General features: G+C 71.5%; 55 protein-coding genes, 1 tRNA gene and 2 pseudogenes (1 of these 58 cut by a window edge). 24 read left to right on the forward strand and 34 right to left on the reverse strand.

The window, feature by feature from the left end:
- Positions 1-96: 96 nt before the first annotated feature.
- On the reverse strand, positions 97-351 hold the full coding sequence (locus L2C96_RS31495; protein WP_237338848.1) for a helix-turn-helix domain-containing protein: 255 nt from the start codon (positions 349-351) through the stop codon (positions 97-99).
- Positions 352-423: 72 nt separating this feature from the next.
- Between L2C96_RS31495 and L2C96_RS31500 the strand changes: the two genes are divergently transcribed.
- Complete coding sequence (locus tag L2C96_RS31500) at positions 424-708, forward strand: winged helix-turn-helix domain-containing protein (RefSeq protein WP_237338795.1); 285 nt, start codon at positions 424-426, stop codon at positions 706-708.
- Here L2C96_RS31500 and L2C96_RS31505 read toward each other — a convergent pair.
- Positions 705-1,760, reverse strand: coding sequence for a J domain-containing protein (locus L2C96_RS31505; protein WP_237338796.1), 1,056 nt, complete (start codon positions 1,758-1,760; stop codon positions 705-707). The genes L2C96_RS31500 and L2C96_RS31505 overlap by 4 nt on opposite strands.
- A gap of 54 nt (positions 1,761-1,814) precedes the next feature.
- Here L2C96_RS31505 and L2C96_RS31510 point away from each other — a divergent pair, with 54 nt between their 5' ends.
- On the forward strand, positions 1,815-2,387 hold the full coding sequence (locus L2C96_RS31510; RefSeq protein ID WP_237338797.1) for a hypothetical protein: 573 nt from the start codon (positions 1,815-1,817) through the stop codon (positions 2,385-2,387).
- On the opposite strand, the gene L2C96_RS31515 is transcribed toward L2C96_RS31510, so the two are convergent.
- From L2C96_RS31515 to L2C96_RS31525, 3 genes are read right to left on the reverse strand one after another with little or no spacing between them, the layout of a single operon-like run.
- A complete protein-coding gene (locus tag L2C96_RS31515; RefSeq protein ID WP_020421547.1) occupies positions 2,371-2,763 on the reverse strand; it encodes a DUF2237 family protein in 393 nt (130 codons plus the stop codon). The genes L2C96_RS31510 and L2C96_RS31515 overlap by 17 nt on opposite strands.
- Positions 2,760-3,263 carry a GNAT family N-acetyltransferase gene (locus L2C96_RS31520; RefSeq protein ID WP_237338798.1) on the reverse strand — a complete coding sequence of 168 codons (504 nt, stop codon included), beginning with the start codon at positions 3,261-3,263 and terminating at the stop codon, positions 2,760-2,762. The genes L2C96_RS31515 and L2C96_RS31520 overlap by 4 nt, the downstream gene beginning before the upstream one ends.
- A gap of 7 nt (positions 3,264-3,270) precedes the next feature.
- Positions 3,271-4,659 (reverse strand): MFS transporter, encoded by a 1,389-nt coding sequence (locus tag L2C96_RS31525; protein WP_039791861.1) that lies wholly within the window; start codon positions 4,657-4,659, stop codon positions 3,271-3,273.
- A gap of 103 nt (positions 4,660-4,762) precedes the next feature.
- On the opposite strand from L2C96_RS31525, the gene L2C96_RS31530 reads away from it, so the two are divergent.
- The 4 genes from L2C96_RS31530 to L2C96_RS31545 are packed head-to-tail and all read left to right on the forward strand — an operon-like array spanning position 4,763 to position 7,392.
- Entirely contained in the window at positions 4,763-5,305 is a 543-nt protein-coding gene (locus L2C96_RS31530; RefSeq protein ID WP_020421544.1) for a UGSC family (seleno)protein, read from the forward strand.
- Complete coding sequence (locus L2C96_RS31535; protein ID WP_237338799.1) at positions 5,302-6,342, forward strand: hypothetical protein; 1,041 nt, start codon at positions 5,302-5,304, stop codon at positions 6,340-6,342. The genes L2C96_RS31530 and L2C96_RS31535 overlap by 4 nt, the downstream gene beginning before the upstream one ends.
- Positions 6,339-6,575: an ADP-ribosylation factor GTPase-activating family protein gene (locus L2C96_RS31540; RefSeq protein ID WP_020421542.1), complete on the forward strand. Its 237-nt coding sequence runs from the start codon at positions 6,339-6,341 to the stop codon at positions 6,573-6,575. The genes L2C96_RS31535 and L2C96_RS31540 overlap by 4 nt, the downstream gene beginning before the upstream one ends.
- Positions 6,565-7,392 carry an SDR family NAD(P)-dependent oxidoreductase gene (locus tag L2C96_RS31545; RefSeq protein ID WP_237338800.1) on the forward strand — a complete coding sequence of 276 codons (828 nt, stop codon included), beginning with the start codon at positions 6,565-6,567 and terminating at the stop codon, positions 7,390-7,392. The genes L2C96_RS31540 and L2C96_RS31545 overlap by 11 nt, the downstream gene beginning before the upstream one ends.
- Positions 7,393-7,754: 362 nt before the next feature.
- On the opposite strand, the gene L2C96_RS31550 is transcribed toward L2C96_RS31545, so the two are convergent.
- Together L2C96_RS31550 and L2C96_RS31555 are read right to left on the reverse strand one after the other, a co-directional pair.
- Positions 7,755-9,092, reverse strand: a complete 1,338-nt coding sequence (locus tag L2C96_RS31550) for an MFS transporter (protein WP_237338801.1) — start codon at positions 9,090-9,092, stop codon at positions 7,755-7,757.
- Positions 9,093-9,204: 112 nt separating this feature from the next.
- Positions 9,205-9,843, reverse strand: coding sequence for a TetR/AcrR family transcriptional regulator (locus L2C96_RS31555; protein ID WP_020421539.1), 639 nt, complete (start codon positions 9,841-9,843; stop codon positions 9,205-9,207).
- 65 nt (positions 9,844-9,908) lie between these two features.
- Here L2C96_RS31555 and L2C96_RS31560 point away from each other — a divergent pair, with 65 nt between their 5' ends.
- Positions 9,909-11,696: a bifunctional sugar phosphate isomerase/epimerase/4-hydroxyphenylpyruvate dioxygenase family protein gene (locus tag L2C96_RS31560; RefSeq protein WP_237338802.1), complete on the forward strand. Its 1,788-nt coding sequence runs from the start codon at positions 9,909-9,911 to the stop codon at positions 11,694-11,696.
- Here L2C96_RS31560 and L2C96_RS31565 read toward each other — a convergent pair.
- Positions 11,684-12,025 carry a putative quinol monooxygenase gene (locus tag L2C96_RS31565; RefSeq protein ID WP_237338803.1) on the reverse strand — a complete coding sequence of 114 codons (342 nt, stop codon included), beginning with the start codon at positions 12,023-12,025 and terminating at the stop codon, positions 11,684-11,686. The genes L2C96_RS31560 and L2C96_RS31565 overlap by 13 nt on opposite strands.
- A gap of 83 nt (positions 12,026-12,108) precedes the next feature.
- Between L2C96_RS31565 and sigK the strand changes: the two genes are divergently transcribed.
- Entirely contained in the window at positions 12,109-12,702 is a 594-nt protein-coding gene (gene sigK / locus L2C96_RS31570) for an ECF RNA polymerase sigma factor SigK (protein WP_020421536.1), read from the forward strand.
- Positions 12,699-13,424, forward strand: a complete 726-nt coding sequence (locus tag L2C96_RS31575; protein ID WP_237338804.1) for an anti-sigma factor — start codon at positions 12,699-12,701, stop codon at positions 13,422-13,424. Before sigK ends, L2C96_RS31575 begins: the two co-directional genes overlap by 4 nt.
- Positions 13,425-13,504: 80 nt before the next feature.
- On the opposite strand, the gene L2C96_RS31580 is transcribed toward L2C96_RS31575, so the two are convergent.
- Positions 13,505-13,963: a nuclear transport factor 2 family protein gene (locus L2C96_RS31580; RefSeq protein ID WP_237338805.1), complete on the reverse strand. Its 459-nt coding sequence runs from the start codon at positions 13,961-13,963 to the stop codon at positions 13,505-13,507.
- A 76-nt stretch (positions 13,964-14,039) separates the two neighbouring features.
- Here L2C96_RS31580 and L2C96_RS31585 point away from each other — a divergent pair, with 76 nt between their 5' ends.
- From L2C96_RS31585 to L2C96_RS31600, 4 genes are all read left to right on the forward strand, one after another.
- The gene (locus tag L2C96_RS31585) at positions 14,040-14,486 is read left to right on the forward strand and encodes an SRPBCC family protein (protein WP_237338806.1); all 447 of its coding nucleotides are present in this window, start codon (positions 14,040-14,042) and stop codon (positions 14,484-14,486) included.
- Positions 14,486-14,698: a KTSC domain-containing protein gene (locus L2C96_RS31590; protein WP_020421532.1), complete on the forward strand. Its 213-nt coding sequence runs from the start codon at positions 14,486-14,488 to the stop codon at positions 14,696-14,698. The genes L2C96_RS31585 and L2C96_RS31590 overlap by 1 nt, the downstream gene beginning before the upstream one ends.
- A 102-nt stretch (positions 14,699-14,800) precedes the next feature.
- Positions 14,801-16,186 carry an alkaline phosphatase PhoX gene (locus L2C96_RS31595; RefSeq protein ID WP_237338808.1) on the forward strand — a complete coding sequence of 462 codons (1,386 nt, stop codon included), beginning with the start codon at positions 14,801-14,803 and terminating at the stop codon, positions 16,184-16,186.
- A gap of 63 nt (positions 16,187-16,249) precedes the next feature.
- Positions 16,250-17,041: an aminotransferase class IV family protein gene (locus L2C96_RS31600; protein WP_237338809.1), complete on the forward strand. Its 792-nt coding sequence runs from the start codon at positions 16,250-16,252 to the stop codon at positions 17,039-17,041.
- Between the two features lie 6 nt (positions 17,042-17,047).
- On the opposite strand, the gene L2C96_RS31605 is transcribed toward L2C96_RS31600, so the two are convergent.
- Positions 17,048-17,938: an NmrA family NAD(P)-binding protein gene (locus L2C96_RS31605; RefSeq protein WP_237338810.1), complete on the reverse strand. Its 891-nt coding sequence runs from the start codon at positions 17,936-17,938 to the stop codon at positions 17,048-17,050.
- 86 nt (positions 17,939-18,024) lie between these two features.
- Between L2C96_RS31605 and L2C96_RS31610 the strand changes: the two genes are divergently transcribed.
- Positions 18,025-18,375: a MerR family transcriptional regulator gene (locus L2C96_RS31610; protein WP_020421528.1), complete on the forward strand. Its 351-nt coding sequence runs from the start codon at positions 18,025-18,027 to the stop codon at positions 18,373-18,375.
- A gap of 32 nt (positions 18,376-18,407) precedes the next feature.
- Here L2C96_RS31610 and L2C96_RS31615 read toward each other — a convergent pair.
- Positions 18,408-18,481: transfer RNA gene (locus tag L2C96_RS31615), tRNA-Leu, on the reverse strand.
- Positions 18,482-18,582: 101 nt separating this feature from the next.
- On the opposite strand from L2C96_RS31615, the gene L2C96_RS31620 reads away from it, so the two are divergent.
- A complete protein-coding gene (locus tag L2C96_RS31620; protein WP_017984592.1) occupies positions 18,583-18,804 on the forward strand; it encodes a DUF3618 domain-containing protein in 222 nt (73 codons plus the stop codon).
- A gap of 4 nt (positions 18,805-18,808) precedes the next feature.
- On the opposite strand, the gene L2C96_RS31625 is transcribed toward L2C96_RS31620, so the two are convergent.
- Both L2C96_RS31625 and L2C96_RS31630 read right to left on the reverse strand, forming a co-directional pair.
- Positions 18,809-19,288, reverse strand: coding sequence for a hypothetical protein (locus tag L2C96_RS31625; protein WP_237338811.1), 480 nt, complete (start codon positions 19,286-19,288; stop codon positions 18,809-18,811).
- 230 nt (positions 19,289-19,518) lie between these two features.
- Positions 19,519-20,073, reverse strand: a complete 555-nt coding sequence (locus L2C96_RS31630; protein ID WP_237338849.1) for a TetR/AcrR family transcriptional regulator — start codon at positions 20,071-20,073, stop codon at positions 19,519-19,521.
- A gap of 136 nt (positions 20,074-20,209) precedes the next feature.
- Here L2C96_RS31630 and L2C96_RS31635 point away from each other — a divergent pair, with 136 nt between their 5' ends.
- A complete protein-coding gene (locus L2C96_RS31635; RefSeq protein WP_237338812.1) occupies positions 20,210-21,685 on the forward strand; it encodes a flavin-containing monooxygenase in 1,476 nt (491 codons plus the stop codon).
- Positions 21,686-21,909: 224 nt separating this feature from the next.
- Here L2C96_RS31635 and L2C96_RS31640 read toward each other — a convergent pair whose 3' ends face one another.
- The 5 genes from L2C96_RS31640 to L2C96_RS31660 form a co-directional block, all read right to left on the reverse strand.
- Positions 21,910-22,383, reverse strand: coding sequence for a helix-turn-helix domain-containing protein (locus L2C96_RS31640; RefSeq protein WP_237338813.1), 474 nt, complete (start codon positions 22,381-22,383; stop codon positions 21,910-21,912).
- A gap of 190 nt (positions 22,384-22,573) precedes the next feature.
- A complete protein-coding gene (locus tag L2C96_RS31645; protein WP_237338814.1) occupies positions 22,574-24,358 on the reverse strand; it encodes an LCP family protein in 1,785 nt (594 codons plus the stop codon).
- A gap of 88 nt (positions 24,359-24,446) precedes the next feature.
- Entirely contained in the window at positions 24,447-26,609 is a 2,163-nt protein-coding gene (locus L2C96_RS31650; RefSeq protein WP_237338815.1) for a phospholipase A2, read from the reverse strand.
- 798 nt (positions 26,610-27,407) lie between these two features.
- Positions 27,408-28,691, reverse strand: a complete 1,284-nt coding sequence (locus L2C96_RS31655; protein ID WP_372491286.1) for a GGDEF domain-containing protein — start codon at positions 28,689-28,691, stop codon at positions 27,408-27,410.
- Between the two features lie 563 nt (positions 28,692-29,254).
- Entirely contained in the window at positions 29,255-30,448 is a 1,194-nt protein-coding gene (locus tag L2C96_RS31660) for an MFS transporter (protein WP_020421520.1), read from the reverse strand.
- Between the two features lie 437 nt (positions 30,449-30,885).
- Here L2C96_RS31660 and L2C96_RS31665 point away from each other — a divergent pair, with 437 nt between their 5' ends.
- Positions 30,886-31,779 carry an SDR family NAD(P)-dependent oxidoreductase gene (locus tag L2C96_RS31665; protein WP_020421519.1) on the forward strand — a complete coding sequence of 298 codons (894 nt, stop codon included), beginning with the start codon at positions 30,886-30,888 and terminating at the stop codon, positions 31,777-31,779.
- Between the two features lie 3 nt (positions 31,780-31,782).
- Here L2C96_RS31665 and L2C96_RS31670 read toward each other — a convergent pair whose 3' ends face one another.
- Complete coding sequence (locus tag L2C96_RS31670) at positions 31,783-33,570, reverse strand: AMP-dependent synthetase/ligase (protein WP_237338851.1); 1,788 nt, start codon at positions 33,568-33,570, stop codon at positions 31,783-31,785.
- A gap of 132 nt (positions 33,571-33,702) precedes the next feature.
- Between L2C96_RS31670 and kynU the strand changes: the two genes are divergently transcribed.
- Positions 33,703-34,869, forward strand: coding sequence for a kynureninase (gene kynU / locus L2C96_RS31675; RefSeq protein ID WP_237338816.1), 1,167 nt, complete (start codon positions 33,703-33,705; stop codon positions 34,867-34,869).
- Between the two features lie 372 nt (positions 34,870-35,241).
- Here the strand turns inward: kynU and L2C96_RS31680 are convergent, their stop codons facing one another.
- From L2C96_RS31680 to L2C96_RS31700, 5 genes are all read right to left on the reverse strand, one after another.
- A complete protein-coding gene (locus tag L2C96_RS31680; RefSeq protein WP_237338817.1) occupies positions 35,242-35,862 on the reverse strand; it encodes a 4a-hydroxytetrahydrobiopterin dehydratase family protein in 621 nt (206 codons plus the stop codon).
- 137 nt (positions 35,863-35,999) lie between these two features.
- A complete protein-coding gene (locus L2C96_RS31685; RefSeq protein ID WP_237338818.1) occupies positions 36,000-36,695 on the reverse strand; it encodes a response regulator in 696 nt (231 codons plus the stop codon).
- Entirely contained in the window at positions 36,692-38,200 is a 1,509-nt protein-coding gene (locus tag L2C96_RS31690) for a sensor histidine kinase (RefSeq protein WP_237338852.1), read from the reverse strand. Before L2C96_RS31690 ends, L2C96_RS31685 begins: the two co-directional genes overlap by 4 nt.
- A gap of 19 nt (positions 38,201-38,219) precedes the next feature.
- A complete protein-coding gene (locus L2C96_RS31695; RefSeq protein WP_235716254.1) occupies positions 38,220-38,633 on the reverse strand; it encodes a pyridoxamine 5'-phosphate oxidase family protein in 414 nt (137 codons plus the stop codon).
- A 475-nt stretch (positions 38,634-39,108) separates the two neighbouring features.
- A complete protein-coding gene (locus L2C96_RS31700) occupies positions 39,109-39,927 on the reverse strand; it encodes an inositol monophosphatase family protein (RefSeq protein ID WP_237338819.1) in 819 nt (272 codons plus the stop codon).
- 57 nt (positions 39,928-39,984) lie between these two features.
- Here L2C96_RS31700 and L2C96_RS31705 point away from each other — a divergent pair, with 57 nt between their 5' ends.
- Positions 39,985-40,488, forward strand: coding sequence for an FBP domain-containing protein (locus tag L2C96_RS31705; protein ID WP_372491285.1), 504 nt, complete (start codon positions 39,985-39,987; stop codon positions 40,486-40,488).
- A gap of 389 nt (positions 40,489-40,877) precedes the next feature.
- Here L2C96_RS31705 and L2C96_RS31710 read toward each other — a convergent pair whose 3' ends face one another.
- Entirely contained in the window at positions 40,878-43,469 is a 2,592-nt protein-coding gene (locus tag L2C96_RS31710; protein ID WP_272883528.1) for a bifunctional FO biosynthesis protein CofGH, read from the reverse strand.
- A 147-nt stretch (positions 43,470-43,616) separates the two neighbouring features.
- Here L2C96_RS31710 and L2C96_RS31715 point away from each other — a divergent pair, with 147 nt between their 5' ends.
- Positions 43,617-45,203: an IS1634 family transposase gene (locus L2C96_RS31715; RefSeq protein WP_237338821.1), complete on the forward strand. Its 1,587-nt coding sequence runs from the start codon at positions 43,617-43,619 to the stop codon at positions 45,201-45,203.
- Positions 45,204-45,212: 9 nt separating this feature from the next.
- Here L2C96_RS31715 and L2C96_RS31720 read toward each other — a convergent pair whose 3' ends face one another.
- Positions 45,213-46,814 carry a RecQ family ATP-dependent DNA helicase gene (locus L2C96_RS31720; RefSeq protein WP_237338822.1) on the reverse strand — a complete coding sequence of 534 codons (1,602 nt, stop codon included), beginning with the start codon at positions 46,812-46,814 and terminating at the stop codon, positions 45,213-45,215.
- 50 nt (positions 46,815-46,864) lie between these two features.
- Here L2C96_RS31720 and L2C96_RS31725 point away from each other — a divergent pair, with 50 nt between their 5' ends.
- Positions 46,865-47,386 (forward strand): NUDIX hydrolase, encoded by a 522-nt coding sequence (locus tag L2C96_RS31725; RefSeq protein ID WP_237338823.1) that lies wholly within the window; start codon positions 46,865-46,867, stop codon positions 47,384-47,386.
- A gap of 77 nt (positions 47,387-47,463) precedes the next feature.
- Here L2C96_RS31725 and L2C96_RS45385 read toward each other — a convergent pair.
- From L2C96_RS45385 to L2C96_RS31735, 3 genes and pseudogenes are all read right to left on the reverse strand, one after another.
- Positions 47,464-47,652 (reverse strand): annotated as a pseudogene (locus tag L2C96_RS45385) (IS481 family transposase); the annotation flags it as partial.
- Positions 47,642-47,740, reverse strand: a pseudogene (locus tag L2C96_RS45390) (IS481 family transposase); the annotation flags it as partial. The pseudogenes L2C96_RS45385 and L2C96_RS45390, both read right to left, overlap by 11 nt.
- Before the next feature lie 118 nt (positions 47,741-47,858).
- Positions 47,859-48,185: a DUF8129 domain-containing protein gene (locus L2C96_RS31735; RefSeq protein ID WP_020423074.1), complete on the reverse strand. Its 327-nt coding sequence runs from the start codon at positions 48,183-48,185 to the stop codon at positions 47,859-47,861.
- An 83-nt stretch (positions 48,186-48,268) separates the two neighbouring features.
- On the opposite strand from L2C96_RS31735, the gene L2C96_RS31740 reads away from it, so the two are divergent.
- Positions 48,269-48,673 carry a four-helix bundle copper-binding protein gene (locus L2C96_RS31740; RefSeq protein ID WP_237338824.1) on the forward strand — a complete coding sequence of 135 codons (405 nt, stop codon included), beginning with the start codon at positions 48,269-48,271 and terminating at the stop codon, positions 48,671-48,673.
- Here the strand turns inward: L2C96_RS31740 and L2C96_RS31745 are convergent.
- Genes L2C96_RS31745 through L2C96_RS31755 form a run of 3 tightly spaced genes read right to left on the reverse strand, consistent with a single transcriptional unit; the run spans position 48,665 to position 51,871 of the window.
- Positions 48,665-50,191, reverse strand: a complete 1,527-nt coding sequence (locus L2C96_RS31745) for a glycoside hydrolase family 13 protein (protein ID WP_237338825.1) — start codon at positions 50,189-50,191, stop codon at positions 48,665-48,667. The genes L2C96_RS31740 and L2C96_RS31745 overlap by 9 nt on opposite strands.
- Positions 50,188-50,628, reverse strand: a complete 441-nt coding sequence (locus L2C96_RS31750) for a hypothetical protein (RefSeq protein WP_020423071.1) — start codon at positions 50,626-50,628, stop codon at positions 50,188-50,190. Before L2C96_RS31750 ends, L2C96_RS31745 begins: the two co-directional genes overlap by 4 nt.
- Before the next feature lie 37 nt (positions 50,629-50,665).
- Positions 50,666-51,871, reverse strand: coding sequence for a site-2 protease family protein (locus L2C96_RS31755; protein ID WP_237338826.1), 1,206 nt, complete (start codon positions 51,869-51,871; stop codon positions 50,666-50,668).
- Between the two features lie 148 nt (positions 51,872-52,019).
- Between L2C96_RS31755 and L2C96_RS31760 the strand changes: the two genes are divergently transcribed.
- On the forward strand, positions 52,020-52,409 hold the full coding sequence (locus L2C96_RS31760) for a hypothetical protein (RefSeq protein WP_020423069.1): 390 nt from the start codon (positions 52,020-52,022) through the stop codon (positions 52,407-52,409).
- Positions 52,406-53,635: an erythromycin esterase family protein gene (locus tag L2C96_RS31765; RefSeq protein ID WP_237338827.1), complete on the forward strand. Its 1,230-nt coding sequence runs from the start codon at positions 52,406-52,408 to the stop codon at positions 53,633-53,635. Before L2C96_RS31760 ends, L2C96_RS31765 begins: the two co-directional genes overlap by 4 nt.
- Before the next feature lie 441 nt (positions 53,636-54,076).
- Here L2C96_RS31765 and L2C96_RS31770 read toward each other — a convergent pair whose 3' ends face one another.
- Positions 54,077-54,982 (reverse strand): PfkB family carbohydrate kinase, encoded by a 906-nt coding sequence (locus tag L2C96_RS31770; protein ID WP_237338828.1) that lies wholly within the window; start codon positions 54,980-54,982, stop codon positions 54,077-54,079.
- A gap of 90 nt (positions 54,983-55,072) precedes the next feature.
- Positions 55,073-55,078, reverse strand: the end of a protein-coding gene (locus L2C96_RS31775; protein WP_020423065.1) for a hypothetical protein. 165 nt of this gene lie beyond the right edge of the window; only the last 6 of its 171 coding nucleotides appear in the window; the start codon falls outside the window, past its right edge; it ends in the stop codon at positions 55,073-55,075.

Raw genomic sequence — 55,078 nt, forward strand, 5'->3', positions numbered from 1 at the left:
GGTCGGCGACTAAAGATCGGCTGTGGATCGGGGGCGGGGGAGGTCTGGTTGGGGTGGTCGGTGCTGTTTCGCTGCCGGGCGGCGGTTTGTGAGTCGCTAGTCCCGGTCGTCCAGCAGTTCCGCTGGGTGCACTCCCATTGCCTCGGCCAGGCGGAAGAGCGTGTCGAGCGTGATGTTGCGCGTTGGGCGCGGGGAGCCTTGCGCGAGTCTCGAACGTTCCAGTTCGGCGATCACCGAGCGGGACACCCCCGCCCGGTCGGCGAGGTCGGCCTGGCTCAGGTCCCGGTCCCGCCGCAGCTTCCGCACGCGCGTGGCCAGGGCGCGTAGCCGGGCGTCCAGCGCCTCCTCCATCGTCACAGCGTCGCAGCCTACCAACGGTCCCGCTGAGCCGACTTTTTGTCTTTTCTATGCTACCGTGGAGGGGTGAACAGAGAACTCCCCGCCACCGGCCCCGCCTACCTCTACGACCTCGTGGCCGACGACCTGGCCCGTCGCATCGAGACGGGTGAGCTCGCGGTCAACACGCCGCTTCCGGCCGAACAGACGCTCGCCCGGCAGTACGGTGTCTCGCTCGGCACGTGCCGCCACGCGACGAAAGTCCTGCGGGATCGTGGGCTCGTGCGGACGATCCCGTCCAAGGGCACGTTCGTCGCGGAGCGGCTCAACCGCGCGGCTGTCTACTGCTTCGAGCCGTACCTCGTGGCCTAGACGACCTGCGCGCGCACCTTCCGCAGCAGCCGCACGTCCACACGCGCCGGCTCGGCGGCCAGCCAGTCGCCGATCACCTGCACGAACTGGTCCGGCGTCATCGGCGGCGCGGGCACGTCGAAGTCCTCGTCGGTGGTGATCTCGCCCGTCCGGCTCGGGTACACGATCAACGCGCCCCGGATCTCCGCGCCCGGCAACAACGCGCGGAAGGCGTCGAGAGCCTCCGGCAGCTGCGTCGCCCCGCCGCGGAAACGACGGTTGTCCCGCCACAGCTCGCCGTACTCGTCAGCCGCGTAATGACCGGGCAACCACGTCTTCGACTCGATCAACACCAGCCGCCGACCCGCCAGCACAGCGTGATCGATGTCGGCGAACACCGAACCCGGCCAGGCCAGTCCGTGGAAGATCCGCGCCCCCGGCAACCGCGTCAGGTACCGCTCCAGCAACTCCGCCGTCAGCCGCTCGCCCCACTGGTCCGGCTCCGCACCGGGCGCCCCGAACACGACCGTGCCACCGAACTCGTCATCCACCGCGCGCTCGGCCCGTGCCATCTCCCGGTGCTGCCGCACCAGCCAGATCGCCACCGCCGACGCCAGCACCAGCCACACCGCGACAGCCAGCGCGCCCGCCATGATCGGCAGCACCACCAGCAGCAACCACGCCAGCAACAAAGCCGCCGGAGCGTGCCCCGGCGCCGCCCGGTCCCCGGTCCGCGCCTTCTCCCTGGCCGCGTCCCACCACTCCAGCGCATCCGGGTCCAACACCGGCAACTCGGCCGTGAAACTCGGGTCCTCACCCAGCTTCCGCCCCGGCCGCCGCGCCCGCACCGGCGACGAGGTCGCGGCCGCGCGGTCCAGCGCCCGGTCGTACGCCGCGCGCTGCAACGGGTCCACCAGCACCTCGTAGGCCTGCCGCAACGCCTGGAACTCGTCGGGCGAACCACCGGCGTCCGGGTGCGCGGTGCGCGCCCGCTGGCGGTACGCGGACTTGATCTCCGACGTCGAGGCACGCCGGTCCACCCCGAGCAGGTCGTAGTAGCCCTCGCCACGCACGCGGTCACTTTATGTGGTCTCCGATTTCGCGCCACATGTGGCTAGAGTCAGCCGATGGTCCTCGACATCACGGACAGGCTGGGCATCCGCACCGGCCGCCACGTCGCGCCCGCCGGGCTCGCCGCGATCGTCCTCGGGGCCGCCCTCTTCGTCCTCCCACCCCACAGCACCCTCGCCGCGATCGCGCTCGCACTGGTCGGCGGCGCGGCCTTCGCGCTCGGCACCGCCCGCCGCGCGAACGGCCGGTGGTGGGCCCTCGTCGCCGGCCTGATCAGCGCGGCACTCCTCTTCGCCGCGCTGACCGTAGCCGGTCGCGGGCTCGCGCTCCGCGCCTTCGGCCAGGCCGAGACGTGCACGGTCACCGACCGCGTCATGATCGAGACCGGCGCCCGCTACCACCACTACGGCTTCGTGCACACCCTCGCCTGCGGCAGCGGCACCCTGATCATCCGCACCGACCCCGGCGACCGCGTGCCCGTCGGGACCGCGGTGCCGATCCTGACCAGCGACCTCATCGAACCGGACTTCGCCGACCGCCACCCCCTCCTGCTCGAGGTGCCCGCCGTGCTCGGGTCGATCGCGCTGACCGCCGTGCTGGTGCGGCGCTCCGTCAGGTCAGCGAACTAGGGTCCGCAGGCACGTCCACCGCGTGCCGCTGCAGCGCCTCCAACGGCACGACGTCCAGCGCCCGCTCGTGCGTCGACGCCAGCACCACCGGCGCGGCCACCCCCGCCTCGTACGCCTGCAGCCACCGCGCGGCCACCACGCACCAGCGGTCACCGGGCTGCAACCCGGGGAAGCCGTACTCGGGGCGCGGCGTGGACAGGTCGTTGCCGACCCCGCGCTGGTACTCCAGGAACTCCTTGGTCACCACGGTGCACACCGTGTGGCTGCCGAGGTCGTCGTCACCGGTGGTGCAGCACCCGTCCCGGTAGAAACCCGTCATCGGATCGGTGCCGCAGGGCTCGAGTTCGCCGCCCAGAACATTGCGATCGGTCGTCATGGCAGTCCGTGCTGTCGTATCCAATCGTCCTTGGTCAGAGCGTACTCGACGTCACCGTGTTCGGCCCCCGGAAGCGGATCCGGCCAGTCTTCGTGGAACGTGCGCACGTACCGCAAACCAGACTTCTCCATCACCCGCCGCGACCCGGTGTTCACGGCCATGGTGAACGCCACGACCCGCTCCACGTCGCCCTCGGCGAACCCGTGCGCGATCAACGCCCGCGCACCCTCGGTCGCGTACCCGCGGCCCCAGAACCGCCGCCGCAACCGGTAGCCGAGTTCCACCTCGCCGCCGCCGAGCGGGCGGAACTCGAACCAGCCGGTGAACTCGCCGCCCGCCTTCTCGACCGCGGCGAAGTACCCCTCCCGCCCGGCCACGTCGCCGGCGGCGGCGTCGCCCAGGTAACGCATGACCTCGGGGTCGCTGTCCAGGTCGGCCACGAGGTCCGCGTCGGCAGGGGTGAGGGGCCGCAGGATCAGCCGCTCGGTCTCCAGTCGCACGCCCCGATCATGCCCGGACCCGCTCCGCCGAGTCCCGCCCGGCGCTGATCGCCGTCAGGGACCGTCCCGTCGTCGGGATGGCCAGGTAGAAGATGATCAACGCGGCGAACACGTACCCGGCGGCGAGCACCAGCATCGACACGTGCGGTCCCGCCGCCGCGACCGCGACCAGCACCACCGACTGCAGCACCCCGCCGGTCTGACCGAGCCCGCCGGCCAGCGAACCACCGCTCGCGCGGGCGTGCGTCGGGAACACCTCCGCCGCGTAGGAGAAGCCGGGCACGAACAGGATCGGCCCCGCCACCTGCGTCAGCACCGACCCGAGCACCACCGCCGCCGGGTGGCCGGAGGTGACCGTGACCAGCAGCGGGCTCAGCGTCGCCAGCGCCAGGCCCAGCACGATCAGCTTCTTGCGCTCCACCCGGTCGATCACGAACGGCATGACGCAGTAGGTCGCGACCCCGGCCAGCGTCCCGATCGCCAGCAGCATCGTCCCGCTGGACAGGGACAGCCCGAACTCGGTGAGGATCGTCGGCTGGAACGTGATCGTCGCCCGCACCGACCACTGCACCCCGAACCAGAACCCGATCACCACCAGCAGCCGCTGCAGGTACGGCGGGCGGAACAGCATGCGCAGCGGGAACTTCTCGCCCGCGGTGTCCGGCGGCACGTCCGGGACCGCGGGCAGCGCGTGCCCGGCGGCCGCCACCCGGCGCTCCAGCGCGGTCGTGATGCGGTCGGCCTCGTCCAGCCGCCCGCGGGTGGCCAGCCAGCGCGGCGACTCCGGGATGATCGGCTCCCGCGTGAAGAACATCAGCACCAGCGCGACCGCCCCGATGCCGAACAGGATCCGCCACCCGACGTTTTCCATGGGCACCAGCGCGGTCGACAGGAACGCGGCGGCCACCGCGGCGACCCCGGACCAGAACACGTTGTAGGCGAGGTACTTCCCGCGCCGTGCGGCCGGGGAGAACTCCTGCACCAGCGCGGTCACCACGGCGATCCCGCCGCCGGTGGCGAACCCGGACAGCACGCGGAACACCAGCAGCGACGGCGTGTCCCAGGCGATCGCGGTCAGCAGCGCGGTCACCGTCAACGCGCCGAGGCCGAGGAAGAACGACCGCTGCCTGCCCAGGATGTCGCCCAGGAACCCGAACAGGATCGCGCCGAGCGCGGTCGCCACGAGATTGCCGGTCAGCATGACCGTCACCTGGGTTGCCGTCAGGTGGAAGTGCTCTTTCAGCACGGGCAGGGAGTAGCCGACGATCGACACGTCATAGATGTCGACGAAGTACGCGATGCCGAGGATCGCGAACGCGGCCTTCGGCAGTCCCCAGCCGGGGAGGCGGTCGATGCGGGCGTTGATCACGGCGCTGCCGCGGAGATCGGCTGGCAAGGCGGAGGTCCCTTCTTCCGGTGACGCGTCAGGCCATTACCGATCACGGCCGCGGAACCGGCAAGCGGGGTCACCGCCCCACGGAAGACAAGGAGTCGCACCGATGGTTGAGGCCATACTCGATCCGACGGGCGGGCGGCGCGCCGTCGCGCAGGGCGCCGCGGTGCTCACGCCGAACCGGCTCAAGCTGGCCGGCGCGACGATCGGGCTGCTGGAGAACACCAAGAAGAACGCGGCGCCGTTCCTCGCCGAACTGGGCAGGCTGCTCGTCGAACGGCACGGCGCGGCCGGGGTGGTCGCCCGCACCAAGACGGCGTTCGCCATGCCGATCCCCGAGGAGCAGCTGGCGGAGCTGGCGCGGACCTGCGACGCGGTGATCACCGGCGTCGGCGACTGCGGCTCGTGCAGCGCATCGGCGGTCGCGGACGGGATCGCGTTCGAGCGCCACGGCATTCCGGCGGCAGTCATTTGCAGTGACGCGTTCATCGTGACGGCGGACGCGATGGCCGGGATGCGTGACGCGACCGGCTACCGCTACGTCGTCACGCCGCACCCGGTGGCGGTGCTCGGGCCGGACGAGGTCCGCAAGCGCGCCGAGGAGGCGCTCGACGACGTCGTCGCGATTCTGACCTCGGTGGCGTCGTGACCGCGCCCGATCCCGTCGTCGCGCAGGAGGCGATCGAGTACTGCTACGAGCAGGGCTGGACCGACGGGCTGCCGGTGGTGCCCGCGTCCCGGTCGCTGGTCGATGAGTTCCTTGCACGGACCGCGCGCGCTCCGGAGGAGGTGATCGGCCGGGTCGAGCAGCTGGACCGCGAGTGCACCGTCGAGCAGGCCGCGATCAGCGCGGCGATGGCCGGGTGCCGTCCCGAGTACTTCCCGGTCGTACTGGCCGCCTGGGACGCGCTGATGCTGGACCGCGCGGCCCGCGGCGGCGGCTGGCAGAGCACGAGTGGGCCGTCGCCGATGCTCGTCGTCAACGGGCCGGTGCGCCAGGAGCTCGGGTTCAACAGCACCGGCGGCGTGTTCGGGCCCGGCTTCCGTCCGAACGCGACAGTGCCGCGCGCGATCGGCCTGATGGTGCGCAACGCGTTCGGCATCCACCCGCACGTCCTCGAACAGGCGACCCAGGGGCTGCCCGGCCGGTGGCAGATCTGCTTCGGCGAGAACGAAGAGGAAAGCCCGTGGGAGCCGCTGTCGGTGTCCGCCGGGCTCGGCGACAGGGTCAGCGCGGTCACGGCGATGCTGCTGCGCACCGTCGAGTACGTCGACAACCGGCACACCCAGGACCACGAGCAGGTGCTGTGGGACCTGGCCGACACGATGTCCCGCACCGGCGCGCTGATCTTCCGCGAGGCCTCCTACGGACTGGTGCTCGGGCCGGAACACGCCCAGCTGCTCGCCAAGAACGGGATGTCCAAACAGGACGTCCAGGCCTGGATGGTCGAGCACGTCGGCCGCGCCGGGCGGGATCTGTGGCGCGCGGGCAAGAGCCTGGGGGAGAAGCACGTGCGGGGAGCGTCCGATTCCACCGACGGCGACGACGAGTTCCAGCGGTTCCTGCCCTCGCCGCGGCACGTCCCGGTGGTCGTGGCGGGTTCCCGCAACGCGGCGATGTCGATGGTGGTGCGGGTGTTCGGCGAATGGTCCGGCAAGGCGGTGGCAGTGGAGGGAACGGCATGATCGACCAGACCGGCCTGGAGGCGATGCGCACGACGCTCGCCGCGGACGGCTACGCCCTGGACGTCGCCGAGGAGGGCGGCCGGGTGGCGGTGCGGATCTCGGTGGCCGATCCGGCCGCGTGCGCGGACTGCCTGGCACCGGAGCCGATCATGCGCGGCATCCTGCACCAGTCGCTCGGCGTGCCCGAGCAGGCGATCGACCTGACTTACCCGGGAGACCACGATGACCAGTGACCCACTGGCCGCGGCAGGTCCACTGTGGATGTCCGGCCGCCGGGCGATCGTGAGCGGTGGCGGACTGTCCGGATCGGCGGGCGGCGTCGGGTACGCGGTGAGCCGGGTGTTCGCCGCGCAGGGCGCCCGGGTCGCGGTGCTGGACCGCGATCCGGCCGCGGGCAAGCGGACGGTGGCCGACATCGAGGCCGACGGCGGCGAGGCGATCTTCATCCAGGCCGACCTGACCCGGGACGAGGACTGCGAGCACGCCGTCGCCGCGACCGCCGAGGAGTTCGGCGGTGTGGACGCGCTGGTCAACAGCGCCGCGTCGGGTGATCGCGCCGGGGTCTTCGACGTCACGCCGGAACGCTGGGACGAGCTGATCGCGCTCAACCTCAAGACGGCGTGGATGATGACGCGTCACGCGGCGGACGCGATGACCGGTGGTGGCGCGGTCGTGAACATCTCGTCCGCAGCGGTCACCGCGGCCGGGCCCGGCACGGTGTACGGGATCGGGAAGGCCGGGGTGGAGCACTTCACGCAGGGCGCCGCCTCGACGCTCGGCCCGCGGGGGATCCGGGTGAACTGCGTGCGGGTCGGCGCGATCTGGTCCTCGATGGCGGCGCGGGACCTGCCCGAGGAGATGCGGGAGGTGCGGGCGAAGGGCGTGGCGCTGCAGACGGAGGGCACCGGGTGGGACATCGCGTACGCGGCGTTGTTCCTGGCCAGCGACCGCGCGCGGTGGGTTTCGGGCGCGGTGCTGCCGGTCGACGGCGGCGGCCCGCACCGCGCCGGTTTCCCGAGCCGTTCGGCCGACGCTGCCCGCAATCGCTAGGCGACCGTGCCCGGTGGGTTTCGGGCGTGGTTGTGCCGGTCGACGGGGCAGCCTGCGCCGGCCGGTTTTCCGAGCCGCTCGACCGACGCTGCTCGCTACCGCTAGGCGACCGCGCCTGGTGGGTGTCGGGCGCGGTGCTGCCGGTCGACGGAGGTGGCCCGCACCGGGCCGGTTTTCCGAGTCGCTCCGCCGGCGCTGCTCGTAATCGCTAGGCGGTCGCTCCGCCTGGGGAGGTCAGCGGGACCCGTCCGCCGCCTGCGTCCTTGTGGCCCGGGTCGGCGGTCGGGACCCGGTGCTGTCGACGGAGGCGGCCCGCACCGCGCCGGTTTCCCGGGCCGCTCCGCCGACGCTGCCCGCAACCGCTAGGCGGTCGCCCCGTCCGGGGAGGTCACCGGCACCCGTCCGCCGCCCGCGTCCTTGCGGCCCAGGTCGGCGGTCGGGACCCGGTAGTTGTCCCGGCCGGTCAGCACCGCGATCACGTTCACCAGGCACAGCCCCGCGGTGAAGATCGCGACGCCGACCCAGTTCGCGCTCTTGTCACCGGCGATGGCGGCGGCGATCGTCGGCGTGAACCCGGCGATCGCGAACCCGATCTGCGTGCCGATCGCCATGCCGGACAGCCTTACCCGCGCCGGGAACATCTCGCCGTAGAACGCCGGCCACACCGCGTTCGTCGCGCTGTAGACGACGCCGAACATCAGGATGCCCACGACGAACACCAGCACGTAGTTGCCCGACGCGATCGCCCCGAGGTAGGCGAAGATCAGCACCGCGCAGCCCAGCGACCCGCCGATGAACACCGGCTTGCGCCCGACCTTGTCGGCCAGCATCGCCCACAGCGGGATCGCGCCGAGCGCGACGACGTTCGCGAGCACGCCGACCCACAGCATCGGGGTGCGCTCCAGCCCGGCGGAGTTGACCGCGTAGGACAACGCGTAGACGGTGAAGATCGTGCTGACCGCGGCGATCACGGCCGCGAACACGACCCGCAGCACGTCGGCCCAGTGGTCCCGGAACAGCACCGCGACCGGCAGCTTCGCCTGCTCCTTGCCGGCCACCTCGCGCTCGAAGACCGGCGTCTCGTCCAGCTTGCGCCGGATGACGAACGCGGCGACGACCACCAGCGCGCTGGCCCAGAACGGCATCCGCCAGCCCCAGCTCTGCAGCGCGGCGGTCGGCATCGCGGCGACCGGCAGGAACACCGCGGTAGCCAGGATCTGCCCGGCCTGCGTGCCGGACAGCGTCCAGCTCGTGTAGTACGAGCGGCGGTCCTCCGGCGCGTGCTCGAGCGACATCGAGTTGGCCCCGGCCTGCTCACCGGCCGCGGACAGCCCCTGCAGCAGGCGCAGGATCACCAGCAGCACCGGGGCGAGCACGCCGACCTGCCCGTATGTCGGCAGGCAGCCGACCAGGAACGTGGACACGCCCATCAGCAGCACAGTGAAGACCAGGACCTTCTTGCGGCCGAAGCGGTCGCCGACGTGACCCAGGATGAACGCGCCGATCGGGCGGGCGACGTAGCCGACGCCGAACGTGGCCAGCGCCAGCAGCGTGCCGGCCGCCGGGTCCGAGCTGGGGAAGAAGATCTTGCCGAAGACGAGTGCGGCGGCCGTGCCGTAGATGAAGAAGTCGTAGTACTCCAGCGCGCTTCCGACCCAGGCGGCCACCGCTGCCTTGCGGGGCTTTCCGTGCTCGACCACGTCCACGCTCCTGTCGCTCCGTTGCGGACCGGATTAATGTACCGTCTGGTTACGTACCAGATGGTGAGTTAGCCGGACGAGGCTTGTCAACCCGGAGAAGGGGACGAAACGCTCAGTGCGCGGTCAGGTACTCGACCAGCAGGTCGCCGAGCATCTTGCGGTAGTGCTCGCGCCGGCCGGGGTCGAGCATGTCGCGCTTGAAGATGGCGTTGAACGTGTGCCGGTTGGCGGTGCGGAAGATGCAGAACGCGCTGATCATCATGTGCACGTCCAGCGCGTCGACGTCCTCGCGGAACGCGCCGGCGGCCCGGCCGCGTTCCAGGATGCGGGTCAGCACGTCCAGCGCGGGGTTGGCGAGCGTCGACAGCACCTCGGACCGTCCGATGTGCTCGGCGTTGTGGATGTTCTCGATGCTGACCAGCCGGATGAAGTCCGGGTGCGACTCGTGGTGGTCGAAGGTCAGCTCGGCCAGCTGCCGCAGCGCCTCCACCGGGTCGAGGTGGTCGACGTCGAGCTCCTGCTCCCGGGCGCGGATGCCGGAGTAGGCGCGTTCGAGCACCGCGATGTAGAGGCCTTCCTTGCTGCCGAAGTAGTAGTAGAGCATCCGCTTGGTGGTGCGGGTCTTCGCGGCGATCTCGTTGACACGCGCCCCGGCGTAGCCCTGGTCCGCGAACTCGCGGGTCGCCACGTCGAGGATCTCGGCGCGGGTGCGCTCGGCGTCGCGCAGGCGTTCGGCGCTTTCGGTCGGCATATGCGCACCGTAGGACTCACCGACTGGTTCGACCAACACCGGCCCGTGCGAGAGGAGTCCCGGCCATGAGGCGAGGGATCGCGACCGTGTGCCTGTCCGGCACGCTCGAAGACAAGCTGACGGCGGCGGCCGCCGCCGGCTTCGACGGCGTCGAGATCTTCGAGAACGACCTGATCGTCTCGCCGCTGTCGCCGGCCGAGGTCCGGCGCCGCTGCGACGACCTCGGGCTGTCGGTGGACCTGTACCAGCCGTTCCGGGACTTCGAGGCGGTGCCGCCGCCGGTGTTCGAGGCGAACCTGCGCCGCGCCGAGCGCAAGTTCGACGTGATGGAGCAGCTCGGCGCCGACACGATGCTGGTGTGCTCCTCGGTGTCGCCGGACGCTGTCGACGACGACGATCTCGCCGCCGAACAATTGCATACACTCGGTGTACGAGCTGCTCAGCGCGGTATGCGCATTGCATACGAGGCGCTGGCGTGGGGCCGGTTCGTCGACACCTACGACCACTCGTGGCGGATCGTGCGGCGTGCCGACCACCCGGCGATCGGCCTGTGCCTGGACAGCTTCCACGTGCTCTCCCGTGGCAGCGACCTCGCGTTGATCCGGACGATCCCGGGCGAGAAGATCTTCTTCCTGCAGCTGGCCGACGCGCCACGGCTGCACATGGACGTCCTGCAGTGGAGCAGGCACCACCGGCTGTTCCCCGGGCAGGGCGCCTTCGACCTGACCGCGTTCGTCGGGCACGTGCTCGCCACCGGCTACTCCGGGCCGCTGTCGCTGGAGGTCTTCAACGACGTGTTCCGGCAGGCCGACCCGGGGCGCGCGGCGGTCGACGCGATGCGGTCGCTGCTCGGGCTGGAGGAATCGCTGGGGGAGCCCGCGATCGCCGCGCCGGAACTGAACGGGCACGCGTTCACCGAGCTGGCCGTGGACGAGACCACCGGCCCGCGACTGGCCGCGGCGCTGACCGCGATGGGCTTCGCGCACACCGGGCAGCACCGGTCGAAGCCCGTGCAGCTGTGGACCCAGGGCGAGGCGCGGGTGTTGTTGAACGCGACCGGCGGGCCCACCGAGATCAGCGCGCTGGCCGTGGAGAGCGCGGACCCGGTGCGTTCGGCGGAGCGGGCGGAGTCCTTCCATGCGCCCGTGCTGCCCCGCGAGCACCGTGCCGGCGAGGCGGACCTCTCCGCGGTGGCCGCCCCGGACGGCACGGCCGTGTTCTTCTGCCGCGAGGGCTGGCTCTCGGACTTCACGCCGACCGGCGAGACGACCGCGGGCGCCGGGTTGCTGGGCACCGACCACGTGTCGCTGAGCCAGCCGTTCGACAACTTCGACGAGGCCGCGTTGTTCTACCGCACGGTGCTCGGCCTGCACCCGGAGATGCCGACCGAGTTCGCCGCGCCGTTCGGGCTGATCCGCAGCCGCGCGGTGACCAACCCGTCCAACACGGTGCGGATCGCGCTGAACGTGGCGCTGCTGCGCCGCGGCGAGTGGGCGCCCGGCGTGCCCGACCCACAGCATATCGCCTTCACCAGCGACGACGTGCTGGCCGCGGCCAAGGCGATGCACGCGGCCGGCGCGCCGCTGCTGGAGATCCCGGGCAACTACTACGACGACCTGGACGCCCGGCTGGCCCCGCCGCCGGACCTGCTCGCCGCCCTGCGCGAGTACTCGGTGCTCTACGACCGCGACGAGGACGGCGAGTTCCTGCACTTCTACACCGAGGTGCTGGGTTCGCGGGTGTTCTTCGAGGTGGTCCAGCGCATCGGCGGCTACCGCGGTTACGGTGCCGCCAACGCGCCGGTGCGGATGGCCGCGCACCGGCGGTTGCGGCTGGCGCGTCAGTCCGGCTGAGCGAAGACCTCGGGGTAGGCGGTGAACACCGGGTTCGCCGCCACCCAGTCCCACAGCTCGCCGGTGATGTCGCCGTAGATCTCGGCTTCCACCATGTCCGCGCACTCGCCGCCCCGCTCGAGCAGGGCAGCCCCGCGGTCGTTGTGCGCGAAGGCGGCGTCCACGTCGGTGTACTCCTCGATGACGACGTAGCTGCCCGGCTCCCCGGAGAACCACCGGTAGGTCAGTGTGCCCGGCTCGGTCGCGGCCTGGTCGCGCAGCGCGCGGGCGACCTCCTCGAACCCCTGCTCGTCGTGGACGTCGAAGCGGGCGCGCACGTAGAAGCTCATGACCGCATCCAACCAGTGAACCGGCCCATCCGGTCCCGCTTCGGCGCCGAACAAAGGGCGTCGGTGTGAGGGAGGATGACGGCATGGACGATCCGGTCCGGGCGATGCGCCCGGCCGCGCCGGGGCCGGGCGGCCCCTCGCCCGAGGACCTGATGGCTCAGGTCGCGCGGGGGAGCGAGGTGGCGTTCGAGCAGCTCTACGACGTGGTGGCCGGCCCGGTGTTCGGCGTGGTGCGGCGGGTGGTGCGCGACGTGGCCCAGTCCGAGGAGGTCGCGCAGGAGGTGCTGGTCGAGCTGTGGCGCACCGCCGCGCGGTACGACCGTGGGCAGGGCAGCGTGCTGAACTGGTCGCTGACCCTGGCGCACCGCCGCGCGGTCGACCGGGTGCGGTCGGCGCAGGCGCGCACCGACCGCGAGCAGCGGGCCGGTGCGATGGCGCCGGGGCGGGAGTTCGACGAGGTGCTGGAGGCGGTCACCGCTCGCCTGGAGCGGGAGCAGGTGCGCCGCTGCCTGAACGGGCTGACCGAGTTGCAACGCGAGTCGATCATGCTGGCCTACTACGGCGGCCACACCTACCCGGAGGTCGCGGACCTGTTGCAGAGTCCACTCGGGACGGTCAAGACGAGGATGCGGGACGGGCTGATCCGCCTGCGCGACTGCCTGGGGGTGACGCGGTGAACCCGGATGTCCACACGCTGACCGGGGCGTACGCCCTCGACGCGCTCGACGAGCTGGAGCGGCGCCGGTTCGAGGAGCACCTGGCCGAGTGCGCGGACTGCGAGCGCGAGGTGGCCGAACTGCGCGCGACGACGGCCCGGCTCGGGGCGGCGGTGTCCGAGACGCCGCCCGCGGCGCTGCGGGACCGGGTGCTGCGGGACGTGCGCCAGGTCCGGCAGGAGTCACCAGGCCGCCGGGCGCCGACGCGGGGTTCCCGCAACTGGACGACGCGTTTCCTCGCGGCGGCGGCCGTGATCGCGATCGCCGTCGCGGCGGTGGCCGGGGTGCTCGCGGTGCGGGCGGAGCGGCAGCTGGAGACCACCCAGGAGCAGTATGCGGCGGTGACGCGGCTGTTGTCGGCGCCCGACGCGCAGACCCTGAACGGCGCGGACGCGGGCATCCCGGGCGAGGCGCGGATGGTGATGTCGCCCAGCCAGGACCGGGCGATGCTGATGATGACCGGCATGCCAGACCAGCCGGCCGACGTGACGTACCAGGCGTGGACGATCGACGCGGCGGGCCCGCACCCGGCGGGGGTGATGGGGCACGCCGGAACGACCGGGGCGCCGCTGATGCTGGCGGGCCTGACGGGGGTGCGCACGGTCGCCGTGACGATCGAACCCGCCGGCGGCTCGGAGCAGCCGACCAGCGCGCCGGTGGTGCTGTTCACGATGCCGGCGTGACGTGCCCGGTGGCCGGGGTGCTCCGGCCACCTGGCCATCAGCACTGGCCAACAACAGCGCTGGGGTCGGCGAGCGGGAGATCACCGCTGCAAGCGGCGTCGCCCGATGAGGGGGCCGAGCCCGGATCGCCACCACGCCGGCCACGCCCCGGGCCGCCCCGCGACGGCCATCGCCACCGGCATCGAGTCGAAGAAGGAGTCCCGGCGCGTCACGCGGCCATCGGCGGTCAGCCACAGCTCGTCCACGGCCCGGAAGGCGAGCGGCTTGCCGCGCAGGGTTCCGCTCAGCCGCAGCTCGATGAACAGCCGGTCCTCCCGTCCGGCCCACGACAGCACCTCGCCCCGCAGGTCCGGCAGGAACCCGAGCAGCCGTTCGGCCTCCTGCCCCCACGCCTGCCTGCCCCGCGTCGGCGGCACCATCGGCTGGTTCAGCTCGACGTCCTCGGCGAGCAGTGCGTCCCACGCCTGCCGGTGTGGCCGCGCCCAGCCCTCGGCGAAGGCCGCCACGGCCTTCTCGTGCACGGCGGTCCAGTCGGTCATCGTCGACCTCCTTCTTGCAACGGTTGCAAGAAGTATACGGTTCGAAAACCGGGCAGGCTGAACTACCCTCGAATTCGTGCCAGTCGACGTGCGCACCGAAATCGTGGTCGCGCTGCCCCGGGAAAAGGTGGCGTCCTACGCGAGCGACCCGTCGAACGCGCCCGAGTGGTACGCCAACATCCTGGACGTTGAATGGGAAACCCGCCCACCGCTGCGCGAGGGCACCCGGCTCGGATTCGTGGCGCGTTTTCTCGGCCGGACCCTGCGGTACACGTACGAGGTGATCGAACTCGTGCCCGGCGAACGGCTCGTGATGCGCACCGCGCAGGGCCCGTTCCCCATGGAAACCACCTACAGCTGGGAATCGCTGGACGCGCACAGCACTCGGATGGTCTTGCGCAACCGCGGCGAGCCGAGCGGATTCGCGAAGGTGGGCGCCCGCGTGATGGCCGCCGCGGTGGAACGCGCGAATCGCAAGGATCTGCGCAGGCTGAAGAACCTGCTCGAAACGGGACGGCCCTAGTGCGCCGCCACCCCGTTTCCTCCAGTGCGCTCGCGGCGGTCGGGTACGACGCGGCACGGCGCATTCTGGAGGTGGAATTCCTGCACCACGGCATTTACCGGTACCTGGGCGTGGAAAGCGCTATCTACCGCGCGTTGCTGGCCGCGGAGAGCAAGGGCGGCTACTTCCAGGCCCGCATCCGCGACCGCTACCCGCACGAGCGGCTCGCCTGAACCGTTCGCCGTCCGTTCGCCTGCGCGTCGTCTGCGGTCCCCGCCCGGGTCGGAATCGGCGGTTTTGATCCCTTCGCACGGTTCCCACCACAGGAGGTCGTCATGGCTCCACTTTCCCGGCGTGATCTGCTGCGCACCGGCGCGGCGAGCGGTCTGGGCGTCATCGTCGCGGGCAGCGTCGACGCGATCGCGGCGCCCGCCGCGGCCGCGCAGGTCACCCGCGCCACCGGCTACGGCCCCCTCGTCGACGACCCCGCCGGCCTGCTGGCGCTGCCGAAGGGCTTCCGGTACAAGGTGATCGCGCAGTCCGGCGTGACGAAGCTGGAGACCGGCGAGTTCACCCCGAGCGACCCCGACGGCATGGCGTGCTTCCGCAGCGGCCGGGACTTCGTGCTGATCAACAACCACGAGATCGGCGGCAGCGAGCCGCACCGCACGCCCGCGCTGGCCGGCCTCACCTACGACCCGGGCGCGGGCGGCGGCACGACGACCATCGTGGTGGACCGGGAGGGCAACCGGAAGAGCGAGTACGTCAGCCTGGCCGGCACGCACAACAACTGCGCGGGCGGCGAAACTCCCTGGGGCACGTGGCTGACCTGCGAGGAGACCGAGCAGCGCGCCGGTGGCGTGTACCAGAAGGACCACGGTTACGTGTTCGAGGTGGACGCGTTCGACCGCGACGCGAACCTCGAGCCGGTCCCGCTGAAGTTCCTCGGCCGCTACTCGCACGAGGCCGTCGCCGTCGACCCGAAGACCAGCGAGATCTACCTGACCGAGGACGCGAGCGGGCCGAACGGCCTGTACTTCCGGTGGGTGCCGCCGAAGGGTTTCCGCGGGGGCAAGGGCGCGCTGCGGGCGCTGGCGTTGTCCGAGGGTGGCGACACCGCGGGCCGGCTGCAGGCGATGAGCGCGTTCAAGGGCAGCAGGCACATCGGCGACCTGTCGGAGGCGACCACGCCCGGCACCCGCTACAAGGTCCGGTGGGTCGACGTGCCCGACCGGGACGCGCGGACCGTGTCGGTGCGCAAGCAGTTCGAGCCGGGCCAGGTGACCCACAGCCGCAAGCTGGAGGGCGCCTACTGGGGTGACGGCGGGGCGTACTTCGTCGCAAGCTACGCCCGGATCAGCGACGGCAGCGTCAACGAGCACGACGGCCAGGTGTGGTTCTACGACCCGCGTGCGGAGACGATCGAGCTGAAGACGATCTACGGCGTGAACCCCGACCCGGAGGCCGACACCGACTACGACGGGCCGGACAACATCACCGTGTCCCCGCACGGCGGCCTGATCCTCGCCGAGGACGGGGAAGGCCTGAGCCACCTCGTCGGCGTCACGCGGGACGGCAAGTCCTACCCGCTGGCGCGCAACGACCTCAACGACAGCGAGTTCACCGGGCCGGTGTTCAGTCAGGACGGGCGGATCCTGTTCGCCTGCATCCAGAGCCCCGGCCACGTCTTCGCGATCACCGGCCCGTGGGGCGACTGCTGAGCGGGTGATCCAGCTCATCACCGCTGGAGCCTCACACCGGTGTGAGGCTCTAGTTTCGGCGGCATGAGCGTTTTCGTCGTACACCGCAACGGCCGTCCGGCCACCACCGAGGATCTGGCCCCGCTCGCCTTCGCCGGGTACGCCCACTTCACGGCGATGCAGGTGCGCGGCGGCCGGATCCGCGGCCTCGACCTGCACCTGAACCGGCTGCGTGCCGCGTCGGCCGAGCTGTTCGGCCGGGCACTGGCCGACGACGTGGTGCTCGCGCACCTGCGGGCCGCGTTGCGTGAGGGACCGGAGGACGTCTCGCTGGGCGCCACCGTGTACTCGCCGGAGTTCTCGACGGCGGACGCCGCGCCCGAGTTGCTGGTCCGCACCGGACCGGCCACCGACGGCCCGGCCGGACCGTTGAGCCTGGCGACGTTCGAGTACGAGCGGGTCCTGCCCGCGTTCAAGCACGTCGGCGAGGTGGCCAAGACCTACTTCCCGCGGCAGGCGGTGGCGCGCGGCTTCGACGACGCCGCGTTCGTCGACCGCCACGGCCGGCTCACCGAGGCGTCCATCTGGAACCTGGCGTTCTGGGACGGCGCCTCGGTGGTCTGGCCCGAGGCGCCGGTCCTGGGCGGCATCACGATGGGCATCCTGCGTCGGCAACTCGACCGGCTAGGCGTGCCGCAGCGATCGCAGGTCCTGACCACGGCCGATCTGCGTGACCTGCGCGGCGCGGTGGTCATGAACTCCTGGACACCCGGCGTGGCGGTGCGCCGGATCGACGACGTGGAGCTGGCCACGCCGGAGTCCTTTGTGGAGCTGCTGCACCGCGCCTACGCGGAGGAGCCGCTGGTCGCCCCGTGACGGCGGTCAGCGCGCGAACCGCCGGGCGAACTCCGCCACACCGGTCGGCCGGACAGCGGGGTAGCGGTCGTTGTCGAGCGGGTCGAGCTTGGCCTTCCCAGTGACCATGGCCCAGACGTACTGAAGGGCGACGAAGTCCGCGGGGCCGGTCGCGACGGCCCGGCGCCGCCGGATCTCGGCCTCCAGTTCGCCGACGTCGCCGCGCACGCGGAGTTCGAGACGCCTGCCCGAGCCACGCTGCAGCGCGTCGTGGAACTCCTTCATCGTGAGCACGTCCCCGGCGACGCGGACCGGCCGCCCGGCGACGGCCGGATCGAGCGCCGCTTCGGCGGTGTACTCCGCGGTGTCCGCCACCGTGGTGAAGTCGCAGGGCTGGTCGCCGTCGCCCCAGTAGGCGAAGGTGTCGTTGTCCCAGTCGACGATCTCCAGGAACGGCGCGGTCATCACCTCGGTGAACGCGCCGTTCAGGACCGACGTCACCTGTACGTGGGTGCCGTCGAACGCCTGGTGAGCCCGGCGCCGGTGGTCGAGGAAGACGTTGTCGCCGTCGTCCAGGCGGAACAGGTCGACGGCGAAGTCCGACGGGATCAGGCGCGGCACTCCGGCCTTCTCGGCGGCGCGCAGCAGAGCCGTCTGCCCGTCGACCACGACGTCTTCCCCGCCCTGCAGAGCGGAAATCGCCACGTCCGCGCCTTCGAGCGACCGGGCGAGGCGTTCCGGCCCGTCGGTGAGCGAGCCTTCGGCGATCGTCACGCCCTTGTCCGCGAGCGCTTCGACCGTCTCCCGCTTGCTGGAGGGCCGGACCAGCGCCCGGACGCGGACGTCGCGCCGGAGCAGGCTGTCCACGATCGCGCCGCCGAGCATGCCGGTCGCCCCGGCCACGAAAACCTCTGTCACTGCCGTTCCTCTCGTCACGTTGACGTGTCCGGCGTCGAAGCTAATCCTTGAAATCAGTTACAAGGTCAAGTCGCGGAGGCGGACGGATGCGCATCGGAGAGCTCGCGCGGCGAACCGGGGTGGACGAGCAGCTGCTGCGGTACTACGAGAAGCAGGGGTTGCTCCAGCCGGCGCGGACGCCGAACGGTTACCGCGACTACGCCGAGGACGATGTGACGGCGGTGCGCCGCATCCGGGAGCTGCTCGCGGCCGGGCTGACGACGGCCGGCATAGCCGAGATCGGCACGTGCGTGCGGGGCGAACCGCCGACCCCCGCCTGCGACGGCGTGCTGGAGCGACTGCGCGCGGAACGATCCCGCATCGACGCGACGATCGCCCGGCTGCAAGGCGCACGGACGGCACTGGACACGGTGATCGAGCGCCGCCAGGACGCCTGACGCACGGCGGGCGCCGTCGAGCGACTTCGCGGTGGGCCCGGAGAGACTCGAACTCTCACTGGCATGGACCTAAACCATGTGCCTCTGCCAATTGGGCTACGGGCCCCGACGCCACCAGCCTAGCGCCCGGGCCTCGTACGGCGTGGCCGGTGCCGCCCGTCGCGGGCCGTGATCTACGGTTGTGCCCTGCGAAGGTGAGGAGGACCTGTGGCTCGCGACCCGGACACCATCGAGCGGGAGATCGTGAAGGCCCGCGAAGCGCTTGCGTCGACGTTGGATCAGCTGGGCGAGAAGGCCAGCCCCAAGCGGCTGGCCGACAACGCCAAGACGACCCTGCGCACGAAGTTCGACGACCCCAAAGTCAAGTTCCCGCTGATCGGGGTCGGCGTGCTCGTCGCCGCACTGCTGGTGCGCAAGCTCTTCCGCTGAGGGCTCAGGCCCGCGCGGCCGGCGTGCTCGCGGCCGCGGTCACCTTGATCGACGAGGTGGCCGCCGGCTGCGGCGCCGCCGGCTTCGCGGCCGTCAGCGCGTCCCCGATGTCCGCCGTCAGCTTCGCCTTCGGCTTCTTCTCCGGCTTGGACGCCGGCTGCTCTGGTACATCAGCCGGTGCCTCCTCCGCCGTCGACGCCTCCGCGGGCGCGGCCGGCTCCGGAACCTCGATCGGCGCCGGCTCGGGCCGCGTCAGCCGCGCGGTCATGTACGCGGCCGTGAACTCCAGCGCGCTGCCGTTCAGCAGGTGGACGACGGTGGCCCCCTTCGCCTCCGCGCCCAGCTCCTCGACGAACTGGTCGACCCGGTCCCGCGCCGCGATGATGCCCGGCGCCCGCGCGGTCAGGCTCCTGCCCTGGCCGGTCACGGTGACCGCCCAGTCGTCGTCCTCCGGCACGTAGATCGCCGTGATCGGTACCGCCATGAGTCTCACACCCCTGCCGCTCTCGGCTGCAACTCCACTTTGAGGGAGCAATCCGAAGCCTCTTCATGACGCCGATCGCGTTCATCCGATCGGGCGTGCTTCTGCCGCCATTTGCTTAACGCTCTGTCAGCTTCTATCGATACATCAACAGAACTCTGCGTGACAAGTTCTGGGCGAAACTGTGCGATGCGTGACGACCGGATGGAGCAACCACCTGCGGATACGCGTGATCACTGAGCGCGAAGACCAAGTCCCGTCCACAGGACCTCCATCGCGAGGTCGGTAGCCAGATCGGGTGTCACCTCGTCGTGCTGCTCGCACCAGATGGCGAGCCGCTCGCACGCCCCGACGACGAGCTCGGCCGTCGCCTCCAGCAGGAGGTGCCCCACCTCGCCGGCGTCGAAGTACTGCGCCATCAGCTTCGCGATCAGGTCCGTCTGCTGGCGCCGGGTGTCCTCCAGCGCGTCCGAGGCCGACGTGCCGATCAGGGCGAGCTCGTGGCGCAGCAGCGACCAGCCCTGCCGCCGCTCGCGCGCGAACACGAAGAACGCCCGCAACCCGCTGCGCAGCGCCTCGCGCGCGTCCGTCTGGCCGGCCACCGCCCGCTCGGTCACCTCGCGCAGCTCGGCCCTGGCCTGCGCGACGCACGCCAGCAGCAGGCCTTCTTTCGAGTTGAAGTACTCGTAGAGCATCGGCTTGGACACGCCCACCCGCTCGGCGATCTCGTCCATCGACGCCGCGGCGAACCCGCGCTCGGCGAACACCGCTTCCGCGACCTCGAGCATCTGCTGCTCGCGCTGGGCTCGGGGCATGCGTTTGCGGCGGGTCGGCCCGGTCATGAAACTGACTCTACCGGAGGTAACCTACTCCGAGTAAGATGGACTCGCGGTAACACCTAATGCTCAGTGTGGAGGAAGGTACATGGCAGAGCACACGCGAACGGGCGTGATCATCGTCGGCACCGGGTTCTCCGGCCTGGGCATGGCGATCCAGCTGCGCAAGGAGGGCCGCGAGGACTTCGTCATCCTGGAGAAGGCGGACGACGTCGGCGGCACCTGGCGCGACAACACCTACCCGGGCTGCGCCTGCGACATCCAGTCGCACATGTACTCGTTCTCCTTCGAGCAGAACCCGAACTGGAGCCGCTCGTTCTCGCCACAGCCGGAGATCTGGGACTACCTGCGCGGTGTCGCGCGCAAGTACGACCTGTACGAGCGCACCCGGTTCGGCCAGGAGATGACCGGCGCCCGCTGGGACCCGGACGAGCACCGCTGGCACGTCACCACCAAGAACGGCGACACGTTCAGCGGCCGGTTCCTGGTCAACGGCGTCGGCGCGCTGCACCTGCCGCAGATCCCGGACCTCAAGGGCATCGAGCGGTTCCAGGGCAAGACCTTCCACTCGGCGCAGTGGGATCACGACTACGACCTGCGCGGCAAGCGTGTCGCGGTCGTGGGCACCGGCGCCAGCGCGATCCAGTTCATCCCGGCCATCGCGCCCGAGGTCGAGCAGTTGCACGTCTTCCAGCGCACGCCGGCGTGGGTGATGCCGAAGCCGGACCACGCGATGCCGGAGTGGGCCAAGTCGGTGTTCGCGAAGATCCCCGGCACGCAGCGCGCCTACCGCAACCTCCTGTACTGGATGCTGGAGGCCCGCGCGATCGGCTTCAACGGCCACCAGGGCCTGATGAAGGTCGCGCAGAAGCTCGCGAAGTCCAACATCGACAAGCACATCGACGACCCGGCGCTGCGCGCGAAGCTGACGCCGGACTACGTGATGGGCTGCAAGCGCGTGCTGATCTCCAACGACTACTACCCGGCGCTGAACCGGGACAACGTGGACGTGATCACGAACGGCGTCGCCGAGGTCACCGAGACCGGCGTGATCGACACGACGGGTGTGGAGCGCGAGGTCGACGCGATCATCTTCGGCACCGGCTTCCACGTCACCGACGCGTTCGACAACCTGGACATCATCGGGGTGGAGGGCCGCAAGCTCAACAAGGAGTGGGCGACCGAGGGGATGCGGACCCACCTCGGCATCACGGTCAACGGGTTCCCGAACATGTTCTTCCTGCTCGGGCCGAACACCGGGCTGGGGCATAACTCGGTCGTGTTCATGATCGAGTCGCAGATCCGCTACGTCGCCGAGGCGATCCGCCTGGTGGAGCAGACCGGCGCCGGTGCGCTGGAGCCGCGGGCCGAGGTGCAGGAGCGGTTCAACGCCGAGATCCAGCACAAGCTGGCCAAGGGCGTGTGGACGCAGGGCGGCTGCAAGAGCTGGTACCTCGACGCGAAGGGCGTGAACCGGACGATCTGGCCCGGCTTCACCTGGCGGTACTGGCTGAACACGCGAAAGCTGCGGCCGTCCGACTTCGAGCTGGTCGGCCGCGACTGACTCGTGACGCCTTGCCGGAGTGCGGTGCGGATGGGGCCGCGCTCCGGATTGGCGGCGCGCCGGAGATTGCGGGTAGGCGGTTCGGCGGTGCGGGGCGGTGAGGTTGCGCAGCTGGGCTATCCAAGCCGTGGCTGTCCCGTTGACGCGCTGTCGCGCGGCGTCTGGTTGGCGGAGTTTGTCCTGCCGGAGTGCGGCCCAGTTGGGGTCGCGCTCCGGCAGGAACGTCAGTCGTCTTCTACGCCGGAGATTGCGTGTAGGCGGTCCAGCAGTTCGGGCACAGTGAGGTTGCACAGCTGAGCCATCCACGACATGGCCGCCCGGTCCAGGCGCACCTCGCGCGCGGCACCGGGCTGGCGCAGTCTGCCCTCCGCCCACCGGCGCAGCGGCAGCAGCTCGGTCCGCTCGTCGGCGACGATCCGGGTCAGGTCCAGCCGCACCTTGCCCGGCTCGTCGGCGAAGACGCGCCGGTGCACGCGGGCCAGCAGGTCCTGCGGCAGCTCGTCCATCGCGAGGCACAGCTCGACGAGCCGCACCACCGAGCACTGGCGCGTGCCCAGTTCGTAGGTGGCCAGCGTCTGCAGCGAGATGTCGCTCTGCAGGTGCTGGTTCAGCTCCTTGCGCGTCCAGCCTCGTCGCCGGCGCAGCTTGCGGAGTTCCTCCCCCAGGATTCGCTGGTAGAGGTCATTGTCGATGCGCACTCCCCGTCCCCTGCCCTGACCTTGCGTCGCGCCGCACCCCTGCTCTGGCACGTCCGGTCGAACTCCAGCGGTGTTCACGGGTATGTAAGTCGCTGAGTGCGGGTTCCTTACGCGACTTTGCCCAGTCCGTTTCATTTGACCGGGCTTATTAGGCCGATCGGGCTAACCCGGGGTGGGCTGAACGGTGTGGTCAGTTGACGCAGGTGATGCCGTTGGCGGTGATCGGCTCGTCGCTGCCCGGCGCAGGGGCCTGGGTGCTCGCGGGCGGCGCGGCGGCCGCCTGCTGGACCACGCGCGACGGGGAGGTCGAGTAGTCGCTGCCGACGAGCACGACGACGTGCCCCTTGGTCACGGTCGGGTCCTGCTCGATCGTCGCGCCCGAGCCGAGTGCGTCGGCGACCTGCTGGGCCGCCTCCTGGCCGCCTGCCGGGTAGCGGACCACGGTCGACTTGCGCGAGGTGGTGTTCGAGGTCTGGCCGCCGGTGAAGCCCTTGCCGGTGAGGCTCTGCAGGACCGTGGACGCGAGCCCCTCGCGGCCGGTTCCGTTTCGGACGTCCACGGTGGTCGCCGACTTGGCCGGACCGGTCTCGGCGGGCTGTGCGGACTGGGCCGGGGCGGTCAGGCCCTGGACGAACTCCCGGATCTGGTTCGGGTCGACCTGGATGGCCTGCCCGTCGTCCGGGGTGCTGTAGTCCATGTTGACCACCGGGATGGTGCGGAACTCCAGCTGCCCGCCGGTAAGACCCTTCATCTGCTGGGCGAACCCGAGGATGTCCCAGCCCTGGTTGAGCACCACAGACTTCTTGACCGCGTCGGTGAGGCTGTTCAGCTTGCCCGGATCGGCGAGGGTGCCTGCCGACAGCACCTTGCGCGCCATCCCGGCCATGAACACTTGCTGACGCACGACCCGGTCGAGGTCGCCGCGCGGAAGGCCGTGCCGCTGCCGGACGAACTCGAGCGCCTCGACACCGGAGATGGTGTGCTGCCCCTTGGTGAACTTCGCGCCCGAGTACGGGTCGTTGACGTTCTCCTTCAGGCACACGTCCACGCCGCCGATGGCCTTGGTGATCTCGGAGAAGCCGAGCAGGTTGACCGAGGCGTAGTTGTCGATCGTCGAGCCGGTCAGCTGCTCGACGGTCTGGATGAGGGTCTTGGCCCCGGCCTGGTTGGACTGCACCTCGATGGACTTGGCGTCCGTCTCGCCCTCTTCCTGCAGTTTCCGGCGTTCCGCGGCCTTCGCGCGGGCGTACGCTGAGTTGATCTTGTGCTTGCCGAAGCCGGGGATGTTGACGTAGGAATCGCGGGGCAGCGAGACCGCGACGGCCTTGCTGCCGTCGTTGGGGATGTGGACCATGATCAGCGTGTCGGTGTTCTCCTCGCCGTCCGCGACACCGGCGCGGAGCTGGGCGAGGAGGTCCGCCGGCAGCGGGTTGCCCTGCGCGTCGGTGCGGCTGTCCATGCCGACCAGGAGGATGTCGCGGGCCCCGTCGGCGGGCTGGTTCGCGTCGATCACGTCCGTGGTGGTGAGGCCGTTGACCAGGCCCTGCATCGCCGCCCACGCGTAGCCGGTGAGGCTCATGACTAGCAGGGACACCAGCCCCACGGCGACCTTCGCGCCCCGGCGCGACGAGCGCCTCGGCGGCGGTGGCGGCGGACGGCGGCGGATCTGGGCGGGCGCGGCCCGGTCGCGGGGCGCCGGCCCTCGCACGGCGCGGCCGGCAGGTGGGCGGCCTGCCGAGGTGCGGTTGCCCGCCGATTTGCCTGCGCGGTCGACGGCCGGGCGGCCCGCGGAGGTGCGCCCGGCGCGGTCGGCCGGGGTGCGGCCCACCCGTTCGGGCGGGACGCGGTCGGGGGAGGAGCGACCGGCGCGGTCGGCCGGCGTGCGCCGGACCGGGCCTTCGTAGCGAGCGTCGATCTGGCGCGGTCGCGGCCGTGCGGGCCGGCCGGTCCCACGATCATTCCGCGGGTCGTCCACGCCAGGTGCTCCTTTCGTCGCCGCTATCGTTCACCTACTCGGCCGTAGCGTCGCATACGGCCAACCGGAAGTGGTTCACAACACTCGGTTACGTGTTTTGCGCCACCGCCTTGGTGGATACGAGCGTGCTGGCCACCGCCGCCAGCGCGATCAGGGCCGTCACGCCGTGCACCGCCATCGTCACCGGATCGGCCGCCGACAGCAGCGCCGGAACGCACGCGACCCCCGTGACGACCCACGTGCTGCGCGCGCCGCTGAGCCCTGTCCGCACCGTGTGCAGGAGGAATACCCCGATCAGCAGCTGGATAAGGTTCTGGATCGGGTCGACCGGCAGTCCCATGATCGAGCCGTCGTCACCGCCGAACCGGGTCAGCGCGAACCCGAACAGCCCGACCACGGCGAACCCGATCCCGAGCATGGTCGCCGCGTGGGCGAGCCAGCCGTCGGAGGCCGGGTGGTCCGCGACCGGGACAGCCGTCTCCCGCGGGTGGCGCTCGAACCACCAGAAGACCATCAGCGCGGGAACTGCGAGCAGCGCCAGCGCGAACCACGTGCGCGGGTCGCGGACCCAGCCGAAGATCGCTGCCGGGTGGTCCGGCAGGTAAACCAGCGCGACGACGAGCAGCATCGCGGCGAGGAAGCCCAAGTACAGGCTCATCGGCGCGCGCATCGCCAGGCGGGCGAGGCCGGCGCACCGGGTGGTCAGCCGGGCGAGCGGTTTCGCGGCCAGGCCCAGCAGGCCGATCTGGGCGGCGCCGAGCAGCAGGACCGGCAGGGTGGGCCCGGACAACGCGGGCGGCGCGCCCGGCGCGCCGAGCAGGTCGCGGCTGAGCCCGCCGACCGTGGTGAGCAGGGCGAGACCGGTGACCCCCGCGGCCGTGACACCGACCAGGAGCAGCCGGTTGGAGGTGCGGATCCGCCCGAACGCGACCTGCTGGGCGAGCAGCGCGAGGCCGAAGGCCGCCAGGTAGCGCGGGATGGGCGAGCCGATGGCCCGTGCCGCCATCTCGGCCAGCACGACGAAGGCGAGGAGGCCGGCCACCGAGGCCGCCGCGGCGCACCGGTGCAGGGCGAGCATCAGCGGGGTGGCCACCACCGTAAGCAGGTAGATGCCCAGCAGCCACAGCGGGTGCAGAGCGATGCGCATGATCGCGGCGTTCGTGCCCTCGGGAATGCCGAGGAGTTCGAGCGCCAGCGGGACGAGCAGCGCCACCACGACGAAGATCAGGGCCGGGCGCAGCAGCCAGCTCGCGCGATGGGCGAGGTACTGGCGGTACCCGCCGCCGCTGTCCCTGGTGGCGCGCCAGCCCGCCGCGTTGGCGCGGCCGCCGGCGAAGAAGAACACCGGGGCGAGTTGAGCCACCCACGTGAGGGGCCACAGCCAGTCCGCGCCCACGCCGGCCCACCGCGCCAGCGCGATGGCCGATTCGCCGAGGATCAGCAGCACCAGGCTGCCCACGCCGAGCGTCACCCACGGGGACAGCGGCGCAGGCGGCCTCGTGGCGGCCGGCGGCGGGGGCGTCGCGACGCGGGCGTGCCGGTGCTGCAGCCAGCCGCGGAGCCGGAAGATCAACAGGCACCCGATCACGGCGACGCCTGCCAGCAGCGGGCCGATCGGGTCGCCGACCGGCGGGCCCCAGCGCTGGTGCCAGGAGTTCACGACGAGCCCGGCGGAGTAGAGGCTCGCGACGACGCGGCACGTGCGTGGCGAGTCCATCGGGTTGATGACGCAGGCCGCGTGCATGTCGTCGGACAGGCGCTGGTCCAGCGCCTCGCGGACGTCCTGGCCGAGGGGGTGGCCGACCGCGGCGGCGTAGCGGAGGAGGTCGTAGCCCAGGTCGTGTGCCTTGCACGGGACCGCGTAGTCCCACTTCGTGTTGTCGTCGCCCCACGGGGTCGAGCAGCCGCCGTCGACGTGCACCGCGCGGACCGTGCCGTCCCGCGCCTGCATCTGGCCGGGGACGACACCGGTGACCTGGGTGAAGTCGGCGGGCAGGAGGGCGAGCGCGGTCGCCTGCTGGCCGGGGTGGACGAGCGCCTCGATGGCCTGCTGGGCGGCCAGCGCGCCGCCGGTGGGCGGCCCGGCGTCCGGCGGGGAGGCCGGCCGCGACGCGACGAACCCGAAGGTGACGACGGCCAGCGACAGCACCAGCAGCCAGGCGGAGGTGGCCAGGCGGCGGCGCACCCGGGGCACCGGTGTGGTGGCCTGCCCGGGTGGCGGGTGGTCGGTGAAGGTCGCTGGGGTGATCATCGCCTCCCAGAGTGGCAGGGGAGCGGCCTCTGCGGCCACCAGGGAATTCCCTGATCGTGGATTCCGGAGTGCGCCACTCTAGTGGGTGAGGGGTGGGAGGTTTAGGAGTCGGGGGGCCGGGGTAGGGCGAACGCCCTGGTGGGGGCGGGTGCTCTGGGGACGGGGGCGTTCTCGGTGTGCGAGTGGGTCTTTCGTGGGGTTGTGGGTGGGCCGGTCGTGGGTGGGTGAGTGGGCCGCTCGTGGGGGCGGGGAGTGGGCCGCTGGTGGAGCGGGGGTGGGCCGCTGGTGGGGCTGGGAATCGGGTTATGGGGTGGGCCGGGCGTGGGTGGGTGAGGGGCCCTCGTGGGGGAGGTGAGTGGGGTGCTGGTGGGGAAGGTGAGTGGGGTGCTGGTGGGTGGGTGAGTGGGGCGCTCGTGGGCGGCGGGAGTGGGGTGCTGGTGGGGGTGGGAGCGGACCGCTGGCGGGGGCGGTGTCCGTGGGCGGGTGTCGTGGTGGGAATCGCCGTGGTGGTCGCGTGGCTGGTTGGTCCAGGTCTCGGCGATGCCGTTGGGACGGGAGCCCGGGCGCCGGGCTCGTAGTGGTGGGAATCGCCGCAGCGATCGGCTCGCGCGGTGAGGGCCTGTCTCGGGGGGCCGTATCTGAAAGGCTCCGGAATTGCTGTGACGCCGGTCCACCTGCCGGTGCTGGTGGCTGTGCACCCGGGCATGGCGACACGGGGTGCGGGCAAATCGGCGAGTGCGAGTGGATCGGCGACCGTGAATGGAACAGAAGAAGGTCGCCGCGCCGTCTGCGAATCGCTCAGTGCGTGATGTGCTTGGCTTCGCGCGGGGGTTGTGGCAGCGGTGCGGAATCGCGGGCGGCGCGGGCTATCCGGACCTGGTTGCGGCCGCCCTCCTTCGCCTCGTAGACGGCCGCGTCCGCGGCCTGCATCAGCGTCGGCAGGGTGTCGCCGTGGTCGGGGAACACCGCGACCCCGATCGAGGCCGTCCGCTCCGACACCAGCGTCTGGTCACCGCGCTTGTTGGTCGTCCTGATCTGCAGTCCGGCCACCGCCGAGCGGATGCGCTCCCCGGCGACCGTCGCCGCCGCCTGGTCCGTGTCCGGCAGCAGCACCAGGAACTCCTCACCACCGAAGCGGCCCACGACGTCGCTCGGGCGGGTCACCTCGTCCAGCAGCTGCGCCAGGTTCCGCAGCACGTCGTCGCCCGCGGGGTGGCCGTACGTGTCGTTGATCCACTTGAAGTGGTCCAGGTCGATCATCAGGATGGCCAGCGGATCGGCCGCCTTCGTCGCCCTGTTCAGGGCCCGCTCGGCCGACTCGGTCCAGCCGCGCATGTTCGCGACCTGCGTCTTCGGGTCGGTCCGCACGTCGGCCTGCAGCTGCTCGATCTCGGCGAGCCGGTTGAAGACCACCGTCACCACGGCCATGATCGCGACCGTCGGCGGCATGATCACCAGCAGGATCGCCGTCACCGCGCCTAGGCCGATCGTGATCGCCTCCAGCACGTTGTCCGCCGGGCTGCCCAGCACCGTCCGCGCGTTCGCCTTCTCCGGCGCGGCCAGCGCGATCACGGATCCGACGTAGAGGATTTGCACGCCCTCGTAGATGAGCCCGGCCACCAGCATCCAGCCGAACTCGGCGAGCGAGCCCGTGACGTCCAGCGAACCCCAGTCGTGCGGACCCAGCTCGACGTAGACCTGGTGGGCGAGCGTCGCCGCCAGCATGTGGGCCACCGTGGAGTACACGAAGTTGTGCGCAGGCCGCCGCGCGACGAACCAGCGCTGCACCCGGACCAGGCCGACGACCAAGATCGTCAACGGCACCGGGAGAATAATCGCGGCAGGCACCACCCAGACCGCGGTCAGGTCGATCAGGACCCGGCCGCCCGCATTTCGCCGACGTTCTTCCTGCCGCCGGGTCAGTTGAATGTGCGCCGTCGCGCCCACGGTGAGAATCGCGAAGCGCAGCCAATCGAGACCGCTCGGCGGGCTCGCGTTCACGAATGCGACGACCAGCCACGCGACCGCAATCAGTTCGGTGACGAGCAGGAAAACGATGAAACGCTTCGGCCGCCGCCACAATGCCCAATTCCGCGGCAACATGGCGCGGCGCGTGCTCGACGCATCACGCTTTGTGTTCGCCTCCGCCCTCTCGGGCGCGGCTTGGCGGGGTACCGAATTTCGCTCCTCGATGGACTGAACGCCCTCCCTGAGGTCCGGATCGCCGTGGAGTGTAGGCGATCGCCGACGCGCGTGGTGCGGAGGCATCGGCTCACCTTCCCTCGACATCGCGTACCGCCGCCGGGTAACTTTGCTGTGCCCGGAACGACGCCGGGTACTTTCCATCAACAGGTATCATCTCACCGCACGCGAAGCGTCGCGTACCGCCGCCACGAGCGGCCGCGCGAACGTGACGCGTCCCGGCCACAGGCACCGAATGGAGGTGTTCCTCGTGTCTGACCGCGACTTCTGATCCCCTGGTCTGAATAGCGCTCGTTTTCGTTCCCGTGGGAGAGGTGTTCGTCGTGCGCGACCGCGACTTCTGAGGTGCCCTCGATTTGTGTTTGTTTCCGCCCGAATAACGTGAGGTGAATCGTCGTGCGCGACCGTGACTTCTGATCTTCCGAATGCAGCCGCCGCTGCCGTCAGCCGGTGCGGGTCGCATCGCTGTCCGTGCCGAGCACCCGGCCCCACGCCACCGCGAGGGGTACACCGAGGACCACCCCGGCCGCGCCCGCGATCATGATCGCGGTGGTCGCCGCGCCGGACCACTGCGCGAGCACGCCGCCGAGCGCGACCCCGACGCCCTGCGCGACCCGCAGGCCGGTCCGGTACAGCCCGCCCGCGCCACCGCGGAGCTCGTTGGGCACCCACGTGATGAACGTGGCCCCGACGGTGATGATGTACGCGCCCGTCGCGCCGGCCAGTGCGAGGACGACCAGGGCGAGCACCAGGTCCGGGCGCAGCCCGAACGCGAGCAGCAGTGCCGTCGGCACGACCGCGAGCACGCCGACCGTGCGGCGGCGGGCCGAGGCCGAGACGTAGCGGGACAGGACGAACACGCCCAGCGCGAACCCCAGCGGGTCCGCGGCCAGCAGCCACCCGACGGCCTGGTCGGGGGCGCCGATCTCGCGCGCCAGCGGGGCGGCCAGGCCTGCCGGCACCATGGCGAGCCCGACCAGCCAGGACAGGCCGAGCAGCACGCGCAGCCTGCGCTGGGAGGCGACCCAGCTGATGGCGCCGAACCAGGAGCCGTCGCCGTCGCCCGCTGCCGGGCGCGGGCGCACCCAGTGGTGCAGGGCCACCGCGCTGATCGCGAACGTCAGCGCGTCCAGGGCCAGCGCCAGCGACGGGCCCGCGGCGGTGACGATCACGCCGCCCAGCGCGAGCCCGGCCAGCATCGTGGTGTTCGTGGTGATGCCGCGGATGTCCTGGCTGCGCAGGTACAGCTCGTCGTCGGTGAAGATCTCGCGGGTCAGGGCGTTCTGCGCGGCGTTGGACGGCGCGCCGGCCAGCCGCGCGAGCATGACCAGCACGCACAACCACACCACCGGCATGCCCGGCACGGCCATGATCGCGATGAAGAACGCCTGCAGCGCCGCGGTGACCACGAGGATCGTGCGGCGCGGGTAGCGGTCGGCCAGCTGGGCCAGCCCGAGGCCGCCTGCCAGCGCGGGCAGGAAGGTGAGGGCGTAGGCGACCGCGGACCACAGCGCCGAGCCGGTGCGGTGGTAGACGGTGAGGGCCAGCGCGACCGTGGTCAGCTGGTCCCCGAGCACCGACTGGGCCTCGGCCAGCCACACGGTGCGGAACTCGCGGTTGGCGAGCGCCGCACCCATGGATGGGCGAGTCGTGGTCTTCACACCTCTCCCCACTTCCCCCTCGTCGGCTGGCTGCCTGCGCTCACTGACTCTGTCGCTGCCCGCCCGGTTCCTGTGACGCCGATCACCGAAGTGACACATTCCGCAACAATCAGTATGCCGCTCACTACACGCAGGCGAACAGCCACAGCGCGACCGTATCTCCTCATTGGGCCCATACGGTCGTAGACCTTCTAACCTTCGGGTTACGACGAACGGTGGAAGTTTCCCTGCCGCGTGACCCGTGGTGCGGTAAGCCCGGCCGATCAGACGTCACTCGTTCAGCGCAGTGGACGGACCGTTCGTCGGCGCGCGGTCACCGTTGGGCAGTTCCGGCGCGAAGACTGGAACCACAGGCCAGGGAGACAGCCGAGGACGGGCTGGAGCTCGGGGACTGGCCGGTGGGGAGAGAACCGATGAGCATGCTGATGCAGGACCGGGCCGTCGTGGTGACCGGCGCCGGCCGTGGCCTCGGCGAGGCCTTCGCGGTGCACCTCGCGCAGGCGGGCGCGGCGGTCGTGGTCAACGACGTCGACGCCGAGCTGGCCGAACGCACCGCGGCGAACATCCGCGCGCATGGCGGGCGGGCGGTGGCCAGCGGGCACAGCGTGGCCGACCCGGCGCAGGCACAGGCGATCGTCGACCTGTGCGTGTCCGAGTTCGGCGCGATCGACGGACTGGTGAACAACGCCGGCCTCAACTACGAGGCGCTGCCCTGGGAGGAGGACCTCGACGAGGTCCGGGAGCTGGTCGAGGTCAACGTCCTCGGCGTGATGTACACCGGGATCGCGGCCGTGAAAGCCATGGTCGCGGCAGGCCGCGGCGGCTCGATCGTCAACATCTCCTCCGGCGCCTCGCTCGGCCAGCGCAAGCTCGGCGTCTACGCGGCGAGTAAAGGAGCGGTGGCGTCGCTCACCTACTCCTGGGCGCTCGATCTGGAGGAATCCGGCATCCGGGTCAACGCCGTCTGCCCGTTGGCCCACACCCGGATGGTCTGGAAGTCGGAGCGCTCGCTGCGCAACTGTCCCCCCGATCGGACGCCGTCCCGCATCGCGCCGGTCGTGCTGTTCCTGCTGAGCGACGAGGCGGAGGGCATCACGGGGCAGCTCGTGCGGTGCAACGGGCCGCAGCTGCACATCGTCGGGCAGCCCTACCTGAAGGCGCCCATCCTCGAACGGCAGACGTGGGACACCGAGACGGTGCGGCAGGCTTTCGACGAGGTGTTCAGCGCCCACCTGGAGCCCTACGGCCTGGAGAAGCGTGTTCCACCGCGCTTGCGCAAGTGGACCACGCCTCTCCGTTCGGCCTAGGGGCTACTGGTCCGCCGTGTAGAGGGCGGCGATGTCGTTCGCGTAGCGGTCGTTGATGATCCGGCGCTTCAGCTTGAGCGTCGGGGTGACCTCGCCGCTCTCCGGCGTCCACGGCTTGGCCAGCACCTGGTACTTCTTGATCTGCTCGACGCGGGCCAGCCGCGCGTTCGCCGCCTCGACCGCGCGCTGGATCTCCTCCCACACGGCCGGGTGCTCGGCCAGCACCACCGGGTCGCTGCCCTCGATGCCCTGCTGCGCGGCCCACGCCGGCAGGAACTCGTCGTCGACCACGATCAGCGCCGTCACGTACGGCTTGTCGTTGCCGATCGCGACCGCCTGGCCGATCAGCGGGTGCTCCTTGAGCAGCCCCTCGATGCGGGTCGGCGCGATGTTCTTGCCGCCCGAGGTGATGATCAGCTCCTTCTTGCGGTCGGTGATCGTGACGAAACCGTCGGCGTCGATCGTCCCGATGTCACCGGTGTGGAACCAGCCGTCCTCGTCCAGCGCGGAGGCGATCGAGCCGTCCTCCTGCAGGTAGCCCATGAACACCAGGGGCCCGCGCACCAGCAGCTCGCCGTCGGCGTCGACCTTGATCTCGGTGTCGGCCAGCGCGCGACCCACGCTGCCGGCGCGGAACGCCTTCGCCGAGTTCGACGTGATCGCGCCGGAGGTCTCCGACAGGCCCCACACCTCGTGGATCTCCACACCCAGCCCGGCGAGGAAGTACAGCACCTCGACCGGCAGCGCGGCGGCGCCGCTGGAGCAGAAGTGCAGCTTGTCGAACCCGAGCAGCGCGCGCACCGGGGCGAGTACCGTCCGGTCGGCTTCGGCGATCTTCTCGGCGAGGTCGGCGGGCACCTCCTGGCCGGCGTTGCGCAGCTTGTAGCCCTGCTGCAGCAGGTCGCTGGCGGAGAGCAGCGCTTCGCGCCTGTCCTCCGGCAGGCTGGGCAGCATCGCCTTGAGCCCAGCGGCGATCTTCTCCCACACTCGCGGCACCCCGAAGAATCCCTGCGGGTGGACCCGGCCGAGCGCGCCGGCGACCTGCGTCGGATCGGCGAGCGTGTGCACGTGGCCGGCGTAGACGATCGGCGTGTAGATCGAGATCTCCCGCTCGGCGATGTGCGCGAGCGGCAAGTACGCGATGTTCGACAGGTGCATCGGCGACTCGTGCAGCGCGTGCACGGCGTAGGCCTCGAAGATCACGTTGTGGTGGGACAGCACCACGCCCTTCGGGTCGCCGGTGGTGCCCGACGTGTAGATCATCGCGATCGGGTCCTCCGGGCGCAGGTCCGCCCAGCTGTCCTCGAACGCCTGCGGGTCGGCCTGGTGCAGTTCGGCGCCGCGGGCGCGCAGCTCGGCGAGGCTGACGAACCGCTCGTCGCCTGCGGGGACGGCGTCCGCGTCGATCATCACGATGCGGCGTAGCGCGGGCAGCTCGTGCAGGACCTGCTGCCAGCGCTTGAGCTCGTCGGTGCCCTGGAGCACCACGATCGGGGTGCCGCTGTGGCGGGCGACGTAGGAGATCTGCTCCGGGCTCAGCGTCGCGTACGCGGTGCAGGAGATGGCGCCCAGGTGAGTGGCGGCGAGGTCGGCGATCAGGTGGTCCGGGGTGCTCGGCGCCATGATCAGCATCCGCTCACCGCGGCGCAGGCCGAGGTCGGCCAGGCCGCGGGAGACCGCGGCGATCTCGTCGCGGAACGCCGACCAGGTCAGCGTCGGGCGGTCCGGGTCGTCCAGCGACGTGAGCGCCGGCAGGTCGCCGTACTCCGCGGCGTTGCGACGGAGGAGCATGGGAATGGTCAAGCCCTCGGCCTGCTCAGCGACGGACGGTTGGCTGGTCAACTGCGACCTCCTCGTGATCAGCTGGCGGAGACACCACCCTATGTGACCGCCAACACAGGGCGATAGAGAGAAAGGGACACGATGTCGCTGCGAGACGAAGCGGCCGAACTCGACGCGCTGGACCCGCTGGCGGGCAAGCGGGCGGAGTTCGATCTCGACCCGGACGTGTCCTATCTGGACGGGAATTCACTGGGCGCCCCGCCGCGCGGGGTCGCGCCGCGGCTCGCGGAGGTGGTCGGCGAGCAGTGGGCCGGGCGGCTGATCCGGTCCTGGGACGAAGGCTGGTGGGACGCGCCGGAGCGGATCGGCGACCGCATCGCGCCGCTGATCGGGGCGGGGCCGGGCCAGGTGGTGGTCGGCGACTCGACGACGGTGAACCTGTTCAAGGCTGTGGTCGCGGCGGCGCGGCTGAACCCGGGACGGCCGGAGATCCTGGTCGACGCGGGCACTTTCCCCACGGACGGCTACATCGCCGAAAGCGCGGCGCGCATGACCGGTCACTCCGTGCGGCGGGTGCCGGTCGGGACGCTGGCGTCGGAGGTCGGTCCGCGGACGGCCGTGGTGCTGGTCAACCACGTCGACTACGTGACGGGGGAGCTGCACGACCTGCCGGGCATCACGGCGGCGGTGCACGCGGCCGGCGCGGTCGTGGTGTGGGACCTGTGCCATTCGGTGGGGGCGGTGCCGGTGCCGCTGGATGCCGCCGGTGTCGACCTGGCGGTGGGGTGCACGTACAAGTTCCTCAACGGCGGGCCCGGGGCGCCGGCGTTCCTTTATGTGGCACGGAAGTGGCTCGACGACTTCGACCAGCCGCTGACCGGGTGGGCCGGGCATGCGGATCCGTTCGGCATGACTCCGGACTATGCCGGGCGGGCGGGAATCAGCCGCGGCCGCACCGGGACGCCGGACATCCTGTCGATGCTGGCGCTGGACGCCGCGCTGGACGTGTGGCGCGACGTGACGATCGACCAGGTCCGCGCGAAGGGGCTTGCCCTGGGGGACTTCTTCCTGCGGTGCCTGGACACGCTGGTGCCGGGCGCGCGTGTGGTGACGCCGCGGTCGCACGCGCGGGGGAACCAGGTGTCGGTCGCGTGGCCGGACGCCAAGGGAGCGATGGGGAAGCTGATCGCGCGCGGGGTCATCGGGGACTTCCGGCCGCCCGAAGTGCTGCGGTTCGGGTTGGCCGGGTTGTACGTGCGGTACGCGGATGTGCTGCGGGCGGCGGAGGAGTTGAGTGGGTTGCGGTAGGGGTGTTGGGGTTGTCTGGGTGGTGGGGTTCTGCGCGGCCGGTGGTTGGTGGTTTTCTGGGCGGGGGTGATTCGTGGTGGTCGGTGAGGTGCCCAGTCGTGCGGGGTTGAACGGGCATTTCAACGCGGTGCGACGGGCGATTGGGTGGGCCGTGGCGGTTGAACGGTCCTTTCAAGCGCGTGCGGAGTGCGGGTTGGGCGTGCAGGCGGCTCGGCATCGCAGCTGAGACAGTGCGGCAAGCCAGCGTGGCAGTGCCGCGCGGCAGCACGGTGAGGCAGCGTGGCGCGCAGGTGGGTCGGCACCGCAGCAAGGCAGTCCGGCGAGGCTGGCCGCGGCGAGGTAGTGCGGACAAGCCAGCGCGGCGCCGAAGCGTTAGTCCCGCCCCTGCCAGGTCGTCACACACGCTTCGTTTCCCTCGGCGTCGGCCAGTACCCAGAATGCCGGGGCGGCCTCGGCGGATCGGAGGACGCCCCCGGCGGCCAGCGCGCCTTCGATCCGGCGCTGCGCCTCGTCGTGCGGCACCGACACGTCGATGTGGATCCGGTTGCGCTGGGGGCGCGGGGCGTCCATTTGCTGGAACCAGATCGACGGCCCCTGACCCCGCGGGTCGACCACCTCGGGCGGCCGCGGGCCGTCGACGTAGTCCATCACCGCCCGCCAGAACGGCGCGATCCGCGAAGCGTCGAGCGTGTCGATCGCGATTTCCAGCACCTGCGCGTCCCCCGGCGACGGCTCGTGTCCCAGCTCCCGCACCAGCTCGGAGATGCGCCGGGCCAGGTCGATCTCCCTCGCGGTCACCGGGGCGAGCACCAGCCGCACGCGACCCGGCCGGATGTCCACCGCGACCTCGTCCGCCACCGACAGCACCCGCTGCGCCACAACCCCCGCGTCCCGCGCCGACGGCACCGAAACCGCGGTCGACAAACCCGTCAGCACGTACCGCCAGCCGGCGTCGTGCACCGCTTCCGAGATCTCCGCCCCAGTTAGCCCCATCGGGTGCAACCTACCCCCACCGTCCACAACAGACAATAGTTGACCGGAGCAGCGGGAGGGGTGGGAGGCCGCTGCTCCGGCCGGTTATCTCAGCTCGCGGCGACCGGCGCGGCCGAGAATCTTCTGTTTTGACCTCTTCACCTTCGCCGATCACGAGCGCCGCGAACAGGGTCCAATGGCCCTGTTTGCCGACGGGAAATGTCACGCCGCCGGGTGGCGTACACGGCGGCTTCGGTACGCCGCTCGAAGCCGAGTTTGTGCAGCACCGACGACACGTAGTTCTTGACCGTCTTCTCGGCCAGGTGCAGGTGCTCCCCGATCTGCCGGTTGGTCAGCCCGTCCGCGATCAGCTCCAGCACCCGCCGCTCCTGCGGGCTGAGCTGCGCGTACCCCGGATCCGCCTGACCCTCGCCGCGCATCCGGTTCAGCACCTTGGCGGTCAGCTCCGGGTCCAGCAAGGACGCGCCCGCCGCCACCCGCCGCACCGCGTCCACCAGGTTCATCCCGGACACCTGCTTCAGCAGATACCCAGCGGCACCAGCCATGATCGCCCCGAACAGGGCCTCGTCGTCCGAGTACGACGTCAGCATCAGGCACGCCGGCGCCGGATCCACCGACGACCGGATCTCCCGGCACACCCCGATGCCCTCGCCGTCCGGCAGGCGCACGTCGAGGATCGCCACGTCCGGTGCGAGCTGCGGAATCCGGTGCAGGGCCTCGGCGACGGTGCTCGCCTCGCCGACCACCCGGATGTCGCCTTCGGACTCCAGCACGGTCCGCAAACCCGTCCGCACCAGCTCGTGGTCGTCGAGCACGAACACCGAGACCGTCATCGCACCCTCCCCGCGCCGTTGAGCTCGGCCGTCCACACGAGCTTCGTCCCGCGCTCGCCGCTCCGGCCGACCGAACAGCTGCCACGCCACCGCGCCGCCCGCTCGCCCAGGTTGACCAGCCCGCTGCGCCGCCCGGGCTCGTCCGGAATTCCGACACCGTCGTCGGTGACGGTCAGCGTCAGCGACCGGCCGGCCACGTCCACCGCCACCTCCACCGACACCGCGTCCGCCTTCGCGTGGCGGGCGACGTTCGACAACGCTTCCCGCACCGTCGCCGTGAGATCGGCGCGCACCGGGGCAGGCACCGCCGAATCGACCGGGCCGGTGAACCCCAGCCGGGGCGTGAACCCCAGCGCGGGGGTGCAGTCCTGCGCCAGCCGCAGCAGCTCCGCGCGCACACCTTCGGCGGCCTCGTCGGGCTGGGTCAGCGAGAAGATGCTGTTGCGGATCTCGCGGATCGTGCGGTCCAGCTCCTGCACGAAACCTGTCAGCCGGTCCGCGACCTCGGGCTGCGTGACGAGCGGCCGCAGCGCCTCCAGCCCCAGCCCGGTCGCGAACAGCCGCTGGATGACCAGGTCGTGCAGGTCGCGGGCGATGCGGTCGCGTTCGGTGAACACGGCGAGCCGCTGCCGGTCCTCCTCGGCGCGGGCGAACTCCATCGCCAGCGCCGCGTGCCCGGCGAACGTGCGGGCCAGCCCGACCTCGTCGTCGGTGAACGGCGCGGTGCCGCCGAACTTCGCGACCAGCAGCACGCCCAGGGTCTCCCCGCCGACGACCAACGGCACGGCGACCGCCGAGTCCAGCCCGGTGATCTGATCCGGCATCCGGATGTTGACCTTGGCCTGCTCCTTGGCGGCGTAGCGGCCGTAGTTGCGCACGACCACCGCTTCACCGGAGCGGAACGCCGCACCGCTCGCCGTGCCGTCGACCGGCACCGTCAACCCGGCCAGGCCGGGCGGGGCGTCCTCGCCCGCGGCGACGACCTCGAACACCAGCGTGCCGGGGTCGTCCTCGCGCGGGACGGCGACCGCGGCGGCCGTGGCGCCCGCGACCGCCCGGGCGTGCTCGGCGATCAGGCGCAGCGTGCGCTGCGGGTCCTCGCCGGTCAGCAGGGCCGCGGTGACCTCGTGCGAGGCCTCCAGCCAGCGCTCGCGGCTGCGCGTCCGCTCGTACAGGGTGGCGTTGTCGATGGCCATGCCGGCCGCAGCGACGAGCGTGACGACGGCTTCCCGGTCGGCGCCGGTGAACCCGCCCTCCTTGCCGGTGAGCCGCAGCTCGCCGAACCGCCCGCCACGCGCGTGCAGCGGCATCGTCAGCGACGAGCCGGGCGCGGCCGGGTCGCCGGTGCGCACGGGCGCGGCGTCCGGCACCTGGATCACGGCGTGCGCGGCGCCGGTGAGGCCGCACGCGCTGGTGACGATCTTGGACAGGATCTCGGGCAGGCTGAGGTCAGCCGCGACCCCGACGACGGCCTCGACAAGTCCGCGAACGCCCGGTCCGATCACCACTGCCCTTCCGGCAGCCCTACCCCACGAGCCGCCGACCCGAGACTACTTCCAGCGGGATGCGGATCCAACGGTCATCGGCGGTGCTCGCCGGCCACGCCCTGGCGCGTTCGCGGGTGGCCCGGGCCCGGCCGAGCACCGTCACCCACCAGCCGGACCCGAGGTCCGGGGCGAAGGCGTCCGCCTCGAACGCGACCACCCCGTCGTGCGCGGCGACGAACAGCGGACTGGCGGCCGGCGCGCCGAAGTTGACCGCGTCGTCCGCCAGCACGAACCGGACCGGCTGGACGGCGGGCAGACCGCGCGTGGTGAACACGACGCGCCCGATCCCGGCGGTGGCGAGCAGCTCCAGGCATTGCTCCCGCCCCAGCACTTCCAGTCCGAACGGATCGAGCATCGGAGCGACCGGTCTTTCGCGCGCGGGGAACGTCACGGCCACCACGATCACCCCGGCCGGTGGTGGCCGGTAGGGCCATTGGACCCGGGGGATCCGGGGCGGCTGGGGATGGTCGCGGCGGCCGGTTGGGCTGGGGGTGGGGGGTCAGCGGTGGGTGGGCGCGGGTTGTGGCGGCGGTGTTGGCGCGGCGGTGGGTGAGGGCGGGGTTGTGGTGGGGGTGCGGGGTGAGCGGTGGGTGGGCGCGGGTTGTGGCGGCGGTGTTGGCGCGGCGGTGGGTGGGGACGGGGTTGTGGTGGGGGTGCGGGGTGAGCGGTGGGTGGGCGCGGGTTGTGGCGGCGGTGTTGGCGCGGCAGTGGGTGGGGACAGGGTTGTGGCGGCGATGCCGGAGCGGCAGTGGGTGAACACCGGCTTGTTCACAAGGGCTGGGCGCGGGTTGCGGCGGCGCTCCGGACCGGCGGCGGGTGAGGCCTGGGTTGTTCACCGGCGGTGGCCGCGGGTTTGCGGATCCGGCTCAGCCGAGGACGGTCGCGGCGAGGTCGTCGGCCAGGGCGCGGCTCGCGGCGGCGATTCCGGACCAGCGGCGCGTCAGGTCCGGGTCGATCTCCAGCGGGCGGCCGCGCACGTCGATCACCGCGCCGCCGGCCGCGGGCACCGTGACCATCGCCGTTGCGAGGTCGACCAGCCGGTGGGTGTCCGAACCCGGGTCGCAGAACGCGTCGACCGAGCCTTCGGCGACCAGCGCGCACTCCAGCACCGTGGTGGACAGGATCCGCACGCGCTGGGCCTTGTCCGCGACGCGCATCCAGGCTTCGGCGTTGCGCTTGTGCGGGCGGAGCAGGTTGACCGTCGCGCCGGTGAGCGTGGTGCGGCCGGTGGTGCGGAACGGGACCGGCTCGCCGGCGCGGGCGTGCCAGGCGCGGCCGGTGTCCAGCCACACGGTGAGCGCCTCGGTCGCCTGGCCGTCGACCGCGACCGTGCCGCCGAAGCAGCTCAGCGGCACCCCGTTGGCGGCGTTGTTGGAGCCGTCGACCGGGTCGACGACGAGCGTCACCGCGGAGCCGTTGTCGACGAAACCGACCTCTTCGCTGAGCAGGTTGACGCGGTGCCGGTCCGCCTCCTCGGCGATCGCGGCCTCGACGATCTCGTCCACGCGCATGGTCGGGGTGCCGTCCGCGCCGTCGGCGACCTTCTCGGCCAGCTCCGCGCGGGTGTGCCTGCGGCGGGCGTCCCCGTAGGCGGCGCTGGCGGCGCGGGCCATCGCGGCGAGTGCGGGGTGGACGTTCTCGGGAAGTCCCGGGGCGGGCACCGGCCACGCGATTTTCGTGCTCATCACAGTCGATCCTAAATGACTTGCCCGCTCGCGGCGTTGCGACGGATCATTCCGGCCGTGCAACCCCTTGACGAGAACCGCATCCGCAAGTCGTTCGTGAACTGCTCGAAGGGGGAGGCGCAACGGCTGGCGCTGCCGCCGGGACTGTCCGGTCTCGACTGGTCCGAAGTGGACTTCCTCGGCTGGCGGGACCCGCGTGCGGCGCAGAACGCCTACCTCGTGGCGCCCTACGGGGACGAGGTGGTCGGAGTCGCGCTGCGGGCCGCGGCGAAGCACCGGAGCTCCCTGAAGTCCTCGCTGTGCGCCTTCTGCGGCACGATCCACGCGGCGACGGACGTCTCGTTGTTCGCCGCGCGGCGGGTCGGCGCGGCGGGGAAGCAGGGCAACACCGTCGGGACGTACGTGTGCGCCGACCTGGCCTGCGGGCTGTACCTGCGGGGCAAGCGCCGCCCGGCGGTGCACAACCCGGTGGACCGCGCGCCGCTCGAGGAGCGGGTGGAGCGGATGCTCGCCAACGTGGCGCGCTTCCTGGACGAGGTGACCACCGACAACGTCGGCTGACGCCGCGCTTGGCTCGCCGCCCGGAAAGGGTGAACCACCGCGAGTGTGGAACCTCTGACACGAGTGGGAACTCGCCACGCGCGGAGGGCCGACTCGGTGGCTGGAGGGGTGGACTCGGCGGCCGGCTGATCGGTGCCCGTGAAGGCGACAAGGCGCCCGGAGAGGCGAATCAGCCGGACGCGGGACACAGACGGCGAACTGGGCGCGCTGAGTGGCGAACGCGCACTCCGGTGGGCGAATGCGCGGTCGAGGGCGAACCCGCGCCAACTGGCGAACACGCCGCGCGGAGGGGCGTACGCGGCGGCGGGAGGGTGGACTCGACGCAGCGGGTGAAGGGGCGAACCCGGAGCGGCGAACACGGCCGTGTTCGCCGCCCCGGGCGCCGGCTCTCAGCTGACGATCGGCAGTGACAGCGGCCGTCGGACGGCCTGGGCGACTCCGTCGGAGGCCAGTGCCGCCGCCACGCGGTCCGGCGCCGGGCGGCCGTACGTCGTCGTGCGCTGGACCAGTGGGCGTCCGATCGGTGCGACCATCTTCTCCAGCTCGCTGATCGTCTTGTACGAGCCGTTGTCCGCGCCCGCCATGCGGCTGATCGTCTCCTCCATCAGCGTGCCGCCGAGGTCGTTCACGCCGCCGTTCAACACGTCCCGGCAGGTGTCCTCGCCCAGCTTCACCCACGAGCACTGGATGTTGTCGATCAGGCCGTGCAGCAGGATCCGCGCCAGCGCGTGCACCGCCCGGTTCTCGCGCTTCGTCGGGCCGGGGCGGGACAGCCCCGCCAGATAAATCGGTGCGTTCTGGTGGATGAACGGCAGCAGCACGAACTCGGTGAACCCGCGCCGCCCGGTCTTCTCCAGCGCCCGCCGCTGCAGGTCGGCGATCAGCTTGATGTGCCCGACCCAGTGGGCGGGCGTGTCGACGTGCCCGTACATCATCGTCGAGGTCGTCGGGATGCCCAGCTCGTGCGCCGTGGACACCACCTCGATCCAGCTCGACGTCGGCAGCTTGCCCTTGGTGAGCACCCACCGCACGTCGTCGTCCAGGATCTCCGCCGCCGTGCCCGGCAGGGAGTCCACACCGGACTCGTGCGCGCGCGTCAGCCAGTCCCGGATGGACATGTTCGTCCGGGACGCGCCGTTCACGACCTCCATCGGGCTGTAGGAGTGCAGGTGGATGTCCGGCTGCCGCCGCTTCACCTCGGCCGCCAGGTCGAAGTACGCCGTGCCGGGCATGTCCGGGTGGATTCCGCCCTGCATGCAGATTTCCGTCGCCCCGGCCTCCCACGCCTGGTCGACGCGGTCACCGACCTGCGACAGCGACAGCGTGTAGGCGTCGGCGTCCGTGCGACGCTGCGCGAACGCGCAGAACCGGCAGCCGGTGTAGCAGACGTTGGTGAAGTTGATGTTCCGCGTCACCACGAACGTGACGTCGTCGCCGTTGACGTCCCGGCGCAGCCCGTCCGCCAGCGAGGCGAGCGCCTCCAGCTCGGCGCCGTCCGCGTGCAACAACGCGAGAGCGTCCTCATCGGACAGACCGGCCGGGTCGCGTTCCGCGCGACGCAACGCTTCCGCGATGTCAGTGTCCATCCGGCGCGGCGCGGTCGGAACCTGCGAAGCGAGTTCCTTCCAGTCGCCGTACACGGAATCGAAGTCGCTGCGCCGGTCCTCCGTGCGGCCGGTGGTGTCGACCTCGACGTGCAGGTCGGTGCGCCCGGTGCCGGCCTGGTCCTGCCAGCCGCCGTCCGGCTCCTGCCACGGGCGGCCCTCCAGGACCGCGTCCTCCCGCGCCAGGCCGGTCTCCGGATCGGCCAGCGCGGCGACGTGCCCGGCGACGCGCGGATCCAGCCACGGCTCACCGGCGAGCAGGTACTCGGGGTAGATCGTCAGCCGCTCGCGCAGCGTGTAACCGGCCTTCTCGGTCTGCCGGGCCAGCTCGTCGATCTGCGGCCAGGCGCGCTCGGGGTTGACGTGGTCGGGCGTGAGCGGCGAAACCCCGCCCCAGTCGTCGATCCCGGCGCGCACCATGAGGTCGTACTGGCTGCCGATCAGGTTCGGCGGCGCCTGGATGCGCATCTTCGGGCCGAACACGAGCCGCGCGACGGCGATCGTCGCGGCCAGCTCCTGCAGGTCGGCGTCCGGCGTGGCGCGCATCTTGGTGTCCGGCTTGGCGCGGAAGTTCTGCACGATGACTTCCTGGATGCCGCCGTACTGGCGCGCCACCTTGCGGATCGCGAACAGGGCGTCCGCGCGCTCTTCGTAGTTCTCGCCGATGCCGATCAGGATGCCGGTGGTGAACGGCACGGACGTCCGCCCGGCGTCCTCCAGCACCCGCAGCCGCACGGCCGGGTCCTTGTCCGGCGAGCCGTAGTGCGGGCCGCCGCGCTCGCTCCACAGCCGGGTCGCGGTGGTCTCCAGCATCATGCCCATCGACGGCGCCACCGGCTTGAGGCGCTGCAGGTCCTGCCAGGTCATGACGCCGGGGTTGAGGTGCGGCAGCAGACCGGTCTGCTCCAGCACCAGGATCGCCATCGCGCGCACGTAGGACAGCGTGTCGTCGTAGCCGTGCGCGTCCAGCCACTCGCGGGCCTGCTTCCAGCGGTCCTCGGGGCGGTCGCCGAGGGTGAACAGGGCTTCCTTGCAGCCCATCGCCGCGCCCTGCCGCGCGATCTCCAGCACCTCGTCCGGCGACAGGAACGGGGCGTCCAGTTTGCCCGGAACCGTCGCGAAAGTGCAGTACCCGCAGCGGTCGCGGCACAGCCGGGTGAGTGGGATGAACACCTTGCGGCTGTAGGTGATGACGCCTTCGCGGCCGGCTTCGGCCAGTCCGGCGTCGCGGATGCGGGAGGCGTGCTCGGACAGCGTTTCGAGGTCTTCGTCGCGCGCGTGCAACAGCACGGTCGCCTCGGTGATGTCGAGGGTCTTGCCGTCGCGGGCACGGGCCAGCGCGCGGCGCATCGCGGAGGCGGTGGGAGCGGATGCCATACCGGAAACGCTAGGACCGGCCCGGCCCGCGGTGCCAGGACCAGACCGCGCAAGATCGGCCACACCGGGTGGCGGGAACCCTGTTTCCGCTGCTCACCACGGCCGTGGTCGTTGCGCCGCGGCCGGTGCGGGCGTATTACCTAAAGTGTGGCTTCAGTGATCGGCAAGCGGGTCGGCGGCAAGACCTACTACTACCTCGCGCACACCGGGCGGGTGAACGGCGCGCCGCGGATCACGTCGCAGCGTTATCTCGGCACCGCCGAAGACATCGCAGCAGCTCTGGACGGTGCAGCCGGTTCACCCGACGGTACGCGGCACCTGGCGTTCGGTGACGTCGCCGCCGTCTGGTCCACCCTGGAGCGGCTCCAGGTGCGCTCGGCGATCGACGACGTGCTCGGCTCACGCAAGGCGAAAGTGTCGATCGGGACGTACTTCGCGTTGGCGGTGCTGCACCGCGCGACCGCGCCGGGCACGGATCTGGCGCAGTGGTGGGCGGACAGCGCGGCGAGCCGGTTCGTGCGGCCGCGGATCGGCGCGGCCGCCGTGCAGGACGACGAGTTCTGGCGCGCCACGCGGCGGCTGACGCGGGCGCAGCTGGAGCGGATCGAGGAGGCGGTGTCCGCGCGCGTGCGGGAACACCTGCCGGAGCCGATCCTGCTCGCGGTGGACGTGCCGAACTTCGCGACCTACGCGGAATCGGAAACCGCGGCGGCGTCCCCGGCCGGGTTGAGCACGGTGGTCACGCGGGACGGCGCGATCCCGCTGGCGTCGAGCGTGTACCGGCGGGAGGGCGCGGTCCCGTTCGGGGTGTCGGCCGACCGGCTGGCGTCGCGGGTGGCCGGCCCGGTGACGCTGGTGTTCGAGACGGGCCAGCACGCGCAGCTCGACCTCGACGACGGCAGGCACTTCGTCGGCGCGTTGCCGCTGGGTGACTACCCCGAGCTGCTGGCGCGCCCGGCGTCGGCGCGCCGATCGGTCGGCCCGGACCGCTTCGCCGGGGTGACGGCCCTCGACACGCACGCCGTGGTGTCCGGCACGACCCGGCGGGTGGTGCTCACGCACTCGGCGAAGCTGCACGCCGCGCAGGCGCGGGGGTTCGCCCAGGCGTTGAGCAGCGCCACGCGGCAGCTCGACGGTCTCGCCCTGGCGCTGGCGGCGGGCACCAACCGGCGGCCGCGCGAGCAGGTGCTGACCGAGATCGCGCGGATCACCCGGGTGCGGTGGGTCGACCGCGTGCTGTCCACGCGGCTGACCGGGACGCGCCCAGCTGAGCTGCGGCTGGAGTGGCGGGTCGACGAGAACGCCCGGTCGCGCCTGGACGAGGAGTACTTCGGCAAGCAGCTGCTGGTGACCGACCACGACTGGCCGGTCGCCGACGTGATCACCGCGTACCGGGCGCGCTACCACCTGGACTCGACGTTCCGGCAGCTCAACGGCCCGTTCGTGGCCGCGTCCGCGCCGCGGCGGCACTGGACCGAGCACCGGATCGCGGTGCACTCGCTGGTGAGCGTGCTGGCGACGGCGGTGACGCACGTGATGCGGCAGGAGGCCGACCGGGCCGGGCTGGACCTGTCGGTGCGTGAGCTGCTGGACCTGCTGTCGCGGATCGGGGAGACGGTGCTGCGGTACCCGTCGACCGGGGGCCGCCCACGCACCCGGCGGCTGCTGACCTGCCGGGACGCGGTGCAGCAGAAGCTGTTCGACCTGTTCGGCCTGGACGCCTACGCGCCCTGAGCCGGGGACTCACTCCTCGGTCAGCAGGTGCTTCTCGCGGACCGCGGGCAGCGACAGGGAGCGGTAGCCGGCCTTGTCGAACAGCACGGTGACCTTCTCGGCCTCCCGGCGCACGACCTGGCCGGTGCCCCACTCCGCGTGCCGCACCGACGTGCCGGGCTGGAACTCGCCGTCGGACGGGGTCAGCTCGGCCGCCGTGCCCGCGTCGCAGGTGTCGCAGAACCCGCACGGTTCGTCCAGCGTCTCGCCGAAGTAGCCGAGCAGGAACTGGCGTCGGCACGCGGACGTCTCGGCGTACTCGCGCATCACCTCGACGCGGGACCGGTCGAGCTTCTTGCGCTGCTCGGACACCTCGGCGGCGCGCTCGGTCGCCTCCTCCGGGTCGGTGTCGGCGTAGCTGAACTTCCCCTGCCCGGTCTCCTCGACCAGGCCGGTCTGCTCCAGCAGGTTCAGGTTGTTCATCGCCCGGCGGTGCGACTGGTCCACCTCGCCGTCGATCTCCTGGGGGCTGGCCGGGCCGTCCTGCTCGCGCAGGGACTCGGCGAGCTCGGCGATGCCCTCGTCGTCGAAGCGCCGCGCGGTGAGGAACTTCTGCAGGCTCAGGTCCTCCGGCCGGTAGAACAGCAGCGCGTCGGCGCGCTCGCCGTCCCGGCCGGCGCGGCCGATCTGCTGGTAGTACGAGTCGACCGACTCGGGCACCGACGCGTGCACGACGAACCGCACGTTCGGCTTGTCGATGCCCATGCCGAACGCCGACGTGGCGACGACGACGTCCACCCGGTCGGCGAGGAAGTCTTCGTGCACGCGTTTGCGGTCGGCCGCCTTCATCCCGGCGTGGTAGGCCGCCGCGCCCAGTTCCTCGGCGTAGCGTTCGCTGTCCTTGCGCGTCGCGGCGTACACCAGGCCGGGCTTCTCCGCGTCCCGCACCCACTGCAGCAGGGCGGCGCGCTTGTCCTCCTCGATGGTGGCGCGGTGCACCGAGAGGTGGAGGTTCGGCCGGTCGAACCCGGACACCACGCGCACCGGGTCGCGCAGGCCGAGGTGCTCGACGATGTCGTCCCGGACCGGCCCGCCCGCGGTCGCGGTCAGCGCCAGCACGCGCGGGTGCCCGAGCCGCTCGATGGCGTGCCCGAGCCGGAGGTAGTCCGGCCGGAAGTCGTGGCCCCACGCGGACACGCAGTGCGCCTCGTCGACGACGAACAGGCTCGGCCGGATCTCGTCGAGCTGCTCCAGCACCTCGTCCTTGGCCAGCTGCTCCGGCGCGAGGAACAGGTACTCGGCGTCGCCGCGGGTGACCGCGTCCCAGGCCTTGTTCGTGGTGCGCGCGGGCTGCGCGGAGTTGACCGCGACCGCGTCCGGGGCGTCGCTGTCCTCGATCTGCCCCACCTGGTCCCGCTGCAACGCGGTCAGCGGCGACACGACGAGCGTCGGCCCGTCCATCAGCAGCGCGGGGATCTGGTAGATCGCGGACTTGCCGGACCCGGTCGGCATGACGGCGAGCACGTCGTGCCCGTCGAGCAGCGCTGCCATCGCGGTCAGCTGGTCGTCGCGCAGTTCCGCCCAGCCGAAGGTGTCGCGTGCGGTCCGGCGGAGTTCGTCGTGTCTGGACACCGGCGGGGTGTTCCCCCATCCGTGGGGCGGAAACGTCGTAGGCTGCGGGCATGCTGGAGGCCTACACCGCACGGAACGAGACCGAGAACGCCGATGTGGCGCGGATCCGGGAGGTGCTGGCCACCGCGGCGGACCCGTTCTCGCGGAAGATTCCCTTGCACGTCACCGGTTCCGCGGTGATCGTGCACCCGGAGAGCCGCCGCGTGCTGCTGCGCTGGCACCAGCGTCAGCAGGCGTGGCTGCAGGTCGGCGGGCACGGCGACCCGGGTGAGACGGACCCGCTGGTGATCGCGCTGCGCGAAGGGCGCGAGGAGACCGGGCTGACCGATCTGCGGCCGTGGCCGACCGCGGACCTGCTGCACGCGGTGGTCGTCCCGGTGCCCGCGAAGGGCGCCGAGCCCGCGCACGAACACGCGGACCTGCGGTACGTGCTGGCGACCGGGCAGCCGGAAGCGGCGCGGCCGGAGAAGCCGGACGCGCCGCTGAAGTGGCTCCCGCTCGACGAAGCGATCGACGCCGTCTCGGAGGACAACCTGCGCGAGACGCTGCGCCGCGTTCAGGAGCGGCTCTAGGTGTGTTTTTGGTCAGGTTGGTTCGGGGGTGTGGCCGCCGATGCCGATGTCGTGTTCGGCGAACCAGGCGTGGGCGCGGCGCAGGTGACGGCTTTCTCGTCGGGCAGGGTTTCGGTGCAGGCCAGGCGAGAGTGGTCGTCGGGGATGCGGCCGAGCTTTGCGACATCGACGTGGATCAGCTCGCCCGGGCGGTCGCCTTGGTAGCGGCGGATCGGCTCGCCGGTGGCCCGATCACACGCGGCCGGCGGCGGCAGGCCGTGACGGCGCCCGACGCAGCGACCACCCCTGCTCCACGACACACCGGGCCAGCCGCAGCCGGCCGGTGGGGGTCAATGGCGCGTTCCGGTGCGCCATCGAGGACCTCCTGGTGATCGGCGTTGTTGCCGCAAGCCACACCGAACCCGGAGGCCTCACCCCTGTCAAGACCGTCCTCAGCGTGTCAGCCAGTCACCAACGTCCCCGGACAGCGGATCTAGGAACGTCCCCGGTGCGGGGTCTGGTCGGCGACGCCGTGGCGCAGCGGGGTGTTCGGCTCGGCCGCCGTCTGCTGCTTGGCGGGCGAGCCGCCGGCGTGGCCGGTCACCTCGGGGATCTTGGTGTGCTCGCCGTGCGACGGCTCGGCGCCCTCGTGGAGCTGGCGCTTGCGCACGCGCATCAGCTCCAGCACCGGCAGCCGGTTGGCGTGCTTCAGCTCGTAGGACATCAGCTGGTCGAGCTGCTCCTCGTCGAGCGACCGGATGCGGTGCTGCAGCGAGGCCAGTGGCAGCTCGTCGTACTCGGGCAGCGGTAGTTCGGACATGTGCCAAGGCCTACCCGGGCGGCGGCCGGGCAAACGGTTGGACCCGGCCCGGCCGGGTATGCGCCGGGGGAGAGGAGGACGTCATGACCCACGCCCTGCGCATGGTGCAGACCCACCCCGCCGACCTCGGCGGCCTCGACCCGGAGGCCATCGCCGCGTGCCTGGAGGAGTGCGTGTCCTGCGCCCAGACCTGCACGGCCTGTGCCGACGCCTGCCTGTCCGAACCGGATCCGGGCCCGATGGTGCGGTGCATCAAGCTCGACCAGGACTGCGCCGCCGTGTGCGCCGCGACCGCGCAGGTGCTGTCCCGCCGCGGCGACCCCGCCGGGATCGTCTCCGAGCTGCTGGCGCTGTGCGAGAAGGCCTGCCGGGCGTGCGCCGAGGAGTGCGAGAAGCACGCCGGGCACCACGAGCACTGCGCGGTGTGCGCCGAGGCCTGCCGCAGCTGCGAGGACGCCTGCCAGCAGCTGCGCCAGCACCTAGGCTGACAGCCACACGGCGGAGTCGGGGGCGAGTTCGTCCGCCGGTTCGGCGCTGGCCAGCAGGATCTTCCGGTGCGGCGGCAGCGCGATCGGCTCCGAGCCGAGGTTGACCACGCACACCACCCCCGGCTCGCGCCGGAACGCCAGCACGTCCGGCGCACTGTCCAACCACGACAGTTCCCCGTCCCCGAGTGCGGGGTGCTCCTTGCGGATCCGCAGCGCGTCCCGGTAGAGGCACAGCGTCGAGCCCGGGTCGTCCTCCTGCGCGGTGACCGTCTTCGCGGCCCAGTGCGGGGGCTGCGGCAGCCACGGCGTGCCGGCCGAGAACCCGAACGGCGGCGCCGAGCCGGACCACGGCAGCGGCACCCGGCACCCGTCGCGACCGCGCTTGGTGTGCCCGGACCGCTCCCACGTCGGGTCCTGCAGCACCTCCTCCGGCAGGTCCTCGACCTCCTCCAGCCCCAGCTCCTCGCCCTGGTAGAGGTACGCGCCGCCGGGCAGCGCGAGCATCAGCAGCAACGCGGCCCGCGCCCGCGGCAGCCCGCCGCCGTACCGGGAGACGTGCCGTTTGACGTCGTGGTTGGACAGCACCCAGGTGGCAGGCGCGCCCACCGCGGCGAGCGCGGCGATGCTGGAGTCGATCACCGACCGCAGCTTCCCCGCGTCCCACGGGCAGCGCAGGAAGTCGAAGTTGAACGCGGTGTGCAGCTCGTCCGGCCGCACGTACCGGGCCAGCCGCTGGGGGCTGTCCACCCACGCTTCGGCCACGAAGATCCGGTCGTCGCCGTAGTGGCGGGCGAGCTCGCGCCAGGACCGGAAGATCTCGTGCACGCCGGGCCGGCCCCAGTGCGGGTGGTCGCTGCGGTCCGGCGGCTCGACCAGGCCCTCGTGGTCCAGGCCGAGGTCGGGCAGCGCCGGGTCCTTGACCATGCCGTGCGCGACGTCGATGCGGAACCCGTCCACCCCGCGGTCGAGCCAGAACCGCAGGACGTCCAGGAACTCCGCGCGCACCTCCGGGTGGTCCCAGTTCAGGTCCGGTTGCGTGCTGTCGAACAGGTGCAGGTACCACTGGCCGTCGCCGGCCCGGCTCCACGCGGACCCGCCGAAGACGCTGCGCCAGTCGTTGGGCTCGTCGCGGAACACGTACCGCTCCCGCTCCGGCGAGCCGCGCCCTGCGGCCAGCGCGGCCTGGAACCACGGGTGCCGGTCGCTGGTGTGGTTGGGCACGATGTCGACGATGATCCGCAGGCCGTGCCGGTGCGCCTCGGCGATCAGGGCCTCGGCGTCGGCGAGCGTGCCGAACACCGGGTCGATGTCGCGGTAGTCGGCCACGTCGTAGCCGCCGTCGGCCATCGGCGACGGGTACCACGGGGTGATCCAGAGCGCGTCCACGCCGAGGCCGGACAGGTAGGGGAGTTTCGCGCGGAGGCCGGCCAGGTCCCCGACGCCGTCGCCGGTGCCGTCCGCGAAGCTGCGGATGTAGACCTGGTAGATGACGGCGTCCCGCCACCACTGGCCGCTCACGTCTGCGGCAGGTCGTGGGCCCAGGACACCAGGTGGATCAGCGCGTCGATCTGCCCGCACGGATCCGGGTCCCCCGCGATGAACTCCAGCTGCGCCGCCAGCCCCGCGCTGTCCTGGTTGAGCTCGGCGAGCACGGCGCGCAGGACGGCCCGCAGCGCCGGCTGGAGGTCGTCGATCGGGACGGCCTCGTCGGTCTCGTCGGACAGCGCGATGGTGAACAGGTCCGCGCCCTCCGGTGCCGCGCGGGCCCGCACTTCGCGGGCGATCACCGTGACCAGCTCCGCGCACAGGGGCCGGAGCAGGCCGGCGTCCGGCGCGTCGGCGCCGATCATCCTGGGCAGCACGCGGGACACGGAGTCCAGGTCTTCCCGGTCGAGGCCGTCCACGAGCTGATCGGCCAGGCGCCGCACGTCTCGCTGGGTGTTTTCGTGGCTCATCGGAAGCGAGGATTCCCCTGCCCGGAGGTGCCGAAACTCACGGCCAGCGCTGGGCGGCCGGACGGCCCAGCGGCGGGCTGGACGGGCTGCGCGCGACCGCGACGTCCGCGCCGCCGTGCCAGTCCACGCCGAGACCGCGCAGCGTCACCGCGCGGCTGATGTCGGACGGCGACACGATCCCGACGAGCCGGTCGGCGTCGAACACCAGGGCCCGGCCGTCGGCGCACCCGGACATCCGCGGCAGCAACGCCAGCAGCGGCTCGTCCGGGGTGGCGCGCGGAATTTCCGTTGGCGGGCAGGCGATTTCTCCGAGCAGGGTGTTCGGGCGCTGCTCCGGCGGGACGGCCCGCATGCGGGTCAGCGTCACCAGCCCGGCGAACCGGCCGACCGGGTCGACGAGCGGGTAGGCCGAGTGCTGGCGCAGCATGGCGTTGTCCCGCAGGAAGGTCGCCACGGTGGTGGCGGCGGGCGCGGTGGCCGGGCGCATGGTCATCACGTCCCGCACCCGCATGGCGGCGAGGCTGGTGCCGAGTTCGGCGTCGCGTTCCTCGGCCAGCGCCAGGTTGACGATGAACAGGCCGACCAGCAACGGCCACACGCCGAGCCCGATCGGCCCGCGGAGCAGGGTCACCACGCCGAGCGCGCACACGGCGAAGCCGAGGACGCGGGCGGCGCGTGCGCTGCCGAGCGTGGCGCGGTGCCGGTCGTTCCACGCCGCCCACAGGATCGACCGCAGCACGCGGCAACCGTCCAGTGGCGCCACCGGGATCAGGTTGAACACACCCAGCACGAGGTTCAGCACCGCGAGGTAGCCGAGCACCGCGCCGGACAGCGAATCGCCGATCGGCGACGTCATCCAGGTGGCGAAGCCGAAGATCGCCGCCAGCAGCAGGCTCATCAGCGGCCCGGCGAACGCCACGCGGAACTCCACGCCGGGCGACCGCGGTTCGCCACGCAGCCGCGTGACGCCGCCGAGCGACCACAGGGTCACCTCACGGACCTCGAGTCCCGATCGCCGCGCGACGAGTGCGTGCGGGAGTTCGTGGGCGCACAGCGACACCACGAACAGCGCGGCGGTGATCAGGCTCGCCACGATGTAGGCGAACACCCCCTGCACCGGCGCGAGCGGCGCCCACTGGGTGAACGGCAGTGCCACGACCAGCACCCCGGCCATCGCGAAGACACTCCAATGCAGACCCACCCGGATGCCTTCGAACCGGCCCAGCCACACGGTCGTCGCCATCGCCCACTCCCCTCTCGCGCGTAAGTCCCCGTGACACCTCTACCCGCGTTGATCCTCCGTTGAACGTTTCGCCCGGCACGGTTTGGTTTCGGCGCGGAACGGGAAAGCTGAACCAGTACGACCGGCGTCAGACAGGGGACCGGCGAAGATGGACGTGTCACGGAACAGCGAGGTGGCGGCCAGCTGCGGCGGGCTGGCGGAACAGGCCCAGCTGGCGACGCGCGGCTTGTACCACCGCGCCTCCGGGGTGGGCGGCGAAACCGGCATCGACGGCGCCGCGGAGATCTACCAGGTGCTCGGATCGCTCAAGTTGCTCTCCCAGAACGTCGCGCGCAGCCTGCCCGAACTGGGCACGTGGCTGGAACGGCAGCTGTGGCTGGGGAACCTGGACGTGCCGGGTGATCAGGGCGGGTACGAAACGCTGATCACGTCGGTCTTCGACGCCACGGCCGCGCTGGCCAGGGCGCAGGAGGTCACGGTGCGGCTGTGCCAGGAGCTCGCCACCGCGCAGGCCGCGGCCAAGGAGCTCTCGTATTGACCCCGCGCGAGGACGCCATCGGGCTGCACCGGGTGGAGGACCTCGACCCGCTGATCGACCGCATCGGCGACGCGCGTTTCGTGCTGCTGGGGGAGGCCTCGCACGGCACCGCCGACTTCTACCGGTGGCGCGCGGAGATCACCAAGCGGCTGATCGTGGAGCGGGGCTTTTCGTTCGTCGCCGTGGAGGGCGACTGGCCGGATTGCCACCGCGTGCACTGCTGCGTGGCGGGCGGGCGCGGTGATCCGGAGGCGGTGCTGTCCGGTTTCGACCGGTGGCCGCGCTGGATGTGGGCCAACGACGACGTGGTGGAATTCGCCCGGTGGCTGACGGCGTACAACGCGGCGCGGTTCGGCGACCGCCCGGCGGGTTTCCATGGTCTGGACGTCTACAGCCTGTGGGATTCGCTGCGGGAGATCCTGGGGTACCTGCGCGAGCACCAGCCGGGCCAGGTGGAGACGGCGCTTTCCGCGATGCGCTGCTTCGAGCCGTTCGCCGAGGACCCGCACGACTACGCGTACTCGACGCGGCTCGTGCCGGAAAACTGCGAAAGCGACGTGCTGCGGCTGCTCGCTTCGCTGCGGGAGACCGGCGACGTCCCCGGCTTGGACGCCGGTTTCGTGGCGCGGCAGAACGCCGAGGTGGTCGCCGGGGCGGAGCGCTACTACCGGACGATGGTCCGCGGTGACGTCGAATCGTGGAACGTGCGGGACGAGCACATGACCGACACGCTCGACCGGCTGCTGGAGGCGTACGGCCCGTCGGCGAAGGCCGTGGTGTGGGCGCACAACACGCACATCGGCGACGCGCGGGCGACGGACATGGCCGCGGCCGGGATGCTGAACGTGGGGCAGTTGGTGCGGGAACGCCACCCCGGCGAGTCGTTCACGGTGGGCTTCGGCACGCACCGGGGCACGGTGATGGCCGGCTCGCGGTGGGGCGCGCCCCCGGAGGACATGCCGGTGCCGCCCGCGCGGGAGGACAGCCTGGAGTCGATGCTGCACGCGGCCGTCCCCGACGCCGATTCGCTCTTCCTGCTCGACGAGGCGGGCGAGTGGGCCTCGCAAGTGCGGGGACACCGAGCGGTCGGCGTGGTGTACGACCCGCGATTGGAGTGGCGGGGGAATTACGTGCCGACGATGCTTCCGCGCCGGTACGACGCGTTCTTGTTCTGTGATTTCTCCAGCGCCGTGGTGCCTTTGCACGCACCGGTGGGGGTTTCTTAGGATTCCCATCCGCACGCCGGCAACGCAAAGGAACCACTCCACGAGGCAGTCCCCTCCCGCAACCCGATCCCCAGCCAAATCGGTTGCCGAGCAGTCGGGTCAAGGTACTCTTTCCCGCCTTGACGCGACTTCTCGGCAACCGAACACTGAGAGATCGGGTTCGGGAGGGGCAGACCCGGGCGTAGCGAAGCGAAGCCGCCGGCGCAGTAGATACCCGCGTAGCGGCAGGCGCCTAAGGCCGCCGAGGAGCAGGCAACTCCGGCAGTGGAGTGTGCGCCCGGCAGTTGGTGCACACCAGCAGGGTCGCCAGCGGCTCATCCGCCTCGTTGACGAGCTTGGCGATGCGCAGGGCGGAGTAACCGCATTCTTCGCACGGCACGGGTGGCGCCGCGCGGTCCGGGGCTATCAGTATCCGGGTTGCCGGTTTGGGCTGGCTGAGGGTCATGACTGCTTCCGCGACTCGAGGATGCCGGGGTTCAGCCGGGGTCGGCCCCCGGCGTGTTCGGTTGTGCTCGCCGCTGCCTCGACCGCCGCTCGTGCGGCGGTGCGCAGGTCCTGCCCCCGCGACAACGCGCAGGTCAGGGTCGCGACCAGGGCATCTCCCGCACCGGTGGTGTCGACGACGTGCGCGTCGCCGTGCGGGAGGAACTCGTAGCCGGCCCGGCTGACGAACACGTTGCCGTGGCCGGCCACCTCAAGTACTGCCAAGTCGAGCCCGTGCGCGAGCAGCATAACGCCCGCTTTGACCCCTTCGGCCACATTTCCGACGGGCTGTCCGGTGAGAATTTCCGCTTCCCTGGCGTCGGCGCGGAGGACGTCGGCGCACGCCAGCACCTCTTTGTCCGCGGGCACACCGTCCAGCACCACCCGGGCGCCGGCTTCGCGGGCGAGCCGGGCCGCGGCCATCGCCGTGCGGGCCGGCTGCTGCAATTGGACGATGACCGATGACGCGTCCCGGAGCAGTGCGGCCGAGGAGAGCACGTCGTGTTCGGCCACCTGGACGTCTTCGGGGATGTCCTCCAGGTAGCGCCACTGGCCGTGGTCGTCGACGACGTTCACGATGAGCGCCGAGCGGGCGTGTTCCCGCACCACACAATGCGAGACGTCGATGCCGTCGCCGGCGGCGTGGGTCAGCAGGTCGTGCCCGGCGCGGTCGTCGCCGACCACCGCGAGCAACGCGACCGGCACACCGAGCTGGGCGACGCCGACGGCCTGGTTCGCGCCCTTCCCGCCGAGGATCTCATCGCGGGAGCGCACCGCGGCCGACGTCCCGGCCTCCGGGGCGTCACCCACGCGCAGGACGAGGTCACGGGCGATCTGCCCGACCACGACCACCTCTGGTGTCACGGCGGGAGCAGTACCCGATACCGATTCGCACTAATCAACCCGAACGGGCGGCACCCGTTCGCGACGCGCTGACCTGCGCTTTCCGGCCCGTCAGGG

The sequence above is a fragment of the Amycolatopsis tucumanensis genome (assembly GCF_021654135.1).
Lineage (GTDB): Bacteria > Actinomycetota > Actinomycetes > Mycobacteriales > Pseudonocardiaceae > Amycolatopsis_E > Amycolatopsis_E tucumanensis.

Excerpts from the sequence above, each read along its gene's own strand:
- L2C96_RS31555 (WP_020421539.1), bottom strand. The coding sequence starts at position 9,843 with ATGCCGACCGAAAGCGCCGAACGCCTGCGCGACGCCGAGCGCACCCGC.
- sigK (WP_020421536.1), top strand. The coding sequence starts at position 12,109 with ATGGACGATCCGGTCCGGGCGATGCGCCCGGCCGCGCCGGGGCCGGGC.
- L2C96_RS31540 (WP_020421542.1), top strand. The coding sequence starts at position 6,339 with ATGATCGACCAGACCGGCCTGGAGGCGATGCGCACGACGCTCGCCGCG.
- L2C96_RS31670 (WP_237338851.1), bottom strand. The coding sequence starts at position 33,570 with ATGCTCCTCCGTCGCAACGCCGCGGAGTACGGCGACCTGCCGGCGCTC.
- L2C96_RS31660 (WP_020421520.1), bottom strand. The coding sequence starts at position 30,448 with ATGGGTGCGGCGCTCGCCAACCGCGAGTTCCGCACCGTGTGGCTGGCC.
- L2C96_RS31665 (WP_020421519.1), top strand. The coding sequence starts at position 30,886 with ATGAGCATGCTGATGCAGGACCGGGCCGTCGTGGTGACCGGCGCCGGC.
- L2C96_RS31595 (WP_237338808.1), top strand. The coding sequence starts at position 14,801 with ATGGCTCCACTTTCCCGGCGTGATCTGCTGCGCACCGGCGCGGCGAGC.
- kynU (WP_237338816.1), top strand. The coding sequence starts at position 33,703 with ATGTCGCTGCGAGACGAAGCGGCCGAACTCGACGCGCTGGACCCGCTG.
- L2C96_RS31565 (WP_237338803.1), bottom strand. The coding sequence starts at position 12,025 with ATGAGCTTCTACGTGCGCGCCCGCTTCGACGTCCACGACGAGCAGGGG.
- L2C96_RS31680 (WP_237338817.1), bottom strand. The coding sequence starts at position 35,862 with ATGGGGCTAACTGGGGCGGAGATCTCGGAAGCGGTGCACGACGCCGGC.
- L2C96_RS31580 (WP_237338805.1), bottom strand. The coding sequence starts at position 13,963 with ATGACCGACTGGACCGCCGTGCACGAGAAGGCCGTGGCGGCCTTCGCC.
- L2C96_RS31750 (WP_020423071.1), bottom strand. The coding sequence starts at position 50,628 with ATGAGCCACGAAAACACCCAGCGAGACGTGCGGCGCCTGGCCGATCAG.
- L2C96_RS31700 (WP_237338819.1), bottom strand. The coding sequence starts at position 39,927 with ATGAGCACGAAAATCGCGTGGCCGGTGCCCGCCCCGGGACTTCCCGAG.
- L2C96_RS31545 (WP_237338800.1), top strand. The coding sequence starts at position 6,565 with ATGACCAGTGACCCACTGGCCGCGGCAGGTCCACTGTGGATGTCCGGC.
- L2C96_RS31725 (WP_237338823.1), top strand. The coding sequence starts at position 46,865 with ATGCTGGAGGCCTACACCGCACGGAACGAGACCGAGAACGCCGATGTG.
- L2C96_RS31530 (WP_020421544.1), top strand. The coding sequence starts at position 4,763 with ATGGTTGAGGCCATACTCGATCCGACGGGCGGGCGGCGCGCCGTCGCG.
- L2C96_RS31560 (WP_237338802.1), top strand. The coding sequence starts at position 9,909 with ATGAGGCGAGGGATCGCGACCGTGTGCCTGTCCGGCACGCTCGAAGAC.
- L2C96_RS31600 (WP_237338809.1), top strand. The coding sequence starts at position 16,250 with ATGAGCGTTTTCGTCGTACACCGCAACGGCCGTCCGGCCACCACCGAG.
- L2C96_RS31740 (WP_237338824.1), top strand. The coding sequence starts at position 48,269 with ATGACCCACGCCCTGCGCATGGTGCAGACCCACCCCGCCGACCTCGGC.
- L2C96_RS31735 (WP_020423074.1), bottom strand. The coding sequence starts at position 48,185 with ATGTCCGAACTACCGCTGCCCGAGTACGACGAGCTGCCACTGGCCTCG.
- L2C96_RS31495 (WP_237338848.1), bottom strand. The coding sequence starts at position 351 with ATGGAGGAGGCGCTGGACGCCCGGCTACGCGCCCTGGCCACGCGCGTG.
- L2C96_RS31650 (WP_237338815.1), bottom strand. The coding sequence starts at position 26,609 with ATGATCACCCCAGCGACCTTCACCGACCACCCGCCACCCGGGCAGGCC.
- L2C96_RS31710 (WP_272883528.1), bottom strand. The coding sequence starts at position 43,469 with ATGGCATCCGCTCCCACCGCCTCCGCGATGCGCCGCGCGCTGGCCCGT.
- L2C96_RS31510 (WP_237338797.1), top strand. The coding sequence starts at position 1,815 with ATGGTCCTCGACATCACGGACAGGCTGGGCATCCGCACCGGCCGCCAC.
- L2C96_RS31685 (WP_237338818.1), bottom strand. The coding sequence starts at position 36,695 with ATGACGGTCTCGGTGTTCGTGCTCGACGACCACGAGCTGGTGCGGACG.
- L2C96_RS31610 (WP_020421528.1), top strand. The coding sequence starts at position 18,025 with ATGCGCATCGGAGAGCTCGCGCGGCGAACCGGGGTGGACGAGCAGCTG.
- L2C96_RS31635 (WP_237338812.1), top strand. The coding sequence starts at position 20,210 with ATGGCAGAGCACACGCGAACGGGCGTGATCATCGTCGGCACCGGGTTC.
- L2C96_RS31760 (WP_020423069.1), top strand. The coding sequence starts at position 52,020 with ATGGACGTGTCACGGAACAGCGAGGTGGCGGCCAGCTGCGGCGGGCTG.
- L2C96_RS31630 (WP_237338849.1), bottom strand. The coding sequence starts at position 20,073 with ATGCTCGAGGTCGCGGAAGCGGTGTTCGCCGAGCGCGGGTTCGCCGCG.
- L2C96_RS31625 (WP_237338811.1), bottom strand. The coding sequence starts at position 19,288 with ATGGCGGTACCGATCACGGCGATCTACGTGCCGGAGGACGACGACTGG.
- L2C96_RS31515 (WP_020421547.1), bottom strand. The coding sequence starts at position 2,763 with ATGACGACCGATCGCAATGTTCTGGGCGGCGAACTCGAGCCCTGCGGC.
- L2C96_RS31755 (WP_237338826.1), bottom strand. The coding sequence starts at position 51,871 with ATGGCGACGACCGTGTGGCTGGGCCGGTTCGAAGGCATCCGGGTGGGT.